Annotated in this window: 58 protein-coding genes, 2 tRNA genes, 1 pseudogene and 1 riboswitch (2 of these 62 running past the window's edge); of the genes and pseudogenes, 41 read left to right on the top strand and 20 right to left on the bottom strand. The window is 63.5% G+C overall.

The features are described 5' to 3' along the window. The 6 genes from EPO50_RS05875 to EPO50_RS05850 form a co-directional block, all read right to left on the bottom strand. Window positions 1-691 carry the 5' portion of a CaiB/BaiF CoA-transferase family protein gene (locus EPO50_RS05875; RefSeq protein ID WP_296341906.1) on the bottom strand. Its footprint begins 536 nt before the window's first position, so 691 of the gene's 1,227 nt are visible here — the first part of the coding sequence; its start codon is at window positions 689-691; its stop codon lies off the left edge, out of view. Continuing rightward, window positions 688-1,167 carry a MaoC family dehydratase gene (locus EPO50_RS05870; protein ID WP_296341905.1) on the bottom strand — a complete coding sequence of 160 codons (480 nt, stop codon included), beginning with the start codon at window positions 1,165-1,167 and terminating at the stop codon, window positions 688-690. The genes EPO50_RS05875 and EPO50_RS05870 overlap by 4 nt, the downstream gene beginning before the upstream one ends. After that, entirely contained in the window at window positions 1,167-2,327 is a 1,161-nt protein-coding gene (locus EPO50_RS05865; RefSeq protein WP_296341902.1) for an acyl-CoA dehydrogenase family protein, read from the bottom strand. Before EPO50_RS05865 ends, EPO50_RS05870 begins: the two co-directional genes overlap by 1 nt. Before the next feature lies 1 nt (window position 2,328). Beyond that, window positions 2,329-2,814: a MaoC family dehydratase gene (locus EPO50_RS05860; protein WP_296341900.1), complete on the bottom strand. Its 486-nt coding sequence runs from the start codon at window positions 2,812-2,814 to the stop codon at window positions 2,329-2,331. A gap of 17 nt (window positions 2,815-2,831) precedes the next feature. Beyond that, window positions 2,832-4,208 (bottom strand): MmgE/PrpD family protein, encoded by a 1,377-nt coding sequence (locus EPO50_RS05855; protein WP_296341898.1) that lies wholly within the window; start codon window positions 4,206-4,208, stop codon window positions 2,832-2,834. A gap of 70 nt (window positions 4,209-4,278) precedes the next feature. Next, entirely contained in the window at window positions 4,279-4,884 is a 606-nt protein-coding gene (locus tag EPO50_RS05850; protein WP_296341896.1) for a class I SAM-dependent methyltransferase, read from the bottom strand. Between the two features lie 94 nt (window positions 4,885-4,978). On the opposite strand from EPO50_RS05850, the gene EPO50_RS05845 reads away from it, so the two are divergent. The 6 genes from EPO50_RS05845 to EPO50_RS05820 are packed head-to-tail and all read left to right on the top strand — an operon-like array spanning window position 4,979 to window position 11,687. Continuing rightward, entirely contained in the window at window positions 4,979-5,998 is a 1,020-nt protein-coding gene (locus EPO50_RS05845; RefSeq protein WP_296341894.1) for an ABC transporter substrate-binding protein, read from the top strand. Between the two features lie 20 nt (window positions 5,999-6,018). Then, a complete protein-coding gene (locus EPO50_RS05840; protein WP_296341891.1) occupies window positions 6,019-7,752 on the top strand; it encodes an iron ABC transporter permease in 1,734 nt (577 codons plus the stop codon). Further along, a complete protein-coding gene (locus EPO50_RS05835) occupies window positions 7,749-8,810 on the top strand; it encodes an ABC transporter ATP-binding protein (RefSeq protein ID WP_296341889.1) in 1,062 nt (353 codons plus the stop codon). Before EPO50_RS05840 ends, EPO50_RS05835 begins: the two co-directional genes overlap by 4 nt. A gap of 22 nt (window positions 8,811-8,832) precedes the next feature. Continuing rightward, window positions 8,833-10,011, top strand: coding sequence for a CaiB/BaiF CoA-transferase family protein (locus EPO50_RS05830; protein ID WP_296341887.1), 1,179 nt, complete (start codon window positions 8,833-8,835; stop codon window positions 10,009-10,011). 12 nt (window positions 10,012-10,023) lie between these two features. Next, window positions 10,024-10,905 (top strand): phytanoyl-CoA dioxygenase family protein, encoded by an 882-nt coding sequence (locus EPO50_RS05825; protein ID WP_296341885.1) that lies wholly within the window; start codon window positions 10,024-10,026, stop codon window positions 10,903-10,905. Further along, window positions 10,902-11,687, top strand: a complete 786-nt coding sequence (locus tag EPO50_RS05820; protein WP_296341884.1) for a hypothetical protein — start codon at window positions 10,902-10,904, stop codon at window positions 11,685-11,687. The genes EPO50_RS05825 and EPO50_RS05820 overlap by 4 nt, the downstream gene beginning before the upstream one ends. Window positions 11,688-11,703: 16 nt before the next feature. Here EPO50_RS05820 and EPO50_RS05815 read toward each other — a convergent pair whose 3' ends face one another. Continuing rightward, window positions 11,704-11,952 carry a PepSY domain-containing protein gene (locus EPO50_RS05815; RefSeq protein WP_296341881.1) on the bottom strand — a complete coding sequence of 83 codons (249 nt, stop codon included), beginning with the start codon at window positions 11,950-11,952 and terminating at the stop codon, window positions 11,704-11,706. Between the two features lie 91 nt (window positions 11,953-12,043). Beyond that, on the bottom strand, window positions 12,044-12,898 hold the full coding sequence (locus EPO50_RS05810) for a polysaccharide deacetylase (protein WP_296341880.1): 855 nt from the start codon (window positions 12,896-12,898) through the stop codon (window positions 12,044-12,046). Window positions 12,899-12,992: 94 nt separating this feature from the next. Here EPO50_RS05810 and EPO50_RS05805 point away from each other — a divergent pair, with 94 nt between their 5' ends. From EPO50_RS05805 to EPO50_RS05745, 13 genes are all read left to right on the top strand, one after another. Continuing rightward, window positions 12,993-13,814 (top strand): ABC transporter ATP-binding protein, encoded by an 822-nt coding sequence (locus EPO50_RS05805; protein WP_296341878.1) that lies wholly within the window; start codon window positions 12,993-12,995, stop codon window positions 13,812-13,814. Then, window positions 13,811-15,754 carry an AMP-binding protein gene (locus EPO50_RS05800; RefSeq protein ID WP_296341874.1) on the top strand — a complete coding sequence of 648 codons (1,944 nt, stop codon included), beginning with the start codon at window positions 13,811-13,813 and terminating at the stop codon, window positions 15,752-15,754. Before EPO50_RS05805 ends, EPO50_RS05800 begins: the two co-directional genes overlap by 4 nt. A 10-nt stretch (window positions 15,755-15,764) precedes the next feature. Next, entirely contained in the window at window positions 15,765-16,661 is an 897-nt protein-coding gene (locus tag EPO50_RS05795; protein ID WP_296341872.1) for a branched-chain amino acid ABC transporter permease, read from the top strand. A 6-nt stretch (window positions 16,662-16,667) separates the two neighbouring features. Continuing rightward, window positions 16,668-17,735: a branched-chain amino acid ABC transporter permease gene (locus EPO50_RS05790; protein WP_296341870.1), complete on the top strand. Its 1,068-nt coding sequence runs from the start codon at window positions 16,668-16,670 to the stop codon at window positions 17,733-17,735. A 28-nt stretch (window positions 17,736-17,763) separates the two neighbouring features. Then, window positions 17,764-19,014, top strand: coding sequence for an ABC transporter substrate-binding protein (locus EPO50_RS05785; protein WP_296341868.1), 1,251 nt, complete (start codon window positions 17,764-17,766; stop codon window positions 19,012-19,014). Between the two features lie 8 nt (window positions 19,015-19,022). Beyond that, on the top strand, window positions 19,023-19,853 hold the full coding sequence (locus EPO50_RS05780) for an ABC transporter ATP-binding protein (protein ID WP_296341865.1): 831 nt from the start codon (window positions 19,023-19,025) through the stop codon (window positions 19,851-19,853). A 7-nt stretch (window positions 19,854-19,860) separates the two neighbouring features. Next, the gene (locus EPO50_RS05775; protein ID WP_296341863.1) at window positions 19,861-20,901 is read left to right on the top strand and encodes a hypothetical protein; all 1,041 of its coding nucleotides are present in this window, start codon (window positions 19,861-19,863) and stop codon (window positions 20,899-20,901) included. 17 nt (window positions 20,902-20,918) lie between these two features. Further along, entirely contained in the window at window positions 20,919-21,665 is a 747-nt protein-coding gene (locus tag EPO50_RS05770) for a Sir2 family NAD-dependent protein deacetylase (RefSeq protein WP_296341861.1), read from the top strand. A 63-nt stretch (window positions 21,666-21,728) separates the two neighbouring features. Beyond that, window positions 21,729-22,736, top strand: a complete 1,008-nt coding sequence (locus EPO50_RS05765; protein ID WP_296341858.1) for a TAXI family TRAP transporter solute-binding subunit — start codon at window positions 21,729-21,731, stop codon at window positions 22,734-22,736. Between the two features lie 26 nt (window positions 22,737-22,762). Then, window positions 22,763-23,497, top strand: coding sequence for an SDR family oxidoreductase (locus EPO50_RS05760; protein ID WP_296341856.1), 735 nt, complete (start codon window positions 22,763-22,765; stop codon window positions 23,495-23,497). Between the two features lie 2 nt (window positions 23,498-23,499). Beyond that, the gene (gene eda / locus EPO50_RS05755) at window positions 23,500-24,126 is read left to right on the top strand and encodes a bifunctional 4-hydroxy-2-oxoglutarate aldolase/2-dehydro-3-deoxy-phosphogluconate aldolase (protein WP_296341854.1); all 627 of its coding nucleotides are present in this window, start codon (window positions 23,500-23,502) and stop codon (window positions 24,124-24,126) included. 54 nt (window positions 24,127-24,180) lie between these two features. Continuing rightward, complete coding sequence (locus EPO50_RS05750) at window positions 24,181-25,188, top strand: hypothetical protein (RefSeq protein ID WP_296341849.1); 1,008 nt, start codon at window positions 24,181-24,183, stop codon at window positions 25,186-25,188. Between the two features lie 12 nt (window positions 25,189-25,200). Next, on the top strand, window positions 25,201-26,199 hold the full coding sequence (locus tag EPO50_RS05745; protein WP_296341847.1) for a sterol desaturase family protein: 999 nt from the start codon (window positions 25,201-25,203) through the stop codon (window positions 26,197-26,199). Here EPO50_RS05745 and EPO50_RS05740 read toward each other — a convergent pair. Next, the gene (locus EPO50_RS05740) at window positions 26,153-27,082 is read right to left on the bottom strand and encodes a sugar kinase (RefSeq protein WP_296341846.1); all 930 of its coding nucleotides are present in this window, start codon (window positions 27,080-27,082) and stop codon (window positions 26,153-26,155) included. The genes EPO50_RS05745 and EPO50_RS05740 overlap by 47 nt on opposite strands. Window positions 27,083-27,194: 112 nt before the next feature. Here EPO50_RS05740 and EPO50_RS05735 point away from each other — a divergent pair, with 112 nt between their 5' ends. Further along, on the top strand, window positions 27,195-29,003 hold the full coding sequence (locus EPO50_RS05735; RefSeq protein WP_296341844.1) for an IlvD/Edd family dehydratase: 1,809 nt from the start codon (window positions 27,195-27,197) through the stop codon (window positions 29,001-29,003). A 3-nt stretch (window positions 29,004-29,006) separates the two neighbouring features. Here the strand turns inward: EPO50_RS05735 and EPO50_RS05730 are convergent, their stop codons facing one another. After that, on the bottom strand, window positions 29,007-29,558 hold the full coding sequence (locus EPO50_RS05730) for a hypothetical protein (protein ID WP_296341843.1): 552 nt from the start codon (window positions 29,556-29,558) through the stop codon (window positions 29,007-29,009). 562 nt (window positions 29,559-30,120) lie between these two features. On the opposite strand from EPO50_RS05730, the gene EPO50_RS05725 reads away from it, so the two are divergent. Continuing rightward, complete coding sequence (locus EPO50_RS05725) at window positions 30,121-31,071, top strand: LysR substrate-binding domain-containing protein (RefSeq protein WP_296341842.1); 951 nt, start codon at window positions 30,121-30,123, stop codon at window positions 31,069-31,071. Between the two features lie 90 nt (window positions 31,072-31,161). After that, a complete protein-coding gene (locus EPO50_RS05720; protein ID WP_296341840.1) occupies window positions 31,162-32,286 on the top strand; it encodes an aromatic ring-hydroxylating dioxygenase subunit alpha in 1,125 nt (374 codons plus the stop codon). A 9-nt stretch (window positions 32,287-32,295) separates the two neighbouring features. Here EPO50_RS05720 and EPO50_RS05715 read toward each other — a convergent pair whose 3' ends face one another. Next, window positions 32,296-33,174: an SDR family oxidoreductase gene (locus EPO50_RS05715; protein WP_296341839.1), complete on the bottom strand. Its 879-nt coding sequence runs from the start codon at window positions 33,172-33,174 to the stop codon at window positions 32,296-32,298. A 121-nt stretch (window positions 33,175-33,295) separates the two neighbouring features. Here EPO50_RS05715 and EPO50_RS05710 point away from each other — a divergent pair, with 121 nt between their 5' ends. Then, on the top strand, window positions 33,296-33,814 hold the full coding sequence (locus EPO50_RS05710) for a cold-shock protein (RefSeq protein WP_296341838.1): 519 nt from the start codon (window positions 33,296-33,298) through the stop codon (window positions 33,812-33,814). Window positions 33,815-33,821: 7 nt separating this feature from the next. Here EPO50_RS05710 and EPO50_RS05705 read toward each other — a convergent pair whose 3' ends face one another. From EPO50_RS05705 to EPO50_RS05695, 3 genes are all read right to left on the bottom strand, one after another. Then, on the bottom strand, window positions 33,822-34,763 hold the full coding sequence (locus tag EPO50_RS05705) for an ABC transporter substrate-binding protein (RefSeq protein ID WP_296341836.1): 942 nt from the start codon (window positions 34,761-34,763) through the stop codon (window positions 33,822-33,824). 2 nt (window positions 34,764-34,765) lie between these two features. Beyond that, a complete protein-coding gene (locus EPO50_RS05700) occupies window positions 34,766-35,503 on the bottom strand; it encodes an ABC transporter permease (RefSeq protein WP_296341834.1) in 738 nt (245 codons plus the stop codon). After that, complete coding sequence (locus EPO50_RS05695; protein ID WP_296341832.1) at window positions 35,500-36,216, bottom strand: ABC transporter ATP-binding protein; 717 nt, start codon at window positions 36,214-36,216, stop codon at window positions 35,500-35,502. Before EPO50_RS05695 ends, EPO50_RS05700 begins: the two co-directional genes overlap by 4 nt. Next, window positions 36,202-36,305: riboswitch (TPP riboswitch) on the bottom strand. Its footprint overlaps the gene before it by 15 nt. A 79-nt stretch (window positions 36,306-36,384) precedes the next feature. On the opposite strand from EPO50_RS05695, the gene EPO50_RS05690 reads away from it, so the two are divergent. Further along, window positions 36,385-36,876, top strand: a complete 492-nt coding sequence (locus EPO50_RS05690) for a DUF192 domain-containing protein (protein WP_296341830.1) — start codon at window positions 36,385-36,387, stop codon at window positions 36,874-36,876. Between the two features lie 14 nt (window positions 36,877-36,890). Here EPO50_RS05690 and EPO50_RS05685 read toward each other — a convergent pair whose 3' ends face one another. After that, window positions 36,891-37,550 (bottom strand): O-methyltransferase, encoded by a 660-nt coding sequence (locus EPO50_RS05685; RefSeq protein ID WP_296341828.1) that lies wholly within the window; start codon window positions 37,548-37,550, stop codon window positions 36,891-36,893. A gap of 77 nt (window positions 37,551-37,627) precedes the next feature. Here EPO50_RS05685 and EPO50_RS05680 point away from each other — a divergent pair, with 77 nt between their 5' ends. Together EPO50_RS05680 and EPO50_RS05675 are read left to right on the top strand one after the other, a co-directional pair. Further along, window positions 37,628-39,295 (top strand): formate--tetrahydrofolate ligase, encoded by a 1,668-nt coding sequence (locus tag EPO50_RS05680; RefSeq protein ID WP_296341827.1) that lies wholly within the window; start codon window positions 37,628-37,630, stop codon window positions 39,293-39,295. A 1-nt stretch (window position 39,296) separates the two neighbouring features. Then, a complete protein-coding gene (locus EPO50_RS05675; protein WP_296341825.1) occupies window positions 39,297-40,187 on the top strand; it encodes a PhzF family phenazine biosynthesis protein in 891 nt (296 codons plus the stop codon). Here the strand turns inward: EPO50_RS05675 and EPO50_RS05670 are convergent, their stop codons facing one another. Further along, window positions 40,188-40,595, bottom strand: a complete 408-nt coding sequence (locus EPO50_RS05670) for a DUF2237 domain-containing protein (protein WP_296341823.1) — start codon at window positions 40,593-40,595, stop codon at window positions 40,188-40,190. 86 nt (window positions 40,596-40,681) lie between these two features. Here EPO50_RS05670 and EPO50_RS05665 point away from each other — a divergent pair. The 3 genes from EPO50_RS05665 to EPO50_RS05655 all read left to right on the top strand — a co-directional run bounded on the left by EPO50_RS05665 (window position 40,682) and on the right by EPO50_RS05655 (window position 41,196). Further along, window positions 40,682-40,758 (top strand) — tRNA-Pro (locus tag EPO50_RS05665). 34 nt (window positions 40,759-40,792) lie between these two features. Then, window positions 40,793-41,095 carry an ETC complex I subunit gene (locus EPO50_RS05660; protein ID WP_296341821.1) on the top strand — a complete coding sequence of 101 codons (303 nt, stop codon included), beginning with the start codon at window positions 40,793-40,795 and terminating at the stop codon, window positions 41,093-41,095. Window positions 41,096-41,119: 24 nt separating this feature from the next. Next, window positions 41,120-41,196 (top strand) — tRNA-Arg (locus tag EPO50_RS05655). Window positions 41,197-41,206: 10 nt separating this feature from the next. On the opposite strand, the gene EPO50_RS05650 is transcribed toward EPO50_RS05655, so the two are convergent. Further along, complete coding sequence (locus tag EPO50_RS05650; protein WP_296341819.1) at window positions 41,207-42,697, bottom strand: MFS transporter; 1,491 nt, start codon at window positions 42,695-42,697, stop codon at window positions 41,207-41,209. A gap of 87 nt (window positions 42,698-42,784) precedes the next feature. Here EPO50_RS05650 and EPO50_RS05645 point away from each other — a divergent pair, with 87 nt between their 5' ends. The 7 genes from EPO50_RS05645 to EPO50_RS05615 all read left to right on the top strand — a co-directional run bounded on the left by EPO50_RS05645 (window position 42,785) and on the right by EPO50_RS05615 (window position 49,200). Next, window positions 42,785-43,393, top strand: coding sequence for a TetR/AcrR family transcriptional regulator (locus tag EPO50_RS05645; protein ID WP_296341818.1), 609 nt, complete (start codon window positions 42,785-42,787; stop codon window positions 43,391-43,393). A gap of 187 nt (window positions 43,394-43,580) precedes the next feature. Beyond that, window positions 43,581-45,863, top strand: coding sequence for a TonB-dependent siderophore receptor (locus EPO50_RS05640; RefSeq protein WP_296341817.1), 2,283 nt, complete (start codon window positions 43,581-43,583; stop codon window positions 45,861-45,863). Window positions 45,864-45,882: 19 nt separating this feature from the next. After that, the gene (locus EPO50_RS05635; RefSeq protein ID WP_296341815.1) at window positions 45,883-46,566 is read left to right on the top strand and encodes a Fe2+-dependent dioxygenase; all 684 of its coding nucleotides are present in this window, start codon (window positions 45,883-45,885) and stop codon (window positions 46,564-46,566) included. Next, a complete protein-coding gene (locus EPO50_RS05630; protein WP_296341813.1) occupies window positions 46,551-47,258 on the top strand; it encodes a PepSY-associated TM helix domain-containing protein in 708 nt (235 codons plus the stop codon). The genes EPO50_RS05635 and EPO50_RS05630 overlap by 16 nt, the downstream gene beginning before the upstream one ends. 8 nt (window positions 47,259-47,266) lie before the next feature. After that, window positions 47,267-48,025, top strand: coding sequence for an energy transducer TonB (locus EPO50_RS05625; protein WP_296341811.1), 759 nt, complete (start codon window positions 47,267-47,269; stop codon window positions 48,023-48,025). Between the two features lie 11 nt (window positions 48,026-48,036). After that, window positions 48,037-48,771: a MotA/TolQ/ExbB proton channel family protein gene (locus EPO50_RS05620; protein ID WP_296341810.1), complete on the top strand. Its 735-nt coding sequence runs from the start codon at window positions 48,037-48,039 to the stop codon at window positions 48,769-48,771. Window positions 48,772-48,825: 54 nt separating this feature from the next. Continuing rightward, the gene (locus EPO50_RS05615) at window positions 48,826-49,200 is read left to right on the top strand and encodes a biopolymer transporter ExbD (RefSeq protein WP_296341808.1); all 375 of its coding nucleotides are present in this window, start codon (window positions 48,826-48,828) and stop codon (window positions 49,198-49,200) included. A 3-nt stretch (window positions 49,201-49,203) separates the two neighbouring features. Here EPO50_RS05615 and EPO50_RS05610 read toward each other — a convergent pair whose 3' ends face one another. Beyond that, window positions 49,204-50,127 carry an AraC family transcriptional regulator gene (locus EPO50_RS05610; RefSeq protein WP_296341806.1) on the bottom strand — a complete coding sequence of 308 codons (924 nt, stop codon included), beginning with the start codon at window positions 50,125-50,127 and terminating at the stop codon, window positions 49,204-49,206. 132 nt (window positions 50,128-50,259) lie between these two features. Between EPO50_RS05610 and EPO50_RS05605 the strand changes: the two genes are divergently transcribed. The 3 genes and pseudogenes from EPO50_RS05605 (at window position 50,260) to EPO50_RS05595 (ending at window position 51,689) form a co-directional block, all read left to right on the top strand. Next, window positions 50,260-50,994 (top strand): SDR family oxidoreductase, encoded by a 735-nt coding sequence (locus tag EPO50_RS05605; RefSeq protein ID WP_296341805.1) that lies wholly within the window; start codon window positions 50,260-50,262, stop codon window positions 50,992-50,994. 35 nt (window positions 50,995-51,029) lie between these two features. Beyond that, window positions 51,030-51,449: pseudogene (locus EPO50_RS05600) on the top strand (carboxymuconolactone decarboxylase family protein); the annotation flags it as partial. After that, window positions 51,429-51,689 carry an Atu4866 domain-containing protein gene (locus EPO50_RS05595; protein ID WP_296342341.1) on the top strand — a complete coding sequence of 87 codons (261 nt, stop codon included), beginning with the start codon at window positions 51,429-51,431 and terminating at the stop codon, window positions 51,687-51,689. The pseudogene EPO50_RS05600 and the gene EPO50_RS05595, both read left to right, overlap by 21 nt. 18 nt (window positions 51,690-51,707) lie before the next feature. On the opposite strand, the gene EPO50_RS05590 is transcribed toward EPO50_RS05595, so the two are convergent. Next, window positions 51,708-52,334 carry a LysE family translocator gene (locus EPO50_RS05590; protein ID WP_296341801.1) on the bottom strand — a complete coding sequence of 209 codons (627 nt, stop codon included), beginning with the start codon at window positions 52,332-52,334 and terminating at the stop codon, window positions 51,708-51,710. A gap of 114 nt (window positions 52,335-52,448) precedes the next feature. On the opposite strand from EPO50_RS05590, the gene EPO50_RS05585 reads away from it, so the two are divergent. Continuing rightward, window positions 52,449-53,069, top strand: coding sequence for a TetR/AcrR family transcriptional regulator (locus EPO50_RS05585; RefSeq protein ID WP_296341798.1), 621 nt, complete (start codon window positions 52,449-52,451; stop codon window positions 53,067-53,069). On the opposite strand, the gene EPO50_RS05580 is transcribed toward EPO50_RS05585, so the two are convergent. Beyond that, a complete protein-coding gene (locus EPO50_RS05580) occupies window positions 53,055-53,621 on the bottom strand; it encodes a GNAT family N-acetyltransferase (protein ID WP_296341796.1) in 567 nt (188 codons plus the stop codon). The two genes, EPO50_RS05585 and EPO50_RS05580, sit on opposite strands and share 15 nt — an antisense overlap. A gap of 44 nt (window positions 53,622-53,665) precedes the next feature. Between EPO50_RS05580 and EPO50_RS05575 the strand changes: the two genes are divergently transcribed. Beyond that, window positions 53,666-54,204, top strand: the 5' portion of a protein-coding gene (locus EPO50_RS05575) for an HAD-IA family hydrolase (RefSeq protein ID WP_296341795.1). The gene runs 79 nt beyond the window's last position; only the first 539 of its 618 coding nucleotides appear in the window; it begins with the start codon at window positions 53,666-53,668; the stop codon falls past the right edge of the window.

Below are 54,204 nucleotides of genomic sequence, written 5' to 3'. Positions count from 1 at the left end.
CCGTGTAGGCATGCTGGTGCACGATGCGCTCGCACATCGACAGGATGGCATCGACCATGCCGACATCGACGAACTGACCTTTGCCGGTCTTGTGGGCGCGGAAGATGGCGCTCACCAGACCCACGGCGCACATGGTCGCCGGCATGAGGTCGCCGATGCCGGGACCGACCTTCATCGGCGTGTGCTTGTCGGGGCCGGTGATGGCCATGACGCCACCGAAGGCCTGCGAGACGACATCGTAGGCCGGCCAGTCGGCGTAGGGGCTGGCGCCGGTACGACGATCGCCGAAGCCGCGGATGGTGGCGTAAACCAGCTTGGGATTGCTCTCACGCAGCGTTTCATAGGAGAGGCCCAGGCGCTCCATGACGCCGGCGCGGGAATTCTCGACGACGGCGTCGGCATCCTTGCACAGGCGGATGACGAGGTCGCGGCCCTCCGGTTTCTTCAGGTCGATGGCGATCGACTTCTTGTTGCGATTGACCGACGCGAAGTAGCCGCCGAACGCTTTCAGCTTATCGTCGGCATGATAGGGGCCGATGATGCGCGTGTGGTCACCGTCGAGCGGCTCCACCTTGACGACCTCGGCACCCTGGTCTGCCAGCAGCATGGTGCAGAAGGGACCAGCCAGCATCTGCGTGAGGTCGATGATACGAACACCATCGAGGGCACCGAGTGGTGCCTCGGTGCTCACTTGTCTCCCCAATGGCTGCGCCGCTTGATCAGCACAGTGCGCTCGCCCTCGAAGATATGCTTGTCGTCCTGGTTCACGCCGAAATGCTTGAAGCGCACGATGCCGGCGTCGGCCTGCTTGGCATCCGTCTTCTCCAGCACCTCGGTGTAGCAGTAGAGCGTGTCGCCATGATGGAGCGGGCCCTTGAGCCTGATCTTGTCCATGCCGAGTTCCATCAGCGCATTCTCGGCGGTGTCCTCGGCCGCGAGGCCGATGCACATGGAAATGGTGACGCCGCCGAAGCCCAGCCGCTGCTTGTAGGGCGTCGACTGGGTCAGGTGCTCGTTGAAGTGCGCTTCGGCGGTGTTCATGGTCACGTTGGTAATCCAGACCTGCTCCATCGGCTCCACCGTCTTGCCGCGCGCGTGCTTCATCACATCGCCGACGGTGAAGTCCTCGAAGTAGTTGGCCTTGCCGGTGAGTGCGGAGACCTTCATCAGTTCCTCCCACGGCCCAGCAAGCGGTCGGAGATGATGCGCTTCTGGATTTCCGAGGTGCCCTCGAAGATCTTGGTCAGCCGGGCGTCACGCCAGTGACGCTCGACGGCATGCAGCGTGGTGTAGCCCGCACCGCCATGGATCTGGATGCCCTCGCTGGTGACGCGCTCAGCCATCTCTGAGGCGAACAGCTTCACCATCGATGCTTCCTTGTCGCACCGCTGGCCGGTGTCGATCTGCTCGCAGACGAAATACATGAGCTGGCGGGCCGCTTCGATCTGCGTCGCCATGTCGGCGATCTTGAAGCGGATCGCCTGGAAGTCCGAGATCGAGTGGCCAAACTGCTTACGGTCGTTGGCGTACTGGATCGAATCGTCGAGCGCGCCCTGGGCCAGCCCGATGGCGCGTGCTGCGGTGTGGGCGCGGGCGGTCTCCAGGCCCGAGGTGGCGTAATAGAACGCCTCGCCTTCCTTGCCGATCAGGTCGGCGGCATCGACACGAAAATTGTCGAAGGCCAGCTCCCAGGTCTTCCAGCCGAAGTAGCCGATCTTGGGAATGGGTGCGCCGCTGCATCCCCTCGGCAGCTCGCCGCGCTTCTTCTCGACGAAGAACATGGACAGGCCGAGATGGCGCTTGCCCGGCGGGGCGTCGGACGTGCGCGCGATAATGATCATAAAGTCCGCACCGTCGGCGAACGTGCACCAGTACTTGTTGCCACTGATCAGGTAGCTGTCGCCGTCCTTCCTGGCACGGCAGGAGATGTTGGAGATGTCGGAGCCAGCATTGGGCTCCGACATCGAGAAGGCGCCCAGAAACTCGCCCTTGGCCATGCGGGGGAGGTAGCGGCTGCGCTGCTCCTCGCTCATCTCCTGTGAGCCGATCAGCAGGTTGCCGCGCGCGATGATCGAGGCGACACTCATCCAGCCGCGCGACAGTTCCTCGGTCACCAGGCAATACTCGGAGCAGCCCAGCCCGAGGCCGCCATACTGCTCGGGGATCAGGATTCCGAAGTAGCCCAGCTCGGCCATCTTCTCGCGCAGATCCATGGGGATCTCGCCCTTTTCGGGATCGAGCTTGTTGGCGACGGGCAGGACTTCGTTCAGCGTGAACTCGCGCGCCTGCTCCTGGATCATGCGGCGTTCTTCGGTAAGGAAAGGCATCTTACGAATTCCTGAGTCGGACGAGATTGGTGCGCTTGAAGTCGATCACGAGTTCTTCGCGCTGGTTGAAGCCCTTGGTGTGCCAGGTGACGATGCCGAATCCCTTGTGGGAGTCCGAGATGCGCCGATCGAGCACTGTCGATTCGGCTCGGAGCGAATCGTCGGGGTAGACGGGCTGGTGGTAGGCGAGCTCGTTGACACCGAGAAACGGTCCGCCGCCTTCGCTCAGGTCTTCGACCGTGAGGCCGAACACCGTCGTGAAGACAAGCAGCGGATTGGCGACGATACCGGGATGGCCGTGCGCCTTGGCATAGGCCGCGTTGTAGTAATGCGGATTGAAGTGGAGTGTCAGCGTCGAGAAGAGGGTGGTTTCCGACTCAGTGATCGTGCGCCCCCAATGGTGGCTGAACACCCGTCCAACCTCGAAATCCTCATAGCGGTTGCCCTTGGGCACCAGCCGGGCGCGGGCCCTGAAATCCTCAGTCATTCTCGTATTGATCTCCGTTAGCTTTTTGCCGAGGCGCGGACGAGCTCTCCGATGTCGGTGAGGCTGTCGACACGCTCGATGGCGTCGTGCAGGCGGCGCGTGCCGGCGGCGCCGAGCAGCGGTGTCACCAGGCTATCGAACTTCGTTTCCAGCGCTTGGCGCTGCTTGGTGAGGTCGGCCCACGGGATACCGGCATCGTGCGCTACTTCGATCGTCGTGCCGTCGTCGAGCTGGATGGCCATCTCGGCAACCGAGTGCGCCCAGCCGGCCTTGAAATCGATCGCCATCTTGTCGCGCAAGGTCTTGATCCGCGGATCCTGCGTCACCGCCTCGTTGTAGGAATCGAGGTTCGCCGTATCGACGCCGGTCAGCGCCATCGCCACAGTCTGGCGCAGCGAGAACTTGGCTTCGAGACCCGTTGTCGGATGCGGGATGTTGCATACCCGGTCGGCACCCGAGTCGATCCTGAGCAGGATCTTCTGCACGCGCTCGGGCGGGAAATTGCTCTTCAGGCGGATTTCCTTGGCGCATTCGATGGGGGCGTGCGTCAGGTAGCAGGCGGCGTGATACTTGAAGAGATTGTTGCGCAGATGCCAACCCTGCGGCGGCTCGCCCAGCGCCCCCTCGGCATTGAGGTGGTCGCTCTGCGACGAGGCGAATCCCTGATCGCATTCCAGGGAGTCGTTGCGCGCGGTGAAGCCTTTGGCGGCGAGGCGCGCGGCGCGCAGCCCATGCTCCGACGCCGTGCCGGCGTGGAGTGGCTTGCACATGGTGCCGAAGTTGGACTTGAGCCCCGCGGCCTGCGTGGCGGCGATCCCGAAGGCAACTGCGAGCTGGTCGTCGGTGAGCCCCAGCATCCGCCCGGCCGCTGCGGCGGCCGAGAACGAACCCACGGTGCCGGTGACGTGAAAGCCCTTTTGATAATGGCTGGGTGCCACTAGCCGTCCTACCCGGCCAGATGTCTCATAGCCCGCGACGAAACTCTCGATGAAGAGACGGCCCGAGGCCTTCATCTGCTCACCGAGCGCCAGCAAGGCAGGGACGACCGTGACCGTCGGGTGGCCACCCATCGAAAAGTTCACATCGTCGTAGTCGAGCGCGTGGCTGGCGGAGCCATTGATAAGGGTGGCGGCCGACGGCAGTACCCTCTCGGAACGGCCGACGAGCGTCGCCGGCCCCTTGGCGCCGTCTTCGAGCGCTTCGCGGATCAGAATGTCCGTCAGCTCCTCCTGCGCACCGGCAACGGTGACGGCAAACCAGTCGAGCAGGCACTGCTTGGTGCGCTCGACGAGGTCGTCTGGCAGGTCATGCCAGGCGAGAGAGGCGGCTCGCTTGGCGATTTCGGCTGTGACCGGCACATCGCGCGACGCGCCGGAAGATTGCGGGGAGGCCATGTTTTCCCTCCGTTGAAAGCGGTGCGGGAGTGTCGGCCAACAGCCGGCTGCTTGTCTACGTCGGCCGCCCCTAGGGCTTCCGCGCAACGATATGGAAGATGTGCCAGTGCTTGGCGTTGCCGCGTGGGGTGACGCCATCGGCTTCTTCTTCCTCGAACATCTCCACTTGAAGCCCGTCGAGATGGGCGAGAGCTTCGTCGCGGCCGAGGAAAGTCATGCCGGGCCGGCCGACCCAACTGTCGCGTGGCCCGTACCATTGGCCCGAGAAACGGCCGCCCGAGGGCAGGGCCTCGCGAATGCGCGCCCAGGTGCGGAAGAACCCTTCGGGCTCGCAGAGAGGCATGGCGAAGCTCGAATTGACCAAGTGGACGCCGAGTGGGATCGGAACGTCTTCCAGGCGTGCGGTGATCGGCGTCACGTCGCTTCCATCGGGGAGAGGGCGAGCCTGTAGCTGCCGCAAAGCCTCGGGTTCGGAATCGACCGCAATCACGCGCCAGCCGCGGCGCAGCATTTCAATCACGTCGCGACCATCACCGCAGCCGAGATCGATGACGAGCGCGTCAGGTGGGGCAGTTCCGAACGCATCGAGTGCAGCGAACAATGTGCGGCGCGGCGGACGATCGCGAATCTGTTGATAGTAGGCGGCCCATTCATTCGATCGCTTGCTTTCCGTCATGCGCGTTCTCTTTGTCCCTAAAGCTTGTCGCGTGGCTCTTCGTATGATCGTATCGCACTTCAATACGAATGAAGTAACGAACCGGGAGGAAATCATGAAGGGGTTGGGACGCCTCGCGCTCGCTTTTGCGCTGTTTCTCGCACCTGTTGCGGCGCGGGCGGATGTCAAAGCACTTGCCGAGGCTGCCAAGAAAGAGGGCGAGCTGACCTGGTACGTCGCCCATTATACGTCTGAAGGGGCAGAGGATCTGGGGCGCGGCTTCACCGAAATGTACGGGGTGAAGGTCAATGTCGTGCGCACGACGGCGCAGGTCGCCTATCAACGCCTGCTGCAGGATATCAAGAACAACCAGACCATCTGCGATGTGTTCTCGTCGACCGATCTCGGCCACTACGCCCGGCTGAAGGCCGAAGGCCGCTTCGACAAGTACATCCCCGAGGCGACGCCGAAGATTTCGCCGATCTTCCAGAATTTCGATCCGGATGGCTTTTACCACCCGACCGCGGCCGGGCTGGTGGTGCTGACCTACAACACCTCCAAGGTAAAGCCGGAGGATGCCCCCAAGAAGTGGGAAGACCTGCTCGACATCAAGTGGAAGGGCAAGGTCTCGACCGGCCATCCAGGTTTCTCGGGCTATGTCGGAACCTGGGTCCTGTCGATGAAGAAGCTCTATGGCTGGCAGTACTTCGAGAAGCTGGAGAAGAACAAGCCGCAGATCGGCCGCTCGATCAACGACACGGTCACGGCGCTGAACGCCGGTGAACGGCAAGTGGCGGCGGGTGCCGACGGCTCGACCTTGTTCAGTGCAGCGCGCGGCAATCCGCTGGCCGTGTCCTACCCCAGCGACGGCGCCGTGCTGATCATCTCGCCCTCGGCGATCATGAAGGGTACGAAGCATCCCAATGCTGCGAAGCTCTTCATGGAGTATCTCTATTCAATCGAGGCTTCGAAGATCAACGCCAAGCACTTCGGCGTTCCGCTGCGTCCCGAAGTGGCGTCCCCTCCGGGCGCCAAGCCGATCAGCGAGATCAAGCTGATCCGACCGACGGTTGCCGAGGTCGACAAGGGCATCCCGGAGGTGATCGAGCAGTGGCGCGATACGTTTGGCAATTGAGGTAGAGGGCGGCAACCGACGTGACAGCGACTGCTTCTACTCTCGATGCCGCGCCGGCGCGCCCAGGGCGCGCCGGTTACTTCGATTCAACCTGGTTGTTGTGGATCGCGATCATCGCGGTCCTGCTGTTCTTGGTGGTGAGCCCGTTCATCTATCTGGTGATCACCAGCTTTCAGGCGGAGCGGACGGGCGAATTCACCTTTGCCAACTACGCCACGGCTTATGGGCGCGCGCGCTATGTCGATGCGCTGCTGAACTCACTGAAGCTTGGCGCGGTATCGGCCCTTCTGGCGGGCGTATTCGCCGTGCCGTTGGCCTGGGCTGTCGCACGTACCGACATGCCCGGCCGCGGCCTCACGCGCATGCTGGTGCTGGCGACCTTCATCACACCACCCTACACCGGCGCAGTCGCCTGGATTTTGCTGGCGGGCCCTAACGCCGGCTGGCTGAACCGCTTTTATATGCTGGCAACGGGCGCCGAGGCCGGCCCGTTCAACATCTACAGCTTCACCGGTCTTGCCGTCGTCATCGCGCTCTATTCCTTCCCCTATATCTTCATCTTCACGACGGCGGCGCTGGAGCTCGTCTCGTCGGAGATGGAAGACGCCGCCAACATCCTGGGCGCAGGGCCATGGCGGACGATGTGGCGAGTGACCTTGCCGTTGGCGCTGCCGGCGATCCTGGGTGGCCTGATCATCTGCTTCCTGGAGGCGATCGCGCTCTTCGGCTCACCGGCGATGATCGCCATTCCAGCGCGCTTCAATGTGGTGACGACACAACTCTTCCAGTTCTTCGGAAATCCCGTCCGGGTCGAAGTGGCAGCGGCCTATGCCATGCCGCTGCTGGGCGTCACGGTACTGCTGGTGCTGGTGCAGCGCCTGATCACCCGTCGCAAGGGCTTCGTGGCGCTGACAGGGAAGGGCGGCGACCGGCGGCCCATCCTGCTTGGCCGTTGGCGCTGGGTCGTGTTCGGTTACGCGATGTTCGTCGCGGCGCTCTCCGTGTTCCTGCCCTACATATTCCTGATCCAGTCGGCCTTCGCCAAAGCCTGGGGCCGTGGTTTCTCACTGGACAACGTCTCGCTGCAGAACTTTCGCTTCGTGCTTTTCGAGCATGCGACGGCGGCGCAATCGGTACTGAACAGCTTCCTCTATGCCGGGGCCAGCGCCACCGTGGCCGTGTTCCTGACTCTGGGCGTGGCCTATATCGTCGCCCGCAAGCTCGTGCCGTTCGGCGGCGTCCTGGGTTTCCTCTGCGTGGCGCCCTTCGTGATCCCGGGTGTCGTGCTGGCGATCGGTTTCTATGCCGCCTACGCGCCGCCGCCATTGGCGCTCTATGGCACGGCGCTGATCCTGATCCTGGCCTTCACCACGCGCTTTCTGCCGGTGGGTTACGTCAACGCCAGCGCGGCGATCCGCAGCCTTAATCCCGAGATGGAGGAAGCGGTCCGCGTGCTGGGAGGCAGCCGGTTGACGGCGCTGCGCCGCGTCGTGGCGCCGCTCCTGAAGCGCAATCTGCTGGGCGCCTGGCTACTGATCTTCATTCCGGCGACGCGTGAGTTGTCTGCGGCGATCTTCCTCTATGGGCCCAATACCAAGGTGGCGTCGGTCATGATCTTCGACATGAGCGAGGAGGGCAATTTCGAGCGTCTCGCCGCATTGGCGTTGATCCTGCAGGTGCTTACTCTGCCGCTGCTGTGGGTCGGGCAGAAGGCGCTCGGCCGTGATTTCATGCTGAGGCGTAACGCGACATGAGCAAGCTCGTCCTGAAGAACGTCGCCAAACGCTACGGCAGCTTCGATGCCGTCGCCGACTTTTCCCTCGAACTGGTGAAGGGCGAGTTCGTGTCGTTGCTGGGCCCCTCGGGCTGCGGCAAGACCACGACCTTGCGCATGATCGCGGGCTTCATGCCGCCGACGGGCGGGACGATCGAGATGGACGGCCAACAGATCTCCTCGGCATCAGGCGTCGTGCCGCCGGAGCGCCGCCGCATGTCGATGATCTTCCAGAGCTATGCGATCTGGCCGAACATGACAGTGGGCGAGAATGTCGGCTTCGGCCTGCAGGTCCGCAAACTGTCGCGGTCGGAGATCGACCGCCGGGTCGACAAGATCCTCGACGTGGTCCAGATGCGCAATCTCAAGGGCCGCTATCCCGCCGAGCTGTCAGGTGGCCAGCAGCAGCGCGTGGCGCTGGCCCGCGCCATCGTCGTCGAGCCGGAAGTGCTGCTGCTCGACGAACCGCTCTCCAATCTCGACGCCAACCTCCGCGAGGAGATGCGCTTCGAGATCCGCCGCCTCCACGACGAGTTCAAGATCACGACGGTCTACGTCACCCACGACCAGTCCGAAGCCATGGTGACCTCGGACCGGATCGTGGTCATGAACAAAGGCAAGATCGAACAGATCGACGCGCCGCATACGCTGTACCGCCGGCCCAAGAGCCGGTTCGTGGCGGGCTTCATCGGTCGCACCAATTTCCTCGAGGGCGACCACCAAGGGAACGAGGTCCGTTTCGACGGCTTCACCGCCAAGGCCGGCAACCTGGAAGGGGTCAATGGCAGCGGCGCGTTGCTCTATTCCCTACGGCCGCAGGCCATTGGCCTGGCGACCAGCCAGCCTTCCGGACAGGCTCTGGCGGTCGAGGCCGAAATTTCCAGCCGTTCCTACCTGGGCGAATACTGGGACTACCAGGTGCGCCCCCTGACCGGTGCCAAGCCGATCCGCGTTTCGACCAGTCCGAGCCAGGTGTTCGAGGTCGGCAGCCGGGTCTGGCTGGAGATCGATCCCGCCGCCATGGTACGGGTTGAATAGTCATTTAATGTAGAGTGAGAGCATGACCGCTGGACCGCTTTCCCGCTTTACCGTCCTCGACCTGACGCGCGTGCGCGCCGGTCCGACCGCTGTGCGCTACCTCGCCGACTGGGGTGCCAACTGCATCAAGGTCGAGATGCCGCCGTCGGCCGGCGAGATGGATATGGGCGGGCCGCGCCACGGACCCGACTTCCAGAACCTGCACCGCAACAAGCGGTCGGTGACCCTCAACCTCAAGGAACCGGACGGCCGCGCCATCTTCATGAAGATGGTCGAGAAGGCCGACGTCGTGGTCGAGAACTACCGCGCCGACGTGAAGTTCCGCCTGGGCATCGACCATGAGAGCCTGAAGAAGGTGAACCCGCGGATCATCCTGGGGTCGATCTCGGGCTTCGGCCAGGACGGCCCCTATGCGGAGCGTGCCGGCTTCGACCAGATCGCCCAGGGCATGGGTGGCCTGATGTGGGTCACCGGTATGCCGGAGCAAGGTCCGGTGCGCGCCGGTATTGCCGTGGCCGACGTGGGCGCGGGCCTGCACTGCGCCATCGGCATCCTGATTGCGCTGCTGGAACGTGAGACCTCGGGCCAGGGCCAGTGGATCTCGACGTCGCTGCTCCAGGCGATGATCTCGATGTGTGACTTCCAGGCTGCCCGCTGGACCATCGCCAAGGACGTGCCGGGCCAGGCCGGCAACAACCACCCGACCTCGATCCCGACCGGCGTCTTCAAGACCAAGGACGGCTACATCAACATCGCGGCGTCTGGCGGCCACATCTACAAGCGCTTCTGCGAGTGCATCGCCGCGCCGGAGCTGATGACCGACGAACGGTTCAACTCGGACAAGGCTCGCGCCAAGAATCGTGATGCGCTGAATGCGGAGATCGACAAGCGCGTCGCGGCTTACGGCAGCGCCGAACTGGTCGAGAAGCTGAACAAGGCCGGCGTGCCGGCAGGTCCGATCTACAAGATGGACGAGATGTTCGCCGATCCGCAGGTCAAGCATCTGAAGATGGCGCATCCCGTGAAATCCCCGAAGCTCGGCGACATCGAGCTGATCGGCCAGGCGATCAACATGAGCCGGACACCGTTCGAGATGAAGACGGCGACGCCGGAGCAGGGTGAGCATACCGACGCGATTCTGAAGGAATTCGGCTACGACGCTGCGGCCATTGCCGATTTCCGCAAACGCGGCGTTGTCTAGAAGGAGGCGACCATGACGGTGCTGACACAGGAACAAAGAGATGCGTTCTGGCGTGACGGCTACCTCATGGTCGAGGAGGCCGTAACACCGGCCCAGCTCGCCGCCCTCAAGGGCGAAATCGCGGGCTGGGTGGAGCAGAGCCGGGCGCATGCCGCGCCGTTCGGCCCCCCGACAGTGGATGGCCGGCCGCGTTTCGACATGGGTGCCGAACACAGCGCCGAGAAACCGGCGTTGCGGCGCATCAACAATCCCTCGGATATTTCCGATGCCTATCGTGAGGTCATGCTCGACGCGCGCATGGTCGACATGGTAGCCGACCTGATCGGGCCGGACGTCAAGTTCCACCACTGCAAGATCAACCTGAAGCTTTCGGGCGCCAAGACCGAGGTGAACTACCACCAGGACTTCGCCTACACGCCGCACACCAACGACGACATCGTGACGGCGCTGCTGTTCCTCGACGATGTCGACGAGAACAATGGTTGCCTCACCGTCGTACCGGGTTCGCATAAGGGGCCGATGCTGTCGTTGTTCGAGGGCGAGCGCTTCACCGGCGCCGTCGCTGCGGACGAGGAGAAGAAGGCCCTGGCGCAATCGCTGCCATGTCTCGGCAAGGCGGGGGCGGTCTGCCTGATGCACACACGGCTGCTGCACGGTTCGGCAGCCAATGGGGCGGACAAGTCGCGCGGCCTCTACATCTGCGTCTACACGGCGGCCGATGCCGTGCCGATCGCACGCAACCCGATGCCGAGCCTGAACGAGGGCCGCATCGTGCGCGGCAAGGAAGCGCGCTTCGCTCGCCTGAAGGAAGGGCTCATCGAGCTGCCCAAGCAACCGAAGACCGCCTCGTTCTTCACGGTGCTGGGCCAGGACTCCAAGCAGGCGGCCGAGTGACCGATCCGTTTCCGGCCGTTGCCGAAGCGACAGCGACAGGCGAAGTCGCCGACCTCTTTGCCGATATCCGCGCCACTGTCGGCGTCCGGGTCGTCAATCTCGTGTGGCGCCATCTTGCGGCCATGGACGGCGCTCTGCCTTGGGCCTGGGCGGCGGTGAAGCCACTTTACCTTCAGGGCATGGCCGACACGGCGGCAGTTCGCTTCAGGGAAGGGATGCTGCTTGCCCCCTTGGGCTCGCTCGCGGGCAACGAGCCTGCCAGCGTCGATGCGGTGCTGGCGAGCTACGACCATTCCAACACCATCAATCTCTTTGCGCTGGGAGCGCTCACGGCTTGGCTGCGCGGCGAAGCGGCCGCGTCGGGGGTGCCGGAGCAGGGGCCACGGCTGCCAGCTCCTGACGTCACATTGCCCAAACTCGCGTCACAGGATGATGTTGCCCCCGGGACTTGGCAACGCGTGCTGCGTTTGAACAGGTTCGGGGATCGCCCGCAGCCACTGATCCTCGCCAGCATGTACCGGCATCTGGCTCATGCGCCATTCTTTCTGGAGCGGATCGAGGCTGTACTGGTACCTGCGCAGGCCGACGGCTCGCTCGACCGGGCCATTGCCGCGAATCTTTCCACCGCCCGCGAGAAGGCCTCGGTCCTGGCGCGAGTGATTTCAGCGGAGAAGCCTCGCCTCGCTGCAGAAATCGAGAAGAGCGTGCAGGCCTTCGTCGATCACGCCATCGGCAAGATGGTCACGATCTGCCGGTCGATTCGCAAAGCACGCGCAACCTGAAGGCTCTGTTGGGAGCCTAATCGGCCTTCTTCTTGAGAAGGGCGAAGGCCTGATCGAAGTCGAGGTCGTACTTCTTGCCATCGGCGCAAGTCGCGTCATCGACTTCGAATTTGTTGCTGTCGAACTCCATCTTGCCGCCAGTGCAGCCCTGCGCCTTCAAGGCCTCGACCAGCTTTGTGCGCTCCTCATCCGTCACGGGTCTGCCTGCAAAGGCTGGGGTGATGAGAACGCCGAGAATTCCCAAGGCGAGGATGGTTGTGCGCATAAGGCCTCCGTAGTGCTGGTTCAAATCTAATGAATCCTGAAGGAAATGGTTGCAGTTCTGTGACGGCGCGTATTCCGGCAAATGTAAACCGTTACTCCGCTGCCTTGGCAACGCCCTGGCGACGCGCCAGCCAATCCTGCATGGCCTCTTCCATGGTCATGAACACTGCGCCGCCCTCGATCAGGCGCTGGATCAGCCGCTCTAGCATCATCATGCGATGGCCGCGGCCAATGACATGCGGGTGGAAGGTGTAGGTCAGGATTCCGTAATCGCAGACCCGAGTCATATAGGTGAAATCGTCGACGAAGTTTTCCAGCACGCTCGTCGCATTCATCAGGCCCTGCTGAACCGAGCCGTTAGGCAGGCGCATGTATTCGAAGACGGGATAGTCGTCGAGCGACCAGCTGATCGGCATCTCGATCAGTGCGGTTTCGCGGCCACGCACCAAGGGCTTCATCAGCTCGGCAACGTCGCCCTGGCGGGCGAAGTAGCAATCGTAGTCGTTGCCCATCAAGGAGCTGTCGTACTGGATGCCGTGCTTCAGCAGCAGATCGATCGAATGAGGGGAGAGATCCCAGGCGGGGGAGCGATAGCCGCGCGCCGGCCGCCCACTGATGCGCTTGATCGATTCGTTGCCGCGGACGATTTCCTCTTCCTCCTCGTCGCGGGAAAGAGTGACCGGCAGGCGATGAGTCCAGCCGTGATGGGCAAGTTCGTGCCCCGCCTCGACATAGGGGGTGACGGCCGCAGGCGTGCTGTCGATCGTGTGTCCCGGGGTGAAGAACGTTGCCTTGATGCCGTAGCGATTCATCAAGGCGACCAGGCGCGGGATCACGACGATATCGTACTCGCCACGTGAGATTGCCGTCGGGGAGGTCATGCCGCGTGCGATCAGGCCGGAGACGTGATCGTGGTCGAAAGTAAGACAAACGATGTGGCGTGGCATGGACCGAACTCCCGGCATGTTGCGTCCGCTCCGCGGAACCTGCATGATGCCGGTAACTATAAGCGAACAAGAGGGTAGAGTTTAGGGAGGGTTCATGATGGGGGCGTCCGCCCAGCGCATACCTGCGCGTGAGGGCGACTATCAGCTCGTGGTCGAAGGCGTGTCGAAACGGTTCGGCGGCGTCACCGCCGTGCAAGACGTTTCCCTCGAAGTACCCCGCGGCGGCATCCTCTCCATTATCGGCCCTAACGGCGCCGGCAAGACCTCGCTCCTGAACATGATCTCGGGTTTCTACAAACCCGATACCGGCCGCGTCGTCCTGGAGGGCCAAGACATCACGCAGAAGAAGCCCAGCGATATCGCAGCGTTGGGCATCGCGCGCACTTTCCAGAACATTGCGCTCTTCAGCGGCCTCACCGTCCTCGACAATCTGATGCTGGGCCGGCACGTGCGGATGAAGGCCGGCGTGCTGTCGAGCGTCATCTACTGGGGCATGGCGCAGAAGGAAGACATTGCCCACCGCGAAGCGATCGAGGAAATCATCGAGTTCCTGAAGCTCCAGGATTTGCGCAAGCAGCCCACGGCGGCTCTGGCCTACGGGCTGCGCAAACGGGTCGAACTCGGCCGAGCGCTGGCGCTCGAGCCCAAGGTGCTGCTGCTCGACGAGCCCATGGGTGGCATGAACCAGGACGAGAAGGAGGACATGGCGCGCTATGTCCTCGATGTGAATCAGGAACGCGGTGTCACCGTCGTCCTGATCGAGCACGACATGGGCGTCGTCATGGACATCTCTGATCGCGTCGTGGTGCTAGATCGTGGCCGGCGCATTGCCGCCGGCACACCGGAGGAGGTGCAGCGCGACCCCAAGGTGATCGAAGCCTATCTCGGGACTGGCAAGAGCGGAGGACGGTTGTGAGCATAGCCGACGCTGCAGAAACCTCGACGTTGCCCAAACTGCTGCAACGCAATGCAGTGGAGGATCCCAAAGGACCAGGCATTCGCGAGAAGACGCGCGGCGTCTGGCAAACTTATGACTGGGCGGCATATCGCGACAATGTCCGCGATTTCGCCCTCGGCCTGGCGGCAATGGGCTTCCAGCGCGGCGACAAGCTCTCGGTCGTTGGCGACAACCGCCCGCAACTCTACTTCGCGCAACTCGCGGCACAGGTGCTGGGCGGCGTTTCCGTGCCCGTCTACCAGGATTCGATCGCCTCGGAACTCGTCTATGTTTTGAACCACGCCGAGACGTCGGTCATTGTCGCCGAGGATCAGGAGCAGGTCGACAAGGCGCTGTCGCTCAAGGACAAGCTGCCCCGGCTGCGCTGGATCGTATTCGACGATCCGCGTGGACTTGCCTTCTACGATGACCCGATCCTCCGTTCGTTCGAAAGTGTGCTGGAGGAGGGGCGCTCTTTCGGCCAAGCCAACCCGCGCTTCTATGAAGTGGAGCTCGCCAAGGGGAGCGCCGATGACACGGCGATGATTGCCTACACGTCGGGCACGACCGGCAATCCCAAAGGCGTGATGCTCAGTCACCGCAACATGATCGCTACGGCCGAGTCCTTCGTCGAAGTGAACGACGTCAAGCAGGGCGACAACTGGCTTTCGTACCTGCCGATGGCCTGGGTCGGCGATGCGGCCTTCACGTTGGGCATGGCTTTGATGGCGCGTTTGATCGCCAATTGCCCGGAGAATCCCGAGACCGTGCAGCGCGACCTGCGCGAACTCGGTCCCGACACGATGCTGGCACCGCCACGCATCTGGGAGAACATGCTCACCCTGATGCAGGTCAAGGCAGGTGATGCCACACCGCTCAAGCGGCGTGTCTACGAGTTGTTTCGTGGCCTGGCCGAGCGCTGCGAGCTGAAGCGCTCTGACGGCAAACCCCTGTCGATCACGGATCGGCTGGGCCTGGCGGTCGGCGAGATCATGGTTTACGGGCCGGTGCGCGACCAGCTCGGGTTGCGCAATGCGCGCTGGTGTTACACCGGCGGCGCGCCGCTCGGTCCGGACACCTATCGTTTCTTCCGGTCGTTCGGCATCAACCTGAAGCAGGTCTACGGCGCCACCGAGGCGTCGGCGATGATCTCCTGCCAGTCCGACGACGAGGCCAACCCCAACACCGTCGGTCGGCCGATCCCGCGCATCGAGGTCAAGATCGACGACCGTGGCGAGGTCATGCTGAAGGGGCCGAACGTCTTCCGGGGCTACTTCAAGCAGGACGACATCACGCGCGAGACGATGACGTCCGACGGCTGGCTCAAGACCGGCGATGCTGGTTTCTTCGACAAGCAGGGCCATCTGGTCATCATCGATCGCGCCAAGGATGTCGGAAAACTGAACGATGGCTCGGCCTTCGCGCCGCAGTTCATCGAGAACAAGCTGAAGTTCAGCCCCTTCATTCGCGAGGCCGTGGCCTTCGGCAACCAGCGGCCGTGCGTGGCGGCGATGATCGCCATCGACATGCAGACGGTGGGAACCTGGGCGGAGAAGCGCGGGCTTGCCTACACGAGCTTCATGGACCTCAGCCGGAAACCGGAAGTCGCAACCCTTATCGGCGAAGAGATCACCAAGGCCAACGCGACCTTGCCCGATATGCAGCAGGTCAAGCGCTACCTGCTGCTCAACAAGGAGCTCGATGCGGACGATGCGGAGATGACGCGGACGCGCAAGGTCAGACGCCGTTTCGTCGCCGAGAAGTATGCCAACGTCATCGACGCCTTCTATGGCGGCAAGAGCGAAGTCGACGTGACCGTGGAGATCACTTTCGAGGACGGCCGCCGGTCGACCCTCGATTCGACCATTGCCATCCATGACGCGGGCGCTATCCGGCCTGCACAACGGGCGGCGGCTTGAGGGAGCAGGGATGTCCGAAGATCTCGAATTCGCTCTCGCCCTGGTCCTGAACGGTGCATCGATCGGACTGATGTACTCCCTCATCGCCTTGGGATTCGTGCTGGTCTACAAGGCGACCGACGCTATCAACTTCGCCCAGGGCGAATTCGTGATGCTGGCCGGCCTGATCGTGGCCGTCGTGCTGGGCTTCGAGGGCGCTCCCCTCATCGCCGCTATCGTCATCGTCGTGGCCGTCATGATCGGTTTTGGCTTCGGCCTGGAACGCGTCGTGTTGCGGCCGTTGCTTGGCCGTCCTGTCGTGGCGGTGATCATGGCGACGATCGGCCTGGCTGCCATGTTACGTGGCCTGGGGCCGGTGATCTTCGGAAGTGAAACCAGAGCGGTGTCGTTGCCGATCGGCGACGAACCGATCGTGCTGGGTCCCGCCAGCCTGCCGCCAATCCAGGTCCTGGGCGCAGTGGTCGCGATCCTGCTCTTCCTGGCCTTCAACTGGTTCTTCAAGAAGAGCCGCATGGGCGTGGCCATGCGCGCTGTCGCCGACAATCAGCAGGTCGCCCAAGCCATGGGTATCAACGTCGAGCGCTACTTCGCGCTCGCCTGGGCAATGGCGGGCGTGGTGTCGGCATTGGGCGGCGTGGTGTGGGGCAGCATGCTGGGCGTCGACGTCCATCTCGCACTGGTTGGCCTGAAGGTGTTCCCGGTGGTGATCCTGGGCGGGCTCGATTCGATCGGCGGGGCACTGGTCGGCGGACTGATCATCGGCATCGTCGAGAGCCTGGCGGCGGGTTACCTCGACCCTTATGTCGGCGGCGGCACCAAGGACTTCGCGCCTTATGTGCTGATGATCCTGGTCCTCATGATCAGGCCCTACGGCATCTTCGGCAAACGCAAGATCGAGCGCGTGTAGGCGTCCATGTTCCATCGCGAATCCGGGATCTTCAAAACCACCTACGCCGCCGATGCGGCGCTCTATCCGCTGCCGGTCGCCAAGTGGACGGTGGCGGCGCTGGCGCTGATCTTCATCGTGATCATCCCGCTCACCGTTCACGAATACTACCTGTCGATCCTCAACCTGATCTTTATCGCCATTGTCGGTGCGCTCGGGCTCAACATTCTTGTAGGCTACACGGGCCAGATCTCGATAGGCCATGCCGCCTTCATGTCGGTCGGCGCCTATACGGCGGCCAATCTCGCCGTGAAGCTCGGCCTGCCGTTCTGGATCACTTTGCCGGCCGGCGGGCTCATGGCGGCAGCGATTGGTGTGCTCGTCGGCATGCCCAGCCTGCGCATCAAGGGCCTCTATCTCGCCATCGCCACCTTGGCAGGCCAGCTCATCATCGAATGGACGATCAATCGCGTCCCCGCGATTTCGGGCGGCGCCCAGGCGTCCATCGAGGTCGACCGGCCGAGCCTGTTTGGCTTCAGCTTCAACACGCAGGGAAGTCTCTACTTCTTCCTGCTGTTCTTTGCCGTGCTGGCGATCGTGGCGACCCTGAACCTGGCGCGCAGCCGCATTGGCCGGGCGTTTGTCGCCGTGCGTGACCAGGACATCGCGGCCGAGATCATCGGCATCAACATCTACCGCTACAAGCTGCTCGCCTTCGCGATCTCGTCCTTCTATGCCGGCGTCTGCGGCGTGCTCTACACCTACTATTTCGGCATCGCCAACTACGAGCAGTTTCAGCTCATCGTCTCGATCGACTACCTGGCCATGATCATCATCGGCGGCCTGGGTTCGGTGCTGGGTTCGATCCTGGGCGCCGTATTCGTCACCCTGCTGCCCATCGTGATCCGCATCTTCATGGAGGATGTGGGCTCACTGTTCTTCACCACGGCAGAAATGGCCAATGTCATTTCCGGGCTTCGGTTGGGCGTGTTCGGCGGGCTGATCATCTTCTTTCTCATCGTCGAGCCGGAAGGGCTCAACAGGCTTTGGCGCAATATCCGGAGTTATTTCCGGGTCTGGCCCTTCTCGTACTAGAGGGGCGTACTAGCGAAGGGAGGAACCCATGACGAGGTTCGTAAGGAGTTGGCTTGGGGTCGCGGCGACCACCGCAACCCTTGTGTTCGGCGGAGGACAAGCCTTTGCGCAGAAGGAACTCGTGTTCGGCCTCCAGTGCGATCGCACCGGGCCGACGGCGACAGTCGGCGTCTATCTGTGTCCCGGCTATCACGACTATATTGGGCTGGTGAATAGCAAGGGCGGTGTCGAGGGTTTCAAGATCAAGGTCCTGGAGATCGACAACGAATACAAGGTGCCGCCTGCCATGGAGGCGCATGAGCGCTTCAAGAAGGAAGGGGCGGTTCTCGAAGGCCTGTACGGGACACCGCAAACAGCGGCGCTGAACAAGAAGCTCGAGGAAGACAAGATCCTCGGCACCTCGCCGGGCTTCGGGACCGCTTCAGCGGCTGACGGCAAGCGCTTCCCCTATACCTTCCCGATCGCCGCCAGCTACTGGTCGCAGGCGGGAGCGGCCGTCGCCTTCGCCAAGGAACGGCTGGGCGGCAACCTCAAGGGCAAGAAGATCGCCTACCTGTTCTACGATAATCCCGCCGGCAAGGAGGCGCTACCGATCCTCGAGGACCTCGCCAAGACGGAAGGCTTCGAAATGAGGACCTTTGCGGTCCCCGCGCCAGGCGTCGAGATGGGCGCCCAGATCCTCGACATCACGGGACGGTTCAAGCCTGACTTCGTGATCACCCATCTGTTCGGCCGCGCACCGTCGGTCTCGATCAAGGAGCTGAAGGGCAAAGGCTTCCCACTCAGCAAGGTGGTGGCCTTCGTGTGGGGCAGTGCAGAAGCCGACATCATCGCCGCGGGCGGCATGGGCGTGGCCGAAGGCTACAACACCATCCAGTTCGCAGGTGTCGGCAAGGACTTCCCGGTCCTGAAGGACATCGAGGCCATGTACAAGGCGCAGGGCAAGACCTCGCCCAAGGAGATGGACTCGACCGTTTACTACAACCGCGGCGTCCTGATCGCGGCGCTGCATGTCGAGGCCGTACGCAATGCCATCAAGGCCAAGAACGGTGCAGCGCCGACCTCCGAAGAGGTCAAGAAGGGCATGGAGTCGATCAAGGGCTTCACCCTGGGCGGCCTCGTGCCCCCGATGGAAATCACGCCGGCCGATCATGAAGGCGGCGGCTGGGTCCAGATCTGGACGGTGAAGGGCGGCAAGCTCTCGAAAACCAAGGACTGGTTCCAGGGCTATCGCTCGGTGATCCAGAAGCATCTCGACGCCGAAGCAAAGAAGTCCTAACCGAACCGATGGACGGGCGGCGAGCAATCGCCGCCCGACACGCCATGCTGGCCATCAACAATATCGAAGTCGTCTACGATCGCGTCATCCTCGTCCTCAAGGGCGTGTCGATCGACGTGCGCGAAGGCGCTATCACCACCCTGCTGGGCGCCAACGGCGCCGGCAAGACGACGACCCTGAAAGCGATCTCGGGCGTGCTGAACGGCGAGCGCGGCGAGGTCACCAAAGGCACGATCCAGCTCGGCGAGCGCCGCATCGACGGGATGCGCGCGCACGATGTCACGCGGCTCGGCCTCGTCCAGGTGTTCGAGGGACGGCGTGTATTCGAACATTTGACCACCGAGGAGAACCTGATTGCCGGCGGCCATGTCCAGAAGGAAGGCGCGGTGGTGAAGCAGGGGATCGATCTGGTCTACTCGTATTTCCCGCGGTTGAGGGAGCGGCGGCATCAGCAGTCGGGCTATCTCTCCGGCGGAGAGCAACAGATGCTGGCGATCGGCCGGGCGCTGATGAGTAAACCCAGGGTCGTGCTGCTGGACGAGCCGTCGCTTGGCCTGGCGCCGATGCTGGTCGAGGAGATCTTCGGAATCGTCGACAAGCTCGTGCGGCAGGAGAGGCTTTCCGTCCTGCTGGTCGAGCAGAACGCCACGATGGCGCTCGGCGTGGCGGACCATGGCTATGTCATGGAGAACGGCCGCATCGTGCTCGAGGGGCCGGCTGACAAGCTGCGTGACAATTCCGATATCAAGGAATTCTACCTGGGCCTGAACGAAGGCGGCACGCGGAAATCCTACCGCGACACCAAGCATTACAAGAGGCGCAAGCGCTGGCTATCCTAGGCGCCTGATGCCTCGTCTTGTTCCGCTTCTCGCTCCGGCTGTCATCGCGTTCGCCCTCTCGGCGGCGGCGCAGACTCGTCTTGCGCAACAATGCGTCAGTTTCGGCGAAGGCCAGTATCGCGCGCTCGATCCCTCGATCGAGCGTATCGCCGCCCTGGAGTTGCCGCCGCCGACACTGGAGAGGATCGGCGTCAAGGCAGGCTCCCAGGCCGTGTCGGCAGCGCTGACCTTCCGGGGACGGCTGACCTATCGCGACCGGGCTGCGCTCGAAACCCAGTTCGTCTGTCTGCTGGATAGCGCCGACAAACCACTGTTCTTCTACGCGCTGCCAGTTCAGGCGACCCGCGGGGCGCCGACGCCCTTGGGGAGAGGACCGGCAACGTCGTCACCATCGACCATGGCTCTGGCACCGCAGCCTGCACAGAAACCTGCTCCACGGGTGACCCCTGAACCACCACGCGCGCCGTTGCCCGCCACGGCGATCCGGTTGCGCGGCCTCGTCCGCGACATTGGTGGCAAGCTGCAGTTCTCGCCCTGCGATGGCGCGCCGCTCGCACTCGAAGACCGCACGCCAGGCCAGGAGCTTGGCCGGACCTTGCGGGAGCTTACGGCCGGACAGGAAGGACGGCCGATGTTCGTGGAGTTCTACGGTGGACGGGAGAGCGGGCAGGGAGCGGGTGTCGGCGCGCTCGAAGTTCGCCGCGCCGCTGTGGAAACGGCGGGCTGTCGCGAGCGCTTCGATCAGCGCGAATGGATCGCTTCCGGTAATGAACCATCGTGGCGTCTGGAGATCACGGCCCGTGACCTGCTGCTCAACCTGCTGGGCGGTACTTCGCCGCAACGCGTGCCGCACGGTGGACTGGTGCGGCAAGCGGGTTCGGTCGCATATGCCGGCGTTGAAGGTCCGGAAATCTCGGTCGTGATCGACGAGCGGCGTTGTGTGGATTCGATGTCCGGCTCGCTCTTCGCTTATTCTGTGGAGGTGCGCAGCGAAGGCCGGACCTACATTGGCTGTGCCGCGCACAATCCCGCAATGCCGGCACCCTGACGCCGCGAGGAGGCCCAATGGACGACGTGGAACACCTGCGCGAGATGGTCGGATCGGCCAAGCGGATTGTCGCCTTCACGGGAGCCGGCATTTCGACCGAGTCGGGCATCCCGGACTTCCGCTCTCCCGGCGGCATCTGGACGCGCTACAAGCCGATCTACTTCGATGACTTCATGGCGTCGGACGAGATGCGCCGTGAATCCTGGCGACGGAAGTTCGCCACCGACGAGACGATGCTCAATGCCGAGCCCAATGCCGGCCATCGCGCGCTGGCAAAGCTGGTGGAGCAGGGGCGCATGAGCGCCATCATTACCCAGAACGTCGATGGCCTGCATCAACGCTCCGGCGTTCCCGATTCCCGGGTGATCGAACTGCACGGCAACGCCACCTATGCAAGCTGTCTCGACTGCGGTCACCGCCATGAGCTTGCCCCAATCCGCAAGGCATTCTTGGACAAGGGCATGCTGCCGCTCTGTGAGAAATGCGAAGGCATCGTGAAGACGGCGACCATCTCGTTCGGCCAGGCGATGCCGGAGGTTCCGATGATCCGTGCGCAGGAGGAGACGCTGGCTTGTGACCTGCTGATCGTGCTGGGCAGTTCGCTGGTCGTTTATCCGGCGGCCGGCTTTCCCCGAATGGCCAAACGCAACGGCGCGCGCTTCGTCATTCTCAATCGCGACCCGACCGATCAGGACGAGGACGCGGATCTCGTGATCCATAACGAGATCGGTCCGACCTTGAGCAGAGCAATCGGCGTGAATTGAGCGGTCGTCGTTGCAGGCCTTCGAGGGACACTGTTTAATCGAGCCTGTCATGGAGGCCTGACAATGCTGATCAATCGCAGGACCGCGCTGTTAGGCGGCCTGGGGACCGTTGCGCTGGGTGGTGCTCCCGTTCGCGCGCAGGACATCACCTTTTTCCGCATTGGCACGGGCGCCACGGCCGGAACCTACTTTCCCATAGGCGGCCTGATCGCGAATGCGATCTCCAACCCGCCAGGCTCGCGCTCCTGCGCCGATGGCGGCTCCTGCGGCGTTCCCGGTCTCGTGGCGACAGCGGTTGCGTCGAACGGTTCCGTGGCGAACGCCGGTGCCATCGCTGCCGGCACCATGCAGTCAGGGTTCGTCCAGTCGGACGTCGGCTATTGGGCCTTCACCGGTACCGGCATCTACGAGGGGCGCCCCAAGGCCGACACACTGAGGGCCATCGCCAGCCTCTACCCGGAGAGCTTCCACCTCGTGGCGAGCAAGGCCTCGGGCATCAAGTCGGTGAAGGACCTCAAGGGCAAGCGCCTGTCGCTCGACGAGCCGGGCTCGGGCACGCTGGTCGATGCCCGCCTGATCCTTGCGGCCTACGGGCTGACGGAGAAGGACCTCAAGGCCGAATACCTGAAAACCCAGCAAGCGGCCGACAAGCTGAAGGACGGGGCGCTCGACGCCTTCTTCAGCGTGAGCGGTTGGCCCTATGGCGCGATCTCCGAGCTTGCCGCAACCACGGGTATCGACCTGGTCCCGATCGACGGGCCGGAGGCCGACGCGCTGGTCAAGAAGTACAGCTTCTTCGGGACAGACGATATTCCCGACGGCGCCTACAAGAACGTCGCCGGCGTGAAGACCGTGAGCGTCAATGCGATCTGGACAACGTCAACAAAGCAGACTGATGCACTGATCTACGCCGTCACGGCAGCGCTCTGGGATCCCAGCACCCGCAAGCTGCTCGATTCGGGCCATGCCAAGGGGAAATCGATCAAGCTCGACACGGCGCTGCGGGGCATTGGCATCCCGCTGCATCCGGGTGCCGAGAAGTTCTACAAGGAAAAAGGCCTGATCAAGTAAGGCCACCGATCAGCGGAGAAACGCACATGCGCTTGAAGGGCAAGACCTGCGTCGTCACGGCGGCCGGGCAGGGCATCGGCGCCGCTACAGCCCGTGCTTTCGCCCGCGAAGGGGCCAGGGTCTGGGCGACGGATGTCGATGCCGTAAAGCTCGGGGCCCTCGAAGGCACGGACGGCGTGACCACGCGCAAGGTCGACGTTCTCGACAAGGCGGCTATCGACAAGCTGGCCGGCGAGACCGGGGCCGTCGATGTGCTGTTCAACTGCGCCGGTTTCGTCCACCACGGCACAGTGCTCGACGCCACCGACGATCAGTGGCAGTTCGCCTTCGACCTCAACGTCCGCAGCATGTTCTGGACGATCCAGGCCTTCCTGCCAAGCATGCTGGGCAAGGGTGGCGGCTCGATCATCAACATGTCGTCGGCGGCCTCCTCGGTGAAGGGCGCGGCACTGCGCTGCATCTACGGCACGACCAAAGCCGCGGTCATCGGGCTCACCAAGTCGGTCGCCGTGGACTATGTCGCCAAGGGGGTGCGCTGCAACGCGATCTGCGCAGGCACGGTCCAGACGCCGTCACTCGACGAACGTATCTCGGCGCTGGGCGGAGGCTCTGACGCCAAGCAGTTCTTCCTGCAGCGCCAGCCGACTGGCCGCTTCGGCTCGGCCGAGGAGATCGCTTCATTGGCGACCTACCTTGCCAGTGACGAGGCTTCCTTCACGACCGGCACGGTCAACGTGATCGACGGTGGCTGGAGCGTCTGACCATGGATATCGCGGCCATCGCCGCCCGGGCGCCGGTCATTCCGGTTCTGACGATCGATCGGCCGGAAACGGCCGTGCCATTGGCGCGGGCCTTGGTGAAGGGCGGGCTGCCGGTCCTGGAAATCACCTTGCGCACCGAGGCGGCCATGCAGGCGCTGGAGCTCATTGCGCGTGAAGTGCCGGAGGCCATTGTCGGCGCAGGGACTATGCTCAATCCCAGGCAGTTAGAGCAGGTGCAGCGGGCAGGGGCCCGCTTCGGCGTCAGCCCTGGTTGTACGACCGAACTCGCAGCCGCGGTTAGCACCTCGGGACTGCCCTTCCTGCCGGGCGTGCAGACGATTTCCGAGGCCATGACGTTGGCCGACCGGGGGTTCAGCCTCCTGAAGTTTTTCCCGGCAGATATCGCGGGAGGCACCGGCTGGTTGAGGGCCGCGGCAGCGCCGCTGGCCGGTCTGCGCTTCTGTCCGACCGGGGGCATAGGACCGGAAACAGCTCCCGCCTATCTCGCGCTTGCGAACGTCGCCTGTGTCGGCGGTTCGTGGGTGGCACCCAAGGACGCTGTCTCGACGGGTGACTGGGGACGGATCGAGCGACTGGCCGCCGCGGCTTCCGCGCTCAAAGGACTCTAGCGCGCAGCCCCGAAAGGTGCTTCAAGTCAAAATCCAGGAGTGTGGGCAACCCCAATGAACAGACTGTCGTTCGCGGCAATCGCGCTTTCACTTGCAGTCGCGGGCGGCGCTGCGCGGGCGGATTCTGTGCTCATCCTCAACTCCGATGAAGCTTCCTACAGCGTTCTGAGCCGCAGCACACGTACCGAGATCGCGCGTCATCCGGTCGGGCGTGAGCCGCACCATCTGATCGTGACGCCGGACGGCAAGGAAGTGCTGATTGGCTCGACGGCGACCAACGAGCTGTTGGGGCTCGATATCAAGACCGGCGAGCGCAAGCGCATCGTCAAGGACATCATCGATCCCTATCACCTGGGTTTCAGCCCGGACGGCAAGTGGTTCGTTACCGCCGCCTACCGGCTCGACCATGTCGACATCTTCCATGCCGACGGCTTCCGTCTCGCCGGCCGGATCTTCATCGACGGTCTGCCGAGCCACCTGGCGTTCGATGCCGAGTCCAAGACCGTATTCGTTACCCTTCAGCAGAGCGGCCGGCTGGCAGCCTTCGATCTCGAGACCCAGTCGCTGAAATGGAACATGCCTGTCGGCAATACGCCGGCCGGCGTCATCATGCTGCCGGACAACAAACGTCTTCTGGTCGCTCTGACAGGTGAGGACGGCATCGTCTCCGTCGATCCGAAGGATGGCGCCGTGACGGGCCGTCTCCGGACCGGCAAGGGGGCGCACAATTTCTGGCCGAAGGGCGATGGCAAGCACTACTTTCTCAGCAATCGCGTCGAAGGCTCGGTATCGTTGATCGACACCACCGGTGACATGCGCGTTGTTGGCAGTGTCCGCATTCCGGGCGGGCCCGATTGCATGGATATTACACCGGACGGCAAGGAGCTCTGGGTCACCCAGCGCTTCCTGCGTCGGGTGGCCGTGGTCGATATCGAACAGCTCAAGGTCGTTGCCAGCATCCCCGTCGGCAAGTCGCCTCATGGCGTGTTCATGCTGAAGGGATCGGCTGGACCGGCGGAGGGGCCGGTTCGCGCGGCATCTACGACGGCCGACCGGAAATAGCGGGTCGCGCCGATGCGCGAGCTCACCGAACTCTGGGTCGACGCCCAGGCATGGCTGTTCGACACTTTCGTCAGCCCGGTTCTTTTCCATTTCGGCCTGATGGCCTGGTATGAACCGGGCTATAACGCCGTCGAGTTCATCATGTTGGGTGTCGTGCAGATCGCGATCATCGCTGTCGGCATGCGCTTCTTCGAGCGGCGCTGGCCACTGGAGAAATCCAGTGCAGACGACCGCCTGATCCGCGTCGACCAGGTCTATACGGTGCTGAACAAGCTCGGCATCGTTCCACTCGCCATCTTTATCGTCACCTATCCGCTGGTGCAGCATATCGAGCTGTCGATGCGCACCTGGGGATTCGCCCCGCCGCGCCTGGAGCGCATCCTGCCGTGGCTGGGCGACAATGCGCTGGCCTCGTTCCTCGTCTATTTCATTCTCTACGACTTTGCCGCCTACTGGCTGCATCGTGCCCAGCACGGCTTCGCCTGGTGGTGGTCGCTGCACAGCCTGCATCACAGCCAGCGGCGCATGACCGTGTGGACCGACGACCGCAACCACGTGGTCGACGATCTGCTGATCAACCTGGCGCTCGTCCTGTTTTCGCAGGTCGTCGGGGTACAGCCCGGCGAGTATGTCCTGATCCTGATGATCGGCCGCCTCGTCGAGAGCTGGTCGCATGCCAATGTCGACATGAGCTTCGGTCGGCTGGGCGAACGGCTGCTGGTCGGCCCGCGTTTCCACCGCCTGCACCATGCGCTCTCCACGCCGGAGGAGCGTCACATCCAGGATCACAACTTTGCGCCGGTCTTCCCGATCTGGGACATCCTGTTCGGGACGGCGATCTACGACGGCAAGCACCGGCCAACCGGTGTCGACGATCCGGTCGTCGATGCCGACAACGGCCGTGGCTGGATCACCCAGCAGGTGACCGTACTTGGCCGCTTGGTCCGGGCGCTGGTGCCGGGGCTCAGGCGCTCTTCAATGTCGCCAGGACTGCGTCCGCCCGCGGAATAGGCGTCACCGCGCCATATCCCTGGGTCGAGAGGGCTGCCGCGACGTTGGCATATCGTGCCGCCATCTCGGGCGTATCACCGGCCAGGAGGCGGGCGAGAAAAGCGCCATCGAAGGTATCGCCGGCGCCAGTGGCGTCCACGGCCTCGACCTTGAACGGCTGCACGCGCGTGCGCTTGTCCCTGGTTGCGATCAAGGATCCTTCCGCCCCCATCTTCAAGGCAACGAGCGGAGCGCCAAGCCCGAGATAGTAGTCGACGATGGCTTCGCGCGCTGTGAGCCCGGTGAGCTGCTGGGAATCGTCGAGGCTCGGCAGGGCGATGTCGCACTGCGCGATCGTGGCGTGGATCACCTGACGCGCCTGGTCGAGTTCCCAAAGGCGGAGCCGCAGGTTGGTGTCATACGACACCTTCACGCCGGCCTTGCGCGCAGCGGTAATCGCGGCAGCGCAGGTGAGGCGGGCGCTCTCGCTGATCGCCTGACCGATGGCCGAAAGGTGGAAGAACTTGGCGCCGGCGATGTAGTCAGCGGCGAGTGTCTCCGGCGTCATCAGCGAGGCGGCCGAGTTCTTGCGCAGATAGTCGAACTTGTGGCCGGTAGCACTGTGCGTAACGAAGCTGACGCCGGTCGGGGCGGTGGGGTGACGCGTGACTCTGGAAGCATCGACGCCTTCGGTCTTCCAGAGGTCGAGGAAGGCATCGCCCATCCAGTCCTGCCCGACACTGGTGAGATAACCCGCGCTGGCGCCCTGTCGCGCCGCGGCAATCGCCACGTTCTGTGAATCGCCACCAAAGCCTTGCAGCCAGGTCCAGCCGTCACCTTCCTTTGGCCGGTTGAACTCGATCAGGGGTTCGCCGAGGCTGACGATCGCAGGAGAGTTTGCCATGGCCGACGTTTGTCACGGGCCTGCCCGAACCTCAAGGGGGGACCTTCAGTCAGGCGCTGGACTTCGGGAACGCCTTCTCCCAGGCTCGCGTTAACAAATCTGGAGGAAGCGGATGGCCGACAAGAAGGACAAGTCCGACGAGAAGGGCGGCAAGCGCCGGCTGCGCAGCCGCGAGTGGTTCGACTCCAAGAGCGACCCGACCATGACCGCGCTCTACCTCGAACGGTACATGAACTTCGGGCTTACGCTTGCGGAGCTGCGCAGCGGCAAGCCGATCATCGGCATCGCCCAGACCGGCAGCGACCTGTCACCCTGCAATCGCCACCACCTCGATCTTGCCTGGCGCATCCGGGACGGCATCCGCGACTCCGGCGGCATTCCCATCGAATTTCCCGTCCATCCGATCCAGGAGTCAGGCAAGCGGCCAACCGCAGCGCTCGACCGCAACCTGGCCTATCTCAGCCTGGTCGAAAGCCTCTACGGCTACTTCTTCGATGGCGTCGTGCTGACGACGGGCTGCGACAAGACCACCCCCGCCATGATCATGGGCGCGGCGACGGTCGACATTCCGGCGATCGTACTGTCCGGTGGTCCGATGCTCGACGGCCATTTTGCCGGCGGTCTTTCGGGCTCTGGCACGATGGTCTGGTATGCCCGGCAGGAACTGGCGGCCGGCCGCATCGACATGGAGCAGTTCATCGAGATGGTGGCGTCGAGCGCGCCGAGCGTCGGCCACTGCAACACGATGGGCACGGCGCTTTCCATGAACAGCATGGCCGAAGCGCTCGGCATGTCGCTCACTGGCTGCGCGGCCATTCCGGGGCCGTACAAGCAGCGCGGCCAGATCGCCTACGAGACCGGGAAGCGCATCGTCGACATGGTCTGGGAAGACCTTCGCCCCTCGAAGATCCTGACGCGCAAGGCATTCGAGAACGCCATTGTCGCAGCCAGCGCGTTGGGTGCTTCGACCAACTGCCCGCCACACATCAACGCGATTGCGCGTCACGCCGGTGTCGATCTGGTGAACGATGATTGGGACAAGATCGGTTACGACATTCCGCTGCTGGTGAACTGCATGCCCGCCGGCAAGTATCTTGGCGAGGCTTTCTATCGCGCCGGCGGCGTGCCGACGGTGATGGCTGAGCTGCTGGCCAAGAAGAAGATCCACGGCGATGCGCTCACCGTCACCGGCAAGACGATGAAGGAGAACTTGAAGGGCATCTCTCCGGCCGACGGAGAAGTCATCAAGGCCTATGACAAGCCGATGCTAGGGCAGGCGGGCTTTGCCGTGCTGAGCGGAAACCTGTTCGACTCCGCGATCATGAAGACCTCGGTGATCTCCGCGGAGTTCCGCGAAAAGTACCTCGAGCGCAAAGGCGACAAGGATGCCTTCGAAGGCACGGCCATCGTGTTCGAGGGGCCGGAGGATTATCACCATCGGATCAACGATCCGAAGTTGCCGATCAACGAAAACAGCATCCTGTTCATCCGCAACACCGGCCCGGTCGGCTATCCGGGCGCCGCGGAAGTGGTGAACATGCTGCCGCCGGATCGCCTGGTGAAGGGCGGCATACTGCTGCTGCCGTGCGTCGGCGATGGCCGGCAAAGCGGCACCTCGGCCAGCCCGTCGATCCTCAACGCCTCACCGGAGGCGGCTGTCGGCGGCGGCCTGGCGCTGCTCGAGACGGGGGATAAGGTTCGCATCGATATCGGCAAGCGCCGCGCCGACATCCTGATCAGCGATGCGGAGCTCGCCAAGCGCAAGTCTGCCTGGAAGCCGAAGGTGAAGGAAAGCCAGACGCCCTGGCAGGAACTGCAGCGCAAGTTCGTGGGCCAGCTCGCCAGCGGCGCCTGCCTCGACTTTGCGGTCAACTATCAGAGGATATCGGAGACCAAGGGAGTGCCGCGGCACTCCCACTGACCGTCAGCGGAAGAGGCGCTGTTCGACCGAGACGGGGAGATCGGATCGGTTGATCAGGACGATCGCCCAGGGCGATGTCGGATGGCTCGCCGGGCGTACCGGAGGCGGGGGGAGGCTGGCGGCGGCACCCGGTGCGGCAAAGCCTGCGGCCCCGGAGGGCAGTGTGGACGGGGCGGCCGACGGTGCGCTGGAAACCGGGCGCGGTGCCGCCCGCTGAGCCATCATCTGTTCCATCGGCATACGCTCTTCGAACACGACCACAATACGGTCGCGGCGGCGCGCGGTGGAGAGGACATTGACGGCATAGCCTTCACTGGCGCGCCGGCCGAGGAAGATGCCGACGGCATTCATGCGGCCGGCTTCGAACATGTCCGGTGGCGGTGAGCCGACTCGGCTCCACAGGCTGCGCCATTCGGCGATCGTGCTGGCGACGACGTGCTCGGGCTGGCGAGTCATCGCCGTCGCGCCCTGCCACTGGCGAGCCTCGATGGCTTGGGCAAAGGTTGGTGCGGTGGAGAGCAGCATGCCGGTTGAGGCAATGCCAATCGTCAGCATTCGCCGACGTGGCAAATGGTGAAACACCTGGGAGACCGGCTTGTTAATGAACGGCACGATTGGATCTCGCAGGGACCCGATGGCTGGTTGTTGAGACGTTGCTAAACACCACGACACTTTGGCTCAATTGAGGCGCGGCCTTTGCCGCACTGCACTCACGGGACGTGAACTATAATGCTCAGCAACGTCGCGACAGCAAAGCCTTTGGTATCAATGTTTTGGACCTGTTGCATGAATGCAACAGGTCGAATTGATTCTGGAATCATGATCTCCGGCAGCCGATCATTTTTGCAAAGCCGCATCGAGGTAGAGGGGCGAGTCCGAGATCGCGCTGCAACGCAGCGGCGAGTGGCTTCCTCGACTTGGCCAGGAAGTTGGCGAGGCCAATCTGCTTCGCGCTCTTGGAAAAGGCCATGGTTGGGCAAGATCATGTCCACGGCGTGGCTGTGGCCAATCAGGCGGGCAGGGCCGGCTACAAAGGCGTGTCCGCGGAGGACACCTACGGCGATGCGCTACGCGGCCAGCGTGACAGTAAGCGGAACGGGAGCCACACTCACGAATCATGGCCGCCCGCACCGCAGTCGCGCCGCGCTCCCTGCGAGCGGCCCAACCTCTGCCTGCCGCAAGCCGGTTGAAGCCGACCTTGCTCCTGTCCTTGCAGGCATTCGATGCGGCCGTCCGGTTGGGCAGCTTCAAGGAGGCAGCCGAAGCATTGCATCTCACGCCGTCGGCGATCAGCCATCGCATTCGCAATCTCGAAAAGGCGATGGGCGGGGCGCTGTTTGTCCGGGCGCATCGTGCGGTAGAGGTAACACCGACGGGACGTGCCCTGGCGAGAGCGACCGGGCGGGCGTTTGGCGAACTCGTCCGGGCAACTTCACCACTTGTCGGCGTGGAAGCCAGTCGCCGGCTTAGACTGAGTGTCTCGCCGCTGTTCGCTTCGGCCTGGCTGCTGCCGCGCATCGCGGATTTCATGGCACGCCACCCCGACATTGAATTGGTCATTGAGAATTCCGTCGGGCCGCTCGATCTTGAAAATGAATCGTTCGATGCTGCTGTCCGAGCAGGCGATGGTACCTGGCCCGGGCTCGTCGGCCAGCATCTGCTCGATCTGCACGCCGTTCCCGTGGCGACGCGGGAACTGGTGCGGCGGCTGAAACTGCGCCGTCCGGCCGACATGGTGCGGGCACCCATGATTCATGTCGTGTCGTTTCCGCACGCATGGCCGCAATGGCTGAGTCGAGCCGGGGCGGGATCGGGCAAGGCAAAACAAGCGGTATGGGTCGATAGCTTTGAAGCGGCCCTCCAGCTCGCGGAGCGCGGCGCTGGCGTGGCGCTTGGCCTGGCGCCGCTGTTCGCAGACCGCGAGGCGGCGGGCACTCTCTGCCGCCCTGTGACTCTCGCCAATCCAACAGGTGGTTATTGGCTGCTGCACCGGCCTGAAGAAGGCAACAACGCCGCGTTGCGGGTTTTCAAGCGCTGGCTGGTCGCCGAGCTGGCCGTCGACAGTTGAATCCTATTCATGCGTTGGCCTGCTGCTTTCTTTTGTCCTGTCCCAGACCTCACGTATGCTCGGTCAAACAGAATCAGAAGGAACACCAGCATGAAGCCGGGAATGGATGATCAATCCGTAGCGCAGCGCGTCCTCGACCACATGGCCAACGGCACGACCGATCTCGGCGACGACGTCTGGCGGGAGCCTGTCGCCAACTATCGATCGGCTGACCGCATGAAGGCCGAGTTGGACCAGGTGCTGCGTCGTTCACCAATACCCTTCTGTCCTTCGGCTGCTCTGCCGGAGGTCGGATCGTACATTGCCCGCGAAGCAGCAGGCGTACCGCTTGTCGTGGTGCGCGGCGTCGATGGCAAGGTACGGGCCTTTCGCAACGCCTGCCGGCATCGCGGCATGCAGGTCGCCGATGGGGCAGGCTGCGCTCGCGCCTTCGTTTGCCGCTATCACGGCTGGACATACAATCTCGAAGGGCGTCTGCGCCATATCCCGCACGAAGGCGGCTTTCCCGGTTTCGACAAGGAAGCGCATCCGCTGGTGCCGGTCACCGCAACCGAACGCTTCGGCCTGGTCTTCGTAACTCAGGACGAGCCAGCCTTGGGGGGCGATCCGCTCGACGGCCTCGACAAGCTGATTGAACCCGACCAGCGGTTGTTTGCAACGGCTGAACGCGACTTCGATGTGAACTGGAAGATCTTTCTCGAGAGCTTCATCGAGGGCTATCACATCAAGTCGACCCATCCGGATAGCTTCCTGCCGTACGGGTTCGACAATCTGAACGTCATCGACCTGTTTGGCCGCAACAGCCGCGTCACCTATCCGTTCCAGCGCATCAAGAAGCTGGCCAAGGTGCCGCCTCAGGAGCGCCGGGTCGAAGGACTGCTGACCTACGTCTACCACCTGTTTCCCAACGTGCTGATCACGGTACTGTCTCGGCACACCAACGTGGTGATCCTCGAACCGCTCGCCGTCGATCGCACGCGGCAGTTTACCTACACGTTGACCAACGGTGGCGGTGACGATCCGGCGGCAATCGCCGAGGCCAAGCGCGATGCCGAATTCGTCGGAAACACGGGCGCTTTGGAAGATCGCGCCGTAGTCCATGCCATCCAGCGCGGCCTGGCCAGTGGTGCCAACGATGCTTTCACGTTCGGCCACTTCGAGAGCGCCATCGTCCACTTCCATCGGACGCTGACGGCGGCGCTCTCTGCAACGTAGCCTCGCGGCTCAGCCGCGCTTCACCTTGTCCGCGGCGTTCGTCGACTGGATCTGGTCGCGGATGCGGCGCCAATCGTCTTCGCTGTAGGTCATCATGTTGGAGAACGTTCCGTTGCCCATGATACCCATGCCGCCGTCGATGGCGATGACCTCGCCGTTGATGTACTCGACTTCCTCGCTCATCAGGAACGCGGCCATGTTCGCGAGTTCGTGCGGCTTGCCGACCCGGCCCATCGGGTTGCGGGTGTTGTAGCGGCTGTCGTTACCTTCCTGCAGCGGATTGAGCCGCGCCCAGGCGCCTTCGGTCGGGAAGGGGCCGGGTGCGATGGCATTGAGACGGATGCCGTGGCGTGCCCATTCGACGGCGAGGCTCTGGGTCATGACGGCAACGCCGGCCTTCGACATTGCCGACGGCACGACGAAGGGGCTGCCGGTCCATACCCAGGTTGTGAGGATGCTGAGAACGCTCGCCTTGCGCTTCTCGGCGATCCACCGCTTGCCGCAGGCGTTGGTCATGTAGAACGTGCCGTGCAGGACGATGTTGGCGATCGCGTCGAAGGCGCGCGGACTCAGGTCCTTGGTCTGCGAGATGAAGTTGCCGGCAGCGTTGTTGACCAGGCCGTCGAGCGGACCCGTTGCCCAGATCTGCTCGATCATCTCCTCGACCGCCGTGGCGACACGAATATCGACGGTGTGCACGTCGACCCGCCGGCCGGGATGCTTTTCCATCACTTGCTTGGCGGTTTCCTCAAGGACGCCACCGCGCCGGCCACATATCACACAGTCTGCACCCAGCTCGACGAACTTCTCCATCATCATACGACCGAGGCCCGTGCCACCGCCGGTAACGAGGAAACGCTTGCCCTTGAACAGGTCGGTTTTGAACATCGGACTCACCTCTCGAAAACTTCAGAACATTTCGTCTAGTTTGAGCCGCAAATCCTCACAAGCCCGTTGCGTAGTCCATCCGGGATGCTAGGATTTCCGCATAACAACACGGGATCGTTGAATGACGACCCAACAGGGAGAGACGAGCGGGGACGTCGGTTCGGTTGAGCTGCGTGGTAAGGTCAAGTGGTTCAACGCTGTAAAGGGCTATGGGTTCTTAGCCCTCGATAGTGACAACAGCGACGCGTTCCTGCATGTGACGACACTTCGTCAATCTGGGCATGAGGATCTCAAGCCCGGTGCAACGGTTGTGTGTGCTGGCGTGCGCGGCCCTAAGGGCTGGCAGGTCATGAGAGTGCTCGACGTCGACTCATCGACGGCGGTCGCTGTGACACCCAAGCCGCCGCCGATTCCAGATGGCGTCGCCATGGGTGAGTACATTACAGCCCTTGTGAAGTGGTACAATAACGAACGTGGCTATGGTTTCGTGACTCGAGAAGCCGAGGACGGAGACATCTTTGTCCATGCCGCGGTCTTGCGACGACACGGCATGGATTCATTGGCCCCAGGCCAGAAGGTGATGATCCGGGTTGCCGAAGGCCAGAAGGGCCTTCAGGTCGTCGAGATCAGGGCCGCATGAGCTCCATTCACCTGATATCACGCAGGTAGCTGTCGAGAGGCGGCGCCTGCTTGATGAGCCCGCGCTTCACCAGAAAAGCTGCGAAGGCCTCATAGCGGCTGCGGTCCAACGACGTCGGATCGTCGGTGAGCAGTGGAACGGTATCCTTCCAAGCGAGCCGATTCAGCTCGTTGTCGAGTTCCTTCCCGTACTTGGAGAAGAGAGCCCATCCCTCGGCGGGATTGGCTTTGAGCCACGCTGTCGCTTCGGCAATGGCGGCAAGGAGCTTCTTGGTGCGGGCAGCATCGACGGTCTCGCGTTTGGCGACGAGGATCAGCTCGTCGTACATCGGCACACCGTGCTTCTCGACGAGCCAGAGCCGGCCCTTCGCCTTGTTGATCTCGAGGTCGTTCAGCTCGAAATTCCGGAAGGCGCCGATCACGCCGTCGACCTGCTTGCTCATCAGCGCCGTCGTCAGGGCGAAGTTGACGTTGACCAGAGTGACGTCTTTCAGTGTGAGGCCGGCGCTCTCCAGCATGGCGCCAAGGACTGCTTCCTCGAAGCCCGATACCGAGTAGCCGATTTTGCGGCCCTTGAAGTCGGCAATGGTCTTCACCGCTGAGTCCTCGAGGGCGACCAGCGAGTTCAGCGGCTGGGCGACAAGGACGCCGATCCTCACCAGTGGCAGCCCCTCGGCCGCCAGCATCTGCAGGGTCGGCTGATAGGAGACGGCATAGTCGGCCTGACCTGCGGCCACCAGCTTGGGCGGCGCATTGGGATCGGCCGGCGCGATCATCTCGACGTCGAGGCCGTGTTTGGTGAAGAGACCACGCTGCTTGGCGATCACCAGCGCAGCATGGTCGGGGTTGACGAACCAGTCGAGCAGCAGGCGAACCTTGTCCTGCGCAGCCACGGGCAACGCGGTGCAGACAAGTGCCAGCGCGGCAATCAGTTGGACCAGCAGTTTCATCGTCAGTCTCCTTGAAACGATTGCCACGGCACCAGCCGCCGCAGGAGGCGGTCGGTCGCCGTGTAGAGCCCGAGGCCCAGCAGGCAGAGAACGAACAGGGCGGCAAAGGCGAGTGGCGTCTGTCCGCGTGCGAGTTGCTGGGTCATCAGGTAGCCGAGGCCGGCGCTGGCGCCGACCCATTCGCCGATCACCGCGCCGATCGGCGCGACGGCAGCAGCGATACGCGCGCCGGACGCAAAGGCGGGCAGGGCTGCCGGCAGCTTGATCTGCAGGAGAATCGCGCGTGGCGGCGCATCCATCGTGCGCGCCAATTCAAGCCAGCCTTCGTCGGTTCGGCGCAGACCGTCATAGAGGCTGCTGACCACCGGGAAGAAGATCACCAGGGCGGCCATCGCGACTTTCGAGGCCATGCCGTAGCCTAGCCACAGCACCAGCAGCGGAGCGACGGCGATTACCGGAATGGCCTGCGAGACGATCACCAACGGCAGTGCCCAGCGCCGCCAGCCCGCCGAGGCCGCAAAGACGACCGCGAGTGCCGAGCCCAGCACGAGACCGAGCACGAGGCCCAGGATCATTTCGGCACCGGTCCACAGCGCCTGCTCCAGAAGCAAGTCGAAGCGATCGATCAAGACCGATGCAACACGCGACGGTGGCGGCAGGATGTACGGCGGCACTCTTGTGAGCCGCACAAGGAGTTCCCAGGCGACGAGCAGGCCGAGCGCGGTGATGAGCGGCCTCACGCGATGCCCCGTAGATCGCGAATCAGCTGCGCCTGCAGGGCCAGCAGCGCGGGATCGCCGGGGTCGCGCGGCGCTGGTCCCGGCGGAACGATCGCCTGGCCCACAGTGAAGGGAGATCCGTGCAGAACCCGGACTTCATGGCCAACGCGCAGCGCTTCGAGCGGATCGTGTGTGACCAGCACGGCCGTTCGTCCGGCCAGCAGGCGCACGGCAAGGTCCTGTAGATCGAGGCGCGTCACGGCATCGAGATGGGCGAAGGGCTCGTCCATCAGGATCACCGGGCGATCCTCGCACAGCGTGCGGGCCAGTGCTGCCCGTTGGCGCATGCCACCGGAGAGCGTGCGAGGCAGAGCGCTAAGCCGGTCGCCGAGCCCTACCTCGGCCAGCAGGGCACGGGCGCGTGGCTCGGCCGCGCGGCGTGCCGCATCGTCGCCGCGCAAGCGGTAGCCCAGGAGCACATTGTCGAGGACGCTGAGCCAGGGCAGCAGCCGGTCCTGCTGCGCCATATAGGCCAGCGGTGCGGCGCGCGCGGTGTCCGGCAGAAGGCCGGCGAGATGACGGAGCAGGGAAGTCTTGCCGACGCCGCTACGGCCCAGCAGGCAAGTCGTGCGTCCGGCGGGCATGTCGAATGACAACCGCTCGGCAACGAGGTGGCCGTCGAAGGCGATGCGCGCGTCGCGCACGGAGAGAGAAGGAACGACCAAGTCAGCCACCAGTCCCTACGCCGGCATTAACCGGATCAGGTTCCCGGGGTCGTTCTTTCGAACCTCTCAGCCGCGAAGCGGCTCCCCCCGATGAGCGGGGCCACTATGGTTACAGAGCCTCTGTCACGCAAGCATCATCGGTTTGACGAAATCGCCGTCCACGCTCTATCCATGGCTATGGCATTTGCAGGTTCCGGAGGGCGGCTTGGCCGTCGCCTCCTTCTTGGCGCACCGTTCGCTCTCGCAGCCGGCGCCGCCCTCGCGCAGAACAGCGGCGACATCCAGTTCCAACGCTCATCGCTCTTGATCGAGACCGGCGGCCGGGAACTCAAGTTCGACATCGAGCTGGCCCTCAACGATACCGAACGTGCTCGCGGCCTGATGTTTCGCGAGAAGCTCGGCCCCTACGATGGCATGCTGTTCGACTTCTATCAGGAAGCGCCGGTCAGCTTCTGGATGAAGAACACGCTGATCCCGCTCGACATGCTCTTCATCGCCGCAGATGGCACGATCCGTAGCATTCACTCCAATGCCGTGCCGCACTCGACCGATCCAATCCCCAGCAAGTTCCCTGTGCGCGCCGTTCTCGAAATCAACGGCGGCAGCGCGCGGATGCTGGGGATCAAGCCGGGCGACAAGGTCAAGCACCCGATCTTCGGCAACGGCTGAGCCGTTGCTGCGCGTCAGCGCTTGAGGGCGCAGGTCATGCCATCGCCGACGGCGAACAGGACGAGATCGACACGCTCGTCTGACTTGAGCTTGGCGTTCAGTGCGCGGATCGCTTTGGTGTCGGCATCGACATCGGCCGGGTCGGCCACCGAGCCATCCCACAGGACATTGTCGGCCAGGATGAGACCGCCGGGCCGCACCAGCTTTAGGCAGCGCTCATAGTAGGTGTCGTAGTTCTCCTTGTCGGCATCGATGAAGGCGAGGTCGAGCTGGCCGGTCAGGCCTTGTGCCAGCAGCCAGTCGAGCGTGTCGCGTGCCGGGCCGATGGTGAGCTCGATGCGTCCGTCGACGCCCGCTTCCTTCCAATAGCGTCGCGCGACCTTGGTCCAATCGGTGCTGACATCACAGCACCAGAGCTTGCCGTCTGCCGGAAGCGCCTCGGCGATGCAGAGCGAGGAATAGCCCGTGAAGGTACCGACCTCGACGGCGCGCCGGACGCCGACCGCGCGTGCGAGAAGGCCGATCTGCTGTCCCTGATGGGCCGATATCTGCATGCCGGCGCCCGGCATCTTCGCCGTTTCCTCACGCAGCCGGCGACGCAGCGGCGGCTCGCGCAGCCAATTGCTATCGACATAATCGGTGAGGGTACCTTCGATTTTGGGCCAGCTCTTCATGGTCTCTCCGGTTGGCGCGACTGGTCTGGCCCGCTAGGGTCCTGGCTCTGTCGAGTGGTAGGGCTTGAGGAACGATAATGTCGGATATCGAGATCGCGCGGCGCGCAATCAAGAAGCCAATGAATGAAGTCGCCGGACGGCTCGGCATCCCAGACGAAGCGCTGGAGCCCTACGGCCGCGACAAGGCCAAGCTCGACGGTGCCTATCTGAAATCGCTCGAAGGCCGCGAGCAGGGCCACCTCATCCTGGTCACCGCCATCAGCCCGACCAAGGCCGGTGAGGGCAAGACCACGACCACGATCGGCCTTGGCGATGCCTTGAACCGCATCGGCAGGAAGGCGGCGATTGCCCTGCGCGAGCCGAGCCTCGGTCCTTGCTTCGGGCAGAAGGGCGGCGCCACCGGCGGCGGGCAGGCGCAGATCGTGCCCATGGCCGACATCAACCTGCATTTCACTGGGGACTTTCACGCCATCACGACGGCCCACAACCTGCTGGCCGCGATGCTCGACAATCACATCTACTGGGGCAACACGCTCGGCATCGACAGCCGCCGCGTGTTCTGGCCGCGCGTCATGGACATGAACGATCGCGCGCTGCGCGACATTGTCGTAAGCCTGGGTGGCGTCGCCAACGGCTTTCCGCGCCAGGGCCGTTTCGACATCACAACCGCATCGGAGGTCATGGCGATTCTCTGCCTGGCCCGCGATCTTGCCGATCTCGAGAAGCGCCTGTCGCAGATCGTCGTCGCCGAGACGCGTGACGGTAAGCCGATCACAGCAGGCGATCTCAAGGCGTCCGAAGCGATGGCCGCCGTTCTCAAGGATGCGGCCAAGCCCAATCTCGTGCAGACGCTGGAAAACAATCCAGTGCTGATCCATGGCGGGCCGTTCGCCAACATCGCCCACGGCTGCAACTCGGTGATCGCAACCCGCGCGGCCCTGGCGCTGGGCGACTATGTCGTTACCGAAGCGGGCTTCGGCGCGGACCTGGGGGCCGAGAAGTTTCTCGACATCAAGTGCCGTCAGGCCGGCTTGAAGCCTGAACTCGCCGTCGTCGTCGCGACCGTGCGGGCACTGAAACTCCATGGCGGGGCCGACGAAAAGGCTTTGGCGAAGGAGGACGTTGCGGCTGTCGAACGCGGCCTGCCGAACCTGCTGCGTCACGTCGAGAACCTGGGCAAGTTCGGTCTGCCAGTGCTGGTCGCCATCAATCGCTTCCTGACCGACACGCCGGCCGAGCTGAAGGTGATCGAGGAGAAGTGCGCCGCGGCCGGCGCTAAGGCCTATCTCTGCGAGCACTGGGCCAAGGGGGGTGCAGGGGCCGAGGCGCTGGCTCGGGCGGCAGTCGCCACTCTCGACGAGGGCAGGGCCAATTTCAAACTGCTCTATCCCGATGATCTTCCGCTGTCGCAGAAGATCGAGACCGTGGCGCGGGAAATCTATCGCGCCTCCGGCGTTGCCATCGCCGGGCCGGCGCAACGACGACTGAAGGCACTGGAGGCGGCGGGCTACGGCAAGCTGCCGGTCTGCATTGCCAAGACGCAGTACAGTTTCGCCGCCGATCCCGAACTGCGTGGGGCGCCGACCGGACACACGCTGCCGATCCGTGAGGTCCGGCTTTCGGCGGGTGCCGGCTTCGTGGTGGCGCTGGCGGGCGACATTATGACGATGCCCGGCCTGCCGCGTGTTCCTGCTGCGGAACACATCCGGCTCACGCCGTCGGGCGAAGTCGACGGACTCCACTGACATGCGCCGCTATTCCTTCGTGACGGTCGACGTCTTCACGAACCAACGGTTCGGCGGCAATCCGCTCGCCGTGTTCCCCGATGCGCGCGGCATGAGCGATGCGGAAATGCAGTCTCTCGCTGCCGAGTTCAATCTCAGCGAAACGACCTTCGTGTTGCCGCCGGAGAATCCCGCCAACACCGCACGGGTGCGCATCTTCACGCGCACGACGGAGATGCCGTTCGCCGGACATCCCAATGTCGGGACTGGCTATGTGCTGGCGCAACAAGGCCGGGACAAAGACGGCAAGCTCCTGTTCGAAGAGCTGGCTGGCCTCGTCGAGGTTCAAATCGAGCGTGATGGGGCAGGGGCGCCAGTCGGAGCGACGATTGCAGCACCGCAGCCGCTGTCGCTCGGTGTCGAATTGCCGGTCGAAGAGATTGCCGCCTGCGCCAACCTGAAAGTCGATGACGTGATCGTGCGAGCGCATCGGCCGGTGCAGGCATCGCTGGGCAATCCCTTCGTCATTGCCGAGGTCGAAGCAACGGCATTGGCGCGCGCGACGCCGGACATCGCCGCTTTCCGCAGGTCGGTGATGCGCGAGAGCGCCCTCAAGGGCCGGCTCGGGCTCTACCTTTATGCCCACGAAGGCGAGAGCAGGGTTCAGGCGCGGATGTTCGCGCCACTGGGCGGTACTTTCGAAGACCCGGCGACCGGCAGTGCCGCGGGCCCGTTAGGGGCGCTGTTGTTATCGCTGTCGGGCGACGCCGAGAAGCAATTCGACATCCATCAGGGTGTCGTCATGGGCCGGCCGAGCTTGTTGCGCGTCGTTGCTCGTCGTGGTGCGGACGGCATCCGCGCCACCATCGCCGGCCAGTGCGTTCCGGTCCTGCGCGGAGAAGCCGAACTCTAGTCAGTGCGGTCGGAAGGCGTACTGCTTCAAGGCCTCGAGCGATACGACATGCAGGGTGACGACGTGCGTGGCTTCGAGGACGACCAGCGGCGCGGCGCCGGCATCGAGCGCCTCTTTCCAGCGGCTGGCGCAGAGGCACCAGCGGTCGCCAGGCTGCAAGCCGGCAAAACCGTACTGCGGCATCGGTGTGCTGAGGTCATTGCCTTGCGACCTGGAGAAAGCGAGGAACTCGGCGGTCATGACGACACAAACAGTGTGCAGGCCGACGTCTTCGCGGCCGGTATTGCAGCACCCGTCGCGATAAAAGCCGGTTACCGGGCTCGTAGAGCATGGCTCCAGCACACCCCCCAGGACATTGATCGATGGGGCGCGGCCAGGACGGCCTTCCTCGGGTGTCTGGTCGAACATGCCTCACCGTATCACTTGGAATTTGCACTTTCGAGCCGCCCGGCCCGCTGGTAGAAACCCTCGCGTCATTGTGGCGGTGCAGGAAACGGGGCGTAGCGCAGTCTGGTAGCGCGTCTGCCTTGGGCGCAGAAGGTCGTCGGTTCGAATCCGGCCGCCCCGACCAGCACCAGCCCACTGTCGACGGAGAGACGAGGTCCATGCAGGTACGTATCTTCAAGCCGGCCAAGACGGCCATGCAGTCCGGTCAGGCCAATACCCTCGAATGGGTGCTCGAGCCGGAGCCGTCGCGCAAGGAGATCGACCCGCTGATGGGCTGGACGGGATCCCGCAACACCATGCAGCAGGTCCGGCTCTTTTTCCCGACCCTCGAAGAGGCCAAGGCCCATGCCGAGAAAAACGGCTGGCAGTACACGGTCGAGCAGCCGCATAACCGGCCAGTGAGACCCAAGGCCTATGCCGACAATTTTTCCTACACACGCGTCGGCCGTTGGACGCATTGAGCGTCCGTAGCGACTGTCGGGTAAGCGCCCGTAGCTCAGGGGATTAGAGCAACCGCCTTCTAAGCGGTAGGTCGTTGGTTCGAATCCAACCGGGCGCACCATCTTGTCATTCTACGCTAGAAGCGTTCGGCGCTTGCGGGTGCCGAGCCAGACGGCGATGCCCGTTAGAAGCAGCAGCGCGCTGGCTATGACCGAAACGACAATAAAAGCCCGGTCGAAGGCTTGGTGAGTCTGATGACGGAGGAGTGCCGCAGCCTCTCCGGTCATTTTCTCAGCGATGATCAAGGCCTCGTCGAGACTGTCATAGGCCATCTCCGACACAGCCATGCTTTCGGGCAGTACGAGCGACAACGAATAGACCGCCGACATGATGCTGCCGAGAATGGCGATGCCGATCGCGCCGCCGAGCTCATAGGAGACCTCCTCGATCGACGCGGCCATGCCGGCGCGATCGGCCGGTGCGCTCAACATGATGACACTCGATGCTGCGGTCATCCCGGCACCGATGCCGAACCCCAGTATGACGAAGCCGGCGATCTGTGCGCCGAGAGAAGCGTTATGGACGGTCAGGTAAAACGCGAGGCCGGCTCCTGCAACCAGCATGGAGCTCCACAGGATGTTGATCCCGCCGATGCGCGGCATGAGGAGCCCGGTGAGTGGCCCGGCAAGGAAAGCGGCGAGCGGGATTGGTATGATGAATAGCCCAGCCTCAAGCGGTGACAGGCCGAGCACTAGCTGAAGCCTCTGCGAGATTGCGAGTTCGAGCCCGATTAGCGCGAGCGAGGCAATCAACGCTGTCGCCACGCCCGACGAGAAGCGGGTGTCTCGGAACAGCGAAAAGTCGATCAGCTTGTGAGGCAGTCGGTTTTGGCGGTGCACGAACAGCGTCAACGCGATGATGCCGATGATCGCGGCAAGGGCGACGGCTTCCCATGATGGCGCGCGTTTGCTTGCTTCCTTGATCGCATAGGCGATGCCAATCAGACCAACGAGAATCTGTACGGAGCCGATAAGGTCCCAGGGACGTTCTGTGTTGGCCGGTCGATCCGGAATGACCCTGACGGCAAGCGCCAAGGCGATCAGAACGACGGGAACGTTGATGAGGAAGACCGAACCCCACCAGAAATATTCGAGCAGGAAACCGCCGAGCACCGGTCCGATTGCAGCACCACCTGACGCGATTGCCGCCCAGATGCCGATGGCGAAAGAGCGCTCCCGTTCGTCCTCGAAGGTAAGCCGGATGATGGAGAGCGTCGCCGGCATCATCATTGCTGCGCCGACTGCGAGCAGTACGCGCGCGCCAACCAGCACCGCAGGAACGGGCGCATAGGCGGCGAGCAGGGACGCGGCGCCGAACACGCCGAGGCCGTAGATGAAGAGCGGCTTATGGCCAAACCTGTCGCCGAGCGTGCCAAGGCCTGGCAGGAGGCCGGCCACCACGAGCGGATAGGCGTTGATGATCCAGAGCTTCTCCGACGCCGTGGCCGCTAGATCGTGCGTCAAACGCGGCAGCGCCGTGTAGAGCACTGTCATGTCGATGACGATCAAGAAGAGGGCACTGGATAGGATCGTCAGCACGAGCCAACGGTTCTTGATGGTCATCTACTCACCATGAAAGCGCACTAGTCCAAGAGGAATCGCATTGGGCCGCGCTTGTACGGCCAATCGTTCTAATATAAATACATACGTATGAAAAATAAAGTGGATGAACAAGGCAGATCGCCAGGTCGCCCTCGGACGATCGATCGCGAGCACTTGCTCGATGCTGCCGAGGAAATCGTCACCAAACACGGCGCGGCGGCCCTGACGATCGACGCAGTGGCGAAAGCGACAGGGATCACGAAAGGGGGCGTTCAGTACGCGTTCGGCACGAAGGAGGGCCTTATCGTGGCGATGTTCGAGCGGTGGGGCAGTTCCTACGACGAGCTGTTTCGCGCGATCGCCGGGGCCAATCCCGCACCCGTTACTGCCATCCGCGCGCATGTCGAGGCGACGCATCGGTCGGACGAGGCGACACAAGCCAAGGCGGCAAGTTTACTTGCCGCGTTGATTCGCTCCCCAGAGGATCTTGCCTCGACACGCGCCTGGTATTCCAGCCGCACCGCGGGCCTCGACATGTCCAAGAGCGAAGACCGCCGCGCGAGGCTCGCATTTCTTGCTACCGAAGGGGCCTTCATGCTGCGCTTCTTCGGTCTGATGGATATCGATCAGACTGAATGGCTCGATATGTTCAAAGATATTCAGGCGCTGGTCGGCGAACCACTGTCGCCGCCGCGAGGTTCGAGCAGGAAGCACTGATCGTCAGCAACCACGCTATGTCCTGAGTAGCCAAAGGGCATTCGTTGCACTGACTGTGTCGCTCGCATGCAAAGCTGCCTTCGCTATTTGCATGAGATTCATTCTCAATGTCGTTTCCCTTCCATGATAATGACTTGCATTCGCCCCAATCGACGGGGGAATGCGTTTTTTTGTCAGGGGAGATTTCATGGCGAAGCGTATGCCAGCGACGACGGCCCTCCTTGGACTGCTCGTAGCTCCAACCGCCATGGCCCAGCAGCCGCCGGCCAACACGACGCCATCAGATCCTGCGGCGCCACCGCCGACGGAAAACAAGCCGGGCGACCCGACCAGCGCGCCCGCGACCATGCAGACCATCACGGTCTCCGGTAGTCGCCCCAGCGAGGACTTCCAGGTCACGCGCGGTTCGATCAACCGCATGGGGGCCGGGAACCTGATGGACGTTCCGCAGTCAGTCGTCGTCATCAACAGAGCACTGATGCAGTCCCAGGGCGTCACGACGCTCGAGCAGGCGGTGCGCAACGCACCGGGTGTCACCATCGGCTCGGCCGAAGGCGGCAACATCGGCACCAACATCAACCTGAACGGCTTCTCCGCACGCACCGACATCTACCTCGACGGCATGCGCGACCGTGGCCAGTACTACCGTGATGTCTTCGCACTGGAGCAGGTCGAGGTCCTGATGGGGCCGTCGTCGATGCTGTTCGGTCGTGGTTCGACCGGCGGCGTCATCAACCAGGTGATGAAGAAGCCCTTCCTCAAGCAGGCGACGGAGCTCAGCCTCTCGGCCACGACGAATGGCCTCGTGCGCACGACAGCCGACGTCAACGTCCCGTTCGAGGAAACCAACGCAGCCCGCGTCTCGATGATGTTTCAGGCCGGCAAGGCCTCGACCCTGGACCAGACGAACGTCCTCGACTTCGGCATCGCGCCGTCGGTGAAGCTGGGCATCGGCACGCCGACCGAGATCACCCTGTCGGCGATCCTGCAGCACAAGAAGGATCAGGTGGCCTACGGCGTGCCAAACCTGAACGGATTCCCGATCAACGTTCCGCGCAACACAGCCTACGGCTTCAACAACGACTATACGGCCCAGGACGTCATCGCGCTCAACGCCACTGTCGATCACAAGTTCAATCAGAACCTGAGCCTGCGCAATCAGACCGAATTCGTGTGGGTGAATACGAACGTCCGCGAGACCTCGGGCGGCTTCGTGGGCTCACTTGCAGCAAATGGCGCTTTCGTGGCGGCACCGGCCGCCTGGCCAGGCGGACCAGTCCAGAGCGGCCTGCCGCTCAGCTCGCTCTACGTCCGCCAGTTGAGCCGTGACCGAAACGTCAACGACATCACGCTGGAGAACCAGACCGAGTTGACGGCCAAGTTCGATACGGGCCCCGTCGGTCACACGCTGCTGGCTGGCGTCGATCTCAACTACGAGTCCTACACCAACAAGGCTTTCTCTCGTACCGGCACCTGCAATGGCACCGCACTGCCCACCGGTTCACCAGGGTGCGTGCCGGCCGGCTTTACGACTGGCGGCGATTCTCCATCGACTACGCCATCGGTTCCGGGCAACTACGCGTCCTCGCAAGCCTGGGGAGCGGGTATCTACGCCAACGACACGATCCAGGTCATGCCCTGGCTGAAGCTGGTCGGCGGTGTGCGCTGGGACGTCTACACGGCGCAGATCGGCAACTCGATCAATTCGGCGAACACGCCCGGCAATACGGCCGTTCCGTACTATACGCAGACGGATACGTACACGAGCGTGCGCACCGGCGTGATCATCGAGCCGACACCGGAGCAGTCCTACTACTTCTCCTACAGCACCTCGTTCAATCCATCGCTCGAGCAGCTCACCTCGACGACCGGCACGACGGCGTTGCCGCCTGAAACGAACGCAGGCTTCGAGATCGGCGCCAAGTACGAGCTGCTGAAGGGTAACCTTTCGCTCAACGGCGCACTGTTCCGGATCATCAAGAACAATGCCCGCACCACCAATCCCGACGGCACGTTCTCGCCCACCGGCCAGATCCAGGTGCAAGGTGCGCGCATCGGCTTCGCCGGACGCATTCTGCCTGAATGGCAGGTGTTCGGCGGCTATGCCTATCTCGACGGCCGCATCCTGAACGGCACCGCAGCCAACACCACGGGTAACGTACCGCTCAATACGCCGAGAGATTCGGGCAACATCTGGACGACCTATACGATCAAGGACACCTACGAGATCGGTGGCGGCATGTTCTATATGGGCGCGCGCTACGCCAACAACCAGAACACCGTGACGGTTCCGGCCTACACGCGCTTCGACCTGACGGCAGCCTACAAGCAGCCGAGGTACGACATACGCCTCAACGTCTACAACCTGTTCAACACGATGTACTACGAAGGTGTCATCGCGTCGGATGGTGGCCGTGCGGTGCCAGGTGCAGGCACCACGGCGATGCTCACTCTCAACTATCGACTGTGAGGGAGGCGACCGCTCGATCATGCTGGTCTGCATTCCCAATGTGCTCGACGCCGCGCAGATCGTCAGTCTGCGCGAGCGGCTGGACCGTGCCAATTCGTGGGTGGATGGGCGCGTCACCGCGGGCTACCAGGGCGCACCGGTAAAGTTCAACCAGCAGATCGACGAGCTCTCCGACGTATCGCTGGCCTGCCAGCACATCGTCGTCTCGGCGCTCGAACGTCATCCGACGTTCATCAGCGCCGTGCTGCCGAACGCCATCTATCCGCCGATGTTCAACCGCTACGGCGAGGGCATGAAGTTCGGGGCGCATGTCGACGGCAGCGTGCGCATCAACCCGCAGACCGGGGCCAAGCTGCGTACGGACGTGTCGGCGACGCTCTTCCTCACCAATCCCGACGATTATGACGGCGGTGAGCTGCAGATCGAGGACACGTTCGGCCGCCACAGCATCAAGCTCGGCGCCGGCGACATGGTCGTCTATCCGGCGACCAGCCTGCACCAGGTCGCGCCGATCACGCGAGGGACTCGTACGGCCTGCTTCTTCTGGGTGCAGAGTCTGATCCGCGAGGACAGCCAGCGCGCTCTGCTCCACGACATGGACAACGCCATCCAGCGTCTCAACCAGACCGAGGCCGACGAGATCGCGCGACGATCATTGATCGGCTGCTATCACAATCTAGTCAGGCAATGGAGCGAGACCTGATGGGCACCGCCGCCGCTACTGCCCTGGGAAGCAACAAAGTCAATCGCCGGCTGACCTTCGTACGCTGGGTCAGGCGTACGCACGGCTGGTTCGGCCTGTGGGGTGCACTGCTCGGGCTCATGTTCGGCTTCAGCGGCATCTGGCTGAACCATCGCGCCACCCTGAAGATGCCGCTTCCCGATCAGCAGCAGATTCACAGCTTGCTCGCGCTGCCCGATCCGCGTCCGGAGACGATCGACGCTCTGAATTCGTGGCTCCAGAAAACGCTCAAGCTCGATCGGCCGGCCAACAGTACGCGCGTCGAACGCGCCCGCCCGGTGCCGTGGGCCGAGCGGGGATCGGGGCAGGGCGGTGAGACGCGGCCGCCGATGCAGCCCGAGCGCTGGACGCTGAACTTCGGCGGGCCCAACAAGGTTGTGCAGGTCGAGTACTGGGTCGGCAACAAGTCCGCGAGCGTGCGCACGACGGATAACGGCGTCGTCGCCACGCTCACCAATCTGCACAAGGGCACGACCATGCCCGTGCCCTGGATCCTGCTGATCGACACGTTGGCCGGCAGCATGATCTTCCTGTCGATCAGCGGCGCCATCCTGTGGTGGGAGACGCATCGCCGCCGGACAGTCGGGATTGCGATCTTCGGTGTGGCCGTTGTCGTCACGGTGGTGCTCGCCGTCGGCCCACTGCAGCTCTAGGGCATGTCATGACTGCATTGCCCACACCCTCGATTCCTCCATTGGCTGGCGGCCAGCCTGGGCCTTCGCGCGAGCCGCTGTCGCCCTGGGCGCGTGGCGGCCTGTTGGCCTTCGTCGTCTTCTTCCATGTTGGCGGCGGCTGGGCGTTGACCCAGGTCGAGCCGGTCAAACTGATCGTGGGGGATATTGCACCCATGGAAGTGCGCATGGTGCCCGCAGCCGAGCCCGCACCACTGGACATCCCGCTGGCCGAAGAGCCACCGCCGCCCGAAATCCCGATACCGGAGCTGGCGACGGCGATCGAGCCGCCGCCGCCCGACCTGCCGCCACCTGAGTTTCCGGTCGAGGCAAAGCCGCCCGAGCCGCCGAAGCCTCCCGAGAAGCCCAAGCCGCCGCCGCCCAAACCGGTGCAACGGCCGCCCCAGCCAAAGGCGCCTGTCGACACGACGCCGCAGCAGGCCGCCCCGAAGGCGCCCGCTGCGCCGCGTACCGTCCAGGCTTCGCAGCTCGGTTATCTCGTGCCGCCCAATCCGGTCTATCCGGCGCGCTCGCGTCGTGCGGGCGAGCAGGGGACGGCCACGGTCCGCGTACTGGTCGATATCACCGGCCGGCCGAGCCAGGTTTCGTTGCAATCGTCGTCCGGTCATTCGGCCCTCGACGAGGCAGCCATCAGCGCCGTACGCGCCGCGCAGTTCCGCCCCTATTCAGAAGGCGGGCTGGCGCAGGCCGTATGGGTTCTCGTTCCGATCAGATTCGTGTTGCAGTAGGAGAGTATCTCATGGGCGATGCATCGAGTTTGGGCTTCGGCCATTTCATCGCGCAGGCGGATATCGTCGCGAAGGTCCTGCTGGGCGTACTCGTGGTGATGTCCGCAATCTCCTGGTATCTGATCATCTACAAGGGGATCAGCCAGGTCGTGCGCCAGGGGCGCAGCAGGAAATTCCTCACCTTCTTCTGGAGCGCCACCTCGCTCGAGGCCGTACAGAACGAACTGACGGTTCATGGCGTGCGCGAGCCGTTTGGTCACCTGACGGCGCACTCGCTGCATGCTCAAGCGCATCACGCCAAGTTCGGCGCTGCTAAGCTAGAGGAGGCGGGCAGCGAACAGGAGTTCCTGACGCGCACCATCAAGAAGGTGCTCGACGAGGAGACCACGGCACTCGAGAACGGCCTGACCATGCTCGCTACGATCGGTGCCACGGCGCCGTTCGTCGGCCTGTTCGGCACGGTGTGGGGCGTCTATCACGCGCTGGTCGCCATCGGCATGAGCGGCTCGGGCATGCTCGACAAGGTCGCGGGCCCGGTCGGCGAGGCGCTGATCATGACTGGCATTGGCCTTGCCGTCGCGTTGCCGGCGGTCATGGGCTACAACTGGCTCACCCGCTCCAATCGCGTGCTGACGGCCAAGCTCGATGCCTTCGCCTTCGAGCTGCTGACCTTCCTGTCGATGGGCCGCGCCCTGCAGGCCGGTCGTGCCCGAACGACCGGTACGCCGCTCGCGGCTGTGAACTAGGCGGAGGCGACCATGGCTTTCGGAAGCTTCGAACGTAAATCGTCCTCTCAGCCCATGGCTGAGATCAACATGGTGCCGTTGATCGACGTTGTGCTGGTGCTGCTGGTGATCTTCATTGTGACGGCGCCGCTTCTCACCAATGTCGTGAAGCTGGACCTGCCACGTGCGACAGCGAACGCCGAACTCCAGAAGCCGGAGAAGATCGAGTTCGCCATCGATGCTCAGGGTGGATTGTTCTGGAACGGCGAGCGGCTGACGCGCGAGGACGCAATCGCACGCTTCATCGAGGCCGGTCAGAAGCGGCCGCAGCCCGAGGTTTATCTGAGGGCCGATCAGACCGTCCCGTATCGCTACGTTGCCCAGACCTTGGCCGATGCCTCCAAGGGCGGCCTGTCGAAGGTGGCGTTCGTCAGCGAACCCGAGCGCTAATCCTTAGAGCATCTGCATCCAACGCGGCGAACTCCGCAGCTTCGCCGCGTCGCGGGCCGGGGGCGCTCCGAACAGCCGCTTGTACTCGCGACTGAACTGCGAGGGGCTGTCATAGCCGACGGCATGTCCGGACGCCGCGGCGTCGAGAGTCTGCGTCAGGATCAGACGTCGCGCCTCCTGAAGCCTGAGCTGCTTCTGGTACTGCAACGGGCTCATCGACGTCACGGCCTTGAAATGCTGATGGAATGCGGAGGGGCTCATCCGCGCCTCTCCCGCGACGGCATCGACGCTGAAGGGCTCGCGGAAGTTCTCCTTGATCCAGGAAATCGCCCGGCTGACCTGCTGCATGCGGCTTTCGGTCAGGGCGATCTGCCGAAGATGGGAGATCTGATCGCCCAGCAGGAGCCGGTAAAGGATCTCGCGCTCGATCAGCGGCGCCATGATCGGGATTTCCTGTGGGACCCCCAGCAGCCTGATCAGGCGGACCACTGCATCCAGCAGCTCCGCGGAGAGGGGGCTGAGCGACAGCGCCGATACCGGGGCGCTGTCACGGGCAGGTGCGACGCCGGCATCGAGCATCAGGGCGCCGATGGCGACTGGATCGAGGTCGAGGCGCAGACAGAGGTAGGGTCGGCTCGGACGGGCTTCGAGAATCTGGCCGACGATCGGCACCTCAACCGAGACGACGAGGTATTTGGCGGCGTCGTAGACGTGGATGGCATCGCCCACCATCACCTGCTTGCGCCCCTGCGCCACGAAGCAGACCGCTGGCTGATGAACGACATGCAGTGGCTCGGTGGGCTGCGATGAACGTATAAGCGAGACGCGCGGAATTGCGGTGGGATGAACGCCATCCTCTGAGACACTGCCGTCGATGAGGGTGGCGAGTTCGTGGACCACCGCACTGGATTGCCTGGTCTCCGTCATCCCGAGCCGATCCTTTCGATCTGGAGGATTGTGCAAGAAGCCGGGAGTTCCGGTCTACCTGTATCGACCGTCGATCTCCCATCTTCCCGCCATGGCCGGCCGTGGTTTGCCGGCGATTTCTTGGAGGGATCGGTGTCCAACATCGAAGGTAAAGTTGTCGCTATTACGGGCGCCAGCAGCGGTATCGGCGAGGCGACGGCCAGGCTGCTCGCGGCCCGCGGCGCTCGCGTCGTGATGGGCGCGCGCCGCACGGATCGGTTGGAAGCGCTGGCTGCAGCCATCTCGGCCGCGGGCGGTGAAGCGCGCTTTCGGCCACTCGATGTCACCGATCGCGAGGAGATGAAAGCCTTTGCCGCCCATGCCGTCGCCGAGTTCGGGCGGGTCGACGTGCTGATCAACAATGCCGGCCTGATGCCGCTGTCGCCCCTCAGCGCGCTCAAGGTCGACGAATGGGACCGAATGATCGACGTGAACATTCGCGGCGTCCTGAACGGCATCGCCGCCGTGTTGCCCGGCATGAAGGCGCAGGGCAGCGGCCAGATCATCAACGTCGCCTCGATCGGAGCCCACATCGTGGTGCCAACGGCAGCGGTCTATTGCGCCACGAAGTATGCAGTGTGGGCAATCTCGGATGGGCTGCGGCAGGAGAATACCGACCTCCGCGTCACTGTCGTGTCGCCGGGAGTGGTCGAGAGTGAGCTCGCAAACACGATCACCGATGCCGGCGCAGCGCAGGCAATGGCGACCTACCGGCAGATTGCGATCGGGCCAGACGCCATCGCGCGGGCCATTGCCTATGCGATCGAGCAACCGGCCGACGTCGATGTCAGCGAGATCATCGTCCGCCCCACCGCCAGCCCGAACTAGGAGCCATAACCATGAAAAGCCTTGCAATCAAAACCATGAGCGCCGCGGCTGGCGCCTTGATGGCCGCGGGACCCGTCGTGGCTCAGGACGACCGCATCGCGCGGGGCGAGGCGGTCGTGCGGACTCTCAACGGTGGTCAGGCGCAGCCCACGCTTGAAGGTCTTCGCCGTGATTTTCCGTTCCTCGCCGACGCCATTGCCGGCTACGCGCTCGGCGAGGTGTGGGCGCGGCCGGGGCTCGATCATCGCACACGCCAGATCGCTGCCGTGGCGGCCTTTGCGGCCCTCGGGCTCAAGCCCTTTTTCAAGATCCATGCGGGTTACGCGCTCAATCACGGTGTCACTGCCGATGAGCTGAAGGAAGTCGTCTATCTGACGACAGTTCCCGCGGGCTTCCCCCGCGCCATCGAGGCGGCCCAGGCTTTGAGCGAAGTATTGGAAGAAAGGAGCAAGGCGATGGCTGCCCATCCCTATGTCGGTATGTGGGTGACTGCCGACGGCAACATTCGCCATGAGCTGTTGGCGAATGGACGCTATGTCGAAGCACGCGGGACGCGCGAGAAGGCCTATCAGGGGCGCTACACCATCAAGGGCAATCACATCGACTATGTCGACGACACCGGCTTCACCGCCGACGGGGATTTCGTCGACGGTGTTCTCCATCACGGCGGCATGGTTCTCTATCGGCGCAAGTAGCGTCGATGGAGAGAGGGACTAAGTGCGCGAACCAGCGAAGCTCACGGTGGCGACACCGGCGCCGACCAGCAGGCCGCCACCGACCTTGTTGACGACACCGATCGCCCGCGGATTCGATGCAAAGCGGCGTGCGCGCGAGGCGACCAGCGCATAGCCGAAGGCATTGGCGAAGGCCAAGACCAGGAAGGTGGTTTCGAACACCAGCATCTGGGTCAGGAAGTCGCCCGCCGGGTCGAGGAAGGCGGGTAGGAAGGCCACGAAGAAGGTGATGCTCTTGGGATTGAGCGCCGTCACCAGCCAGGCATGGCCCAGCATCTTTGCTGCCGATACGGCATCTGTCCGTGGCTGGGCATCCAGCGTACCGCCGGCTCGCCAGAGCTTGATGCCCAGGTAGACGAGATAGGCAGCGCCGACCCATTTCAGGATGGTGAACAGCGTCGCCGAGGTGGCGAGCAGGGCGCCCAGTCCCAGCATCGAGAGCGTCATGGCCGTGAAGTCGCCCAGGGCCACGCCGACCGCCATGGGAAACGCCGTTCGCCAGCCCTGTCCCAGAGCGTAGGACACGACCAGAAGCACGGTTGGTCCCGGAATGATCAGCAGGATGCTCGATGCGGCGGCAAAGGCCGCCCAACTCTCGAAACTCATGGGCAATGCTCCACAGATTTCGCCGATCAAGCCATGTATAGATTGGGGCGTCAGCCGGAATTTGGCCTCTTTCCATCGTCAAGATTATCGGCGTACGATCTTGTCGGAGGCCGAATGAACCGTCCCAAGACCCGAGGCTACCATCACGGCGACCTGCGCGAAGCGCTGGTAGCGTCTGGCCGCAAGCTCCTGGAGGAGAAGGGCGTTCGCGGCTTCACCCTGCGGGAATGTGCTCGACGTGCGGAGGTATCCCATGCTGCACCGGCGCATCACTTCGCCTCTATGGACGACCTTCTCGCAGAACTCGCGCAGCGAGGCTTCAAGGAGCTGAGCGCCTCCATGACCGCCGAAGCCGAACGGGCCGATGGCGGGGCCGCCGCCCAGCTCGTCGGGCTGGGGGTGGGCTATATGGCCTTTGCTGCTGCCAATCCCGTCCTCTTTCAGCTCATGTTTAGCCGCGAGGCCAATCGTCTCGAAGTGGCTGAGGGAGCCGCCGAGATCCGCCGCCTGCAGGCCGCTGCCGTCGATGCCGCCCTTCAATCTGCCGATACGCAGGTTTCAGGGGAGGTCCGTCAGCGCATGACGGATTTCGCCTGGGCCACGATGCATGGCTTCATCACGTTGGTGCTGGAGGGTGAAATTGGCGGCCGGGATTCGTCGCGTGGCCTGAAGGCACGCGGCCTCGCGGCTCTCGCGGCGATGGCCGAAACGGTCGTGCGTTCAGGTGGCCGTTAACGGGATCCGGAACAGCAGCGCCTCGACGTTGTCGCCATAGGCCGCGATCTTTGTGAAGCGTTTCACCAGGTGGCCGCCATTGGCCGTGATGACCCGTTGCGACGGCAGATTGTCCGGATCCGTCGTCAACTCGACATACGGCAGACCTTCCTTGGCGACCTCCGGCAGTAGCATTCCGAGTGCTTTGGTGGCGTAACCGTGACGGCGCTTCCAGGCCGGAACGGCATAGCCGATATGGCCGAGACAATGCGCGGGGAGGTCAGGCGTCCCGGGCTGCCAGCGGAAACTGATCGAGCCGCAGAAGCCGCCGTCCCACATCCAGCGCCGATAGCCCGGAAGCCTGGCGACGAACGTACCGTCCGGTAAGGCGATCGGTCCGGCCTTGGCCTCGCGATCGTCGAGCAGCGCGACGAACGCCTCAGCGCCTTCCTCAATGAGTGCCAGCTCGTCCCGTGCCGTTTCCTCGGGATTGATATTGTCGGGCGACCAGCCGCGCTTCAGAGCGGCGGCATATTCGTCGAGATAGGCCAGGGCAGGGACAACGAGCTGCAAAGGACTTTCCTTCGGACCGGAGCCTTGCTGTAGCATGCTCGCCCATGAGTTCCAGTCCCGTCCTCGCCCTCGATATCGATGGCGTTATCTCGCTCGGTTACCCGGGGGCGCCCCATCCCTGGTACGCGACCATGAAGGCTGACTGGGGTTTCGATCACGATGAAATGGCACGGGATTTCTTCCATCGCGATTTCCGGGAAGTCATGCGCGGCCGGTTGGATCTCTACGTCGCTCTCCACGAGTACCTTGAACCGAAGGGCCTTGCGGATCGGCTGGAGGAGTTCGTTGCCTATTGGTTCGAGAAGGACTCCATCATCGACCGTGATGTGCTGGCCCAGGCCGATGCCTGGCGGCAACGCACCGGCGGGCGCTGCTTCGCCGCCTCCAACCAGGAGCATCATCGCGTTGCTTACCTGCGCGACCAGGCCGGGCTCGGTCCCCATTTCGACGAGATCATCTATTCGGCTGCCCTGGGGGTCACCAAGCCGGAACGGGTGTTCTTCACCAATGCGCAGGCCCGTATGGGCGTGACCGTGGCCCAGTCGATCCTGTTCGTCGACGATTCGGCGGCCAACGTCGACGC

The sequence above is a fragment of the Reyranella sp. genome, from assembly GCF_004297405.1.
GTDB lineage: Bacteria > Pseudomonadota > Alphaproteobacteria > Reyranellales > Reyranellaceae > Reyranella.
Note: the sequence above shows the minus strand (reverse complement) of the source record. Positions and strands in the feature narration are given on the sequence as shown.

What these genes read in the sequence shown, in the direction of transcription:
- EPO50_RS05870 (WP_296341905.1), bottom strand. Translation starts at nt 1,167, where the DNA reads ATGAAGGTCTCCGCACTCACCGGCAAGGCCAACTACTTCGAGGACTTC.
- EPO50_RS05865 (WP_296341902.1), bottom strand. Translation starts at nt 2,327, where the DNA reads ATGCCTTTCCTTACCGAAGAACGCCGCATGATCCAGGAGCAGGCGCGC.
- EPO50_RS05860 (WP_296341900.1), bottom strand. Translation starts at nt 2,814, where the DNA reads ATGACTGAGGATTTCAGGGCCCGCGCCCGGCTGGTGCCCAAGGGCAAC.
- EPO50_RS05855 (WP_296341898.1), bottom strand. Translation starts at nt 4,208, where the DNA reads ATGGCCTCCCCGCAATCTTCCGGCGCGTCGCGCGATGTGCCGGTCACA.
- EPO50_RS05850 (WP_296341896.1), bottom strand. Translation starts at nt 4,884, where the DNA reads ATGACGGAAAGCAAGCGATCGAATGAATGGGCCGCCTACTATCAACAG.
- EPO50_RS05845 (WP_296341894.1), top strand. Translation starts at nt 4,979, where the DNA reads ATGAAGGGGTTGGGACGCCTCGCGCTCGCTTTTGCGCTGTTTCTCGCA.
- EPO50_RS05835 (WP_296341889.1), top strand. Translation starts at nt 7,749, where the DNA reads ATGAGCAAGCTCGTCCTGAAGAACGTCGCCAAACGCTACGGCAGCTTC.
- EPO50_RS05830 (WP_296341887.1), top strand. Translation starts at nt 8,833, where the DNA reads ATGACCGCTGGACCGCTTTCCCGCTTTACCGTCCTCGACCTGACGCGC.
- EPO50_RS05825 (WP_296341885.1), top strand. Translation starts at nt 10,024, where the DNA reads ATGACGGTGCTGACACAGGAACAAAGAGATGCGTTCTGGCGTGACGGC.
- EPO50_RS05815 (WP_296341881.1), bottom strand. Translation starts at nt 11,952, where the DNA reads ATGCGCACAACCATCCTCGCCTTGGGAATTCTCGGCGTTCTCATCACC.
- EPO50_RS05810 (WP_296341880.1), bottom strand. Translation starts at nt 12,898, where the DNA reads ATGCCACGCCACATCGTTTGTCTTACTTTCGACCACGATCACGTCTCC.
- EPO50_RS05805 (WP_296341878.1), top strand. Translation starts at nt 12,993, where the DNA reads ATGATGGGGGCGTCCGCCCAGCGCATACCTGCGCGTGAGGGCGACTAT.
- EPO50_RS05795 (WP_296341872.1), top strand. Translation starts at nt 15,765, where the DNA reads ATGTCCGAAGATCTCGAATTCGCTCTCGCCCTGGTCCTGAACGGTGCA.
- EPO50_RS05790 (WP_296341870.1), top strand. Translation starts at nt 16,668, where the DNA reads ATGTTCCATCGCGAATCCGGGATCTTCAAAACCACCTACGCCGCCGAT.
- EPO50_RS05785 (WP_296341868.1), top strand. Translation starts at nt 17,764, where the DNA reads ATGACGAGGTTCGTAAGGAGTTGGCTTGGGGTCGCGGCGACCACCGCA.
- EPO50_RS05780 (WP_296341865.1), top strand. Translation starts at nt 19,023, where the DNA reads ATGGACGGGCGGCGAGCAATCGCCGCCCGACACGCCATGCTGGCCATC.
- EPO50_RS05775 (WP_296341863.1), top strand. Translation starts at nt 19,861, where the DNA reads ATGCCTCGTCTTGTTCCGCTTCTCGCTCCGGCTGTCATCGCGTTCGCC.
- EPO50_RS05770 (WP_296341861.1), top strand. Translation starts at nt 20,919, where the DNA reads ATGGACGACGTGGAACACCTGCGCGAGATGGTCGGATCGGCCAAGCGG.
- EPO50_RS05765 (WP_296341858.1), top strand. Translation starts at nt 21,729, where the DNA reads ATGCTGATCAATCGCAGGACCGCGCTGTTAGGCGGCCTGGGGACCGTT.
- EPO50_RS05760 (WP_296341856.1), top strand. Translation starts at nt 22,763, where the DNA reads ATGCGCTTGAAGGGCAAGACCTGCGTCGTCACGGCGGCCGGGCAGGGC.
- eda (WP_296341854.1), top strand. Translation starts at nt 23,500, where the DNA reads ATGGATATCGCGGCCATCGCCGCCCGGGCGCCGGTCATTCCGGTTCTG.
- EPO50_RS05750 (WP_296341849.1), top strand. Translation starts at nt 24,181, where the DNA reads ATGAACAGACTGTCGTTCGCGGCAATCGCGCTTTCACTTGCAGTCGCG.
- EPO50_RS05745 (WP_296341847.1), top strand. Translation starts at nt 25,201, where the DNA reads ATGCGCGAGCTCACCGAACTCTGGGTCGACGCCCAGGCATGGCTGTTC.
- EPO50_RS05740 (WP_296341846.1), bottom strand. Translation starts at nt 27,082, where the DNA reads ATGGCAAACTCTCCTGCGATCGTCAGCCTCGGCGAACCCCTGATCGAG.
- EPO50_RS05735 (WP_296341844.1), top strand. Translation starts at nt 27,195, where the DNA reads ATGGCCGACAAGAAGGACAAGTCCGACGAGAAGGGCGGCAAGCGCCGG.
- EPO50_RS05730 (WP_296341843.1), bottom strand. Translation starts at nt 29,558, where the DNA reads ATGCTGACGATTGGCATTGCCTCAACCGGCATGCTGCTCTCCACCGCA.
- EPO50_RS05725 (WP_296341842.1), top strand. Translation starts at nt 30,121, where the DNA reads ATGGCCGCCCGCACCGCAGTCGCGCCGCGCTCCCTGCGAGCGGCCCAA.
- EPO50_RS05720 (WP_296341840.1), top strand. Translation starts at nt 31,162, where the DNA reads ATGAAGCCGGGAATGGATGATCAATCCGTAGCGCAGCGCGTCCTCGAC.
- EPO50_RS05715 (WP_296341839.1), bottom strand. Translation starts at nt 33,174, where the DNA reads ATGTTCAAAACCGACCTGTTCAAGGGCAAGCGTTTCCTCGTTACCGGC.
- EPO50_RS05710 (WP_296341838.1), top strand. Translation starts at nt 33,296, where the DNA reads ATGACGACCCAACAGGGAGAGACGAGCGGGGACGTCGGTTCGGTTGAG.
- EPO50_RS05705 (WP_296341836.1), bottom strand. Translation starts at nt 34,763, where the DNA reads ATGAAACTGCTGGTCCAACTGATTGCCGCGCTGGCACTTGTCTGCACC.
- EPO50_RS05690 (WP_296341830.1), top strand. Translation starts at nt 36,385, where the DNA reads ATGGCATTTGCAGGTTCCGGAGGGCGGCTTGGCCGTCGCCTCCTTCTT.
- EPO50_RS05685 (WP_296341828.1), bottom strand. Translation starts at nt 37,550, where the DNA reads ATGAAGAGCTGGCCCAAAATCGAAGGTACCCTCACCGATTATGTCGAT.
- EPO50_RS05680 (WP_296341827.1), top strand. Translation starts at nt 37,628, where the DNA reads ATGTCGGATATCGAGATCGCGCGGCGCGCAATCAAGAAGCCAATGAAT.
- EPO50_RS05675 (WP_296341825.1), top strand. Translation starts at nt 39,297, where the DNA reads ATGCGCCGCTATTCCTTCGTGACGGTCGACGTCTTCACGAACCAACGG.
- EPO50_RS05670 (WP_296341823.1), bottom strand. Translation starts at nt 40,595, where the DNA reads ATGTTCGACCAGACACCCGAGGAAGGCCGTCCTGGCCGCGCCCCATCG.
- EPO50_RS05660 (WP_296341821.1), top strand. Translation starts at nt 40,793, where the DNA reads ATGCAGGTACGTATCTTCAAGCCGGCCAAGACGGCCATGCAGTCCGGT.
- EPO50_RS05650 (WP_296341819.1), bottom strand. Translation starts at nt 42,697, where the DNA reads ATGACCATCAAGAACCGTTGGCTCGTGCTGACGATCCTATCCAGTGCC.
- EPO50_RS05645 (WP_296341818.1), top strand. Translation starts at nt 42,785, where the DNA reads ATGAAAAATAAAGTGGATGAACAAGGCAGATCGCCAGGTCGCCCTCGG.
- EPO50_RS05640 (WP_296341817.1), top strand. Translation starts at nt 43,581, where the DNA reads ATGGCGAAGCGTATGCCAGCGACGACGGCCCTCCTTGGACTGCTCGTA.
- EPO50_RS05635 (WP_296341815.1), top strand. Translation starts at nt 45,883, where the DNA reads ATGCTGGTCTGCATTCCCAATGTGCTCGACGCCGCGCAGATCGTCAGT.
- EPO50_RS05630 (WP_296341813.1), top strand. Translation starts at nt 46,551, where the DNA reads ATGGAGCGAGACCTGATGGGCACCGCCGCCGCTACTGCCCTGGGAAGC.
- EPO50_RS05625 (WP_296341811.1), top strand. Translation starts at nt 47,267, where the DNA reads ATGACTGCATTGCCCACACCCTCGATTCCTCCATTGGCTGGCGGCCAG.
- EPO50_RS05620 (WP_296341810.1), top strand. Translation starts at nt 48,037, where the DNA reads ATGGGCGATGCATCGAGTTTGGGCTTCGGCCATTTCATCGCGCAGGCG.
- EPO50_RS05615 (WP_296341808.1), top strand. Translation starts at nt 48,826, where the DNA reads ATGGCTGAGATCAACATGGTGCCGTTGATCGACGTTGTGCTGGTGCTG.
- EPO50_RS05610 (WP_296341806.1), bottom strand. Translation starts at nt 50,127, where the DNA reads ATGACGGAGACCAGGCAATCCAGTGCGGTGGTCCACGAACTCGCCACC.
- EPO50_RS05590 (WP_296341801.1), bottom strand. Translation starts at nt 52,334, where the DNA reads ATGAGTTTCGAGAGTTGGGCGGCCTTTGCCGCCGCATCGAGCATCCTG.
- EPO50_RS05585 (WP_296341798.1), top strand. Translation starts at nt 52,449, where the DNA reads ATGAACCGTCCCAAGACCCGAGGCTACCATCACGGCGACCTGCGCGAA.